Annotated in this window: 50 protein-coding genes (1 of these 50 running past the window's edge); 16 read left to right on the top strand and 34 right to left on the bottom strand. The window is 52.4% G+C overall.

The features are described from left to right. Positions 1–61: 61 nt before the first annotated feature. Both CR46_RS0115320 and CR46_RS0115325 read right to left on the bottom strand, forming a co-directional pair. Positions 62–1,270, bottom strand: coding sequence for an ABC transporter substrate-binding protein (locus CR46_RS0115320; protein ID WP_030074227.1), 1,209 nt, complete (start codon positions 1,268–1,270; stop codon positions 62–64). Between the two features lie 97 nt (positions 1,271–1,367). Then, on the bottom strand, positions 1,368–1,613 hold the full coding sequence (locus CR46_RS0115325) for a hypothetical protein (RefSeq protein ID WP_030074228.1): 246 nt from the start codon (positions 1,611–1,613) through the stop codon (positions 1,368–1,370). Between the two features lie 66 nt (positions 1,614–1,679). Here CR46_RS0115325 and CR46_RS0115330 point away from each other — a divergent pair, with 66 nt between their 5' ends. Further along, a complete protein-coding gene (locus tag CR46_RS0115330; RefSeq protein WP_030074229.1) occupies positions 1,680–2,483 on the top strand; it encodes a TlpA disulfide reductase family protein in 804 nt (267 codons plus the stop codon). Positions 2,484–2,597: 114 nt separating this feature from the next. Beyond that, positions 2,598–5,543, top strand: coding sequence for an RNA polymerase-associated protein RapA (rapA, locus tag CR46_RS0115335; protein WP_030074230.1), 2,946 nt, complete (start codon positions 2,598–2,600; stop codon positions 5,541–5,543). 10 nt (positions 5,544–5,553) lie between these two features. Here rapA and CR46_RS0115340 read toward each other — a convergent pair whose 3' ends face one another. Beyond that, the gene (locus tag CR46_RS0115340; RefSeq protein WP_030074231.1) at positions 5,554–6,456 is read right to left on the bottom strand and encodes a TIGR01777 family oxidoreductase; all 903 of its coding nucleotides are present in this window, start codon (positions 6,454–6,456) and stop codon (positions 5,554–5,556) included. Positions 6,457–6,633: 177 nt separating this feature from the next. Here CR46_RS0115340 and CR46_RS0115345 point away from each other — a divergent pair, with 177 nt between their 5' ends. The 9 genes from CR46_RS0115345 to CR46_RS0115385 all read left to right on the top strand — a co-directional run bounded on the left by CR46_RS0115345 (position 6,634) and on the right by CR46_RS0115385 (position 15,628). Next, positions 6,634–7,698 (top strand): NAD(P)/FAD-dependent oxidoreductase, encoded by a 1,065-nt coding sequence (locus CR46_RS0115345; protein WP_051690195.1) that lies wholly within the window; start codon positions 6,634–6,636, stop codon positions 7,696–7,698. Positions 7,699–7,932: 234 nt separating this feature from the next. Further along, a complete protein-coding gene (locus CR46_RS0115350; protein ID WP_030074233.1) occupies positions 7,933–8,853 on the top strand; it encodes a MerR family transcriptional regulator in 921 nt (306 codons plus the stop codon). 65 nt (positions 8,854–8,918) lie between these two features. Then, complete coding sequence (gene phrB / locus CR46_RS0115355; protein WP_030074234.1) at positions 8,919–10,331, top strand: deoxyribodipyrimidine photo-lyase; 1,413 nt, start codon at positions 8,919–8,921, stop codon at positions 10,329–10,331. A gap of 126 nt (positions 10,332–10,457) precedes the next feature. Further along, positions 10,458–10,889: a nuclear transport factor 2 family protein gene (locus tag CR46_RS0115360; protein WP_030074235.1), complete on the top strand. Its 432-nt coding sequence runs from the start codon at positions 10,458–10,460 to the stop codon at positions 10,887–10,889. 59 nt (positions 10,890–10,948) lie between these two features. Next, the gene (locus CR46_RS0115365) at positions 10,949–11,734 is read left to right on the top strand and encodes an SDR family NAD(P)-dependent oxidoreductase (RefSeq protein ID WP_030074236.1); all 786 of its coding nucleotides are present in this window, start codon (positions 10,949–10,951) and stop codon (positions 11,732–11,734) included. Continuing rightward, positions 11,731–13,083 (top strand): NAD(P)/FAD-dependent oxidoreductase, encoded by a 1,353-nt coding sequence (locus CR46_RS0115370; RefSeq protein ID WP_030074237.1) that lies wholly within the window; start codon positions 11,731–11,733, stop codon positions 13,081–13,083. Before CR46_RS0115365 ends, CR46_RS0115370 begins: the two co-directional genes overlap by 4 nt. Beyond that, positions 13,080–13,844 carry a DUF1365 domain-containing protein gene (locus CR46_RS0115375; RefSeq protein WP_030074238.1) on the top strand — a complete coding sequence of 255 codons (765 nt, stop codon included), beginning with the start codon at positions 13,080–13,082 and terminating at the stop codon, positions 13,842–13,844. The genes CR46_RS0115370 and CR46_RS0115375 overlap by 4 nt, the downstream gene beginning before the upstream one ends. Next, on the top strand, positions 13,841–15,109 hold the full coding sequence (locus tag CR46_RS0115380; RefSeq protein WP_030074239.1) for an SAM-dependent methyltransferase: 1,269 nt from the start codon (positions 13,841–13,843) through the stop codon (positions 15,107–15,109). Before CR46_RS0115375 ends, CR46_RS0115380 begins: the two co-directional genes overlap by 4 nt. Further along, entirely contained in the window at positions 15,110–15,628 is a 519-nt protein-coding gene (locus tag CR46_RS0115385) for a DUF2878 family protein (RefSeq protein WP_030074240.1), read from the top strand. Here the strand turns inward: CR46_RS0115385 and CR46_RS0115390 are convergent. Next, on the bottom strand, positions 15,625–17,463 hold the full coding sequence (locus CR46_RS0115390; protein ID WP_030074241.1) for a putative bifunctional diguanylate cyclase/phosphodiesterase: 1,839 nt from the start codon (positions 17,461–17,463) through the stop codon (positions 15,625–15,627). The two genes, CR46_RS0115385 and CR46_RS0115390, sit on opposite strands and share 4 nt — an antisense overlap. A gap of 358 nt (positions 17,464–17,821) precedes the next feature. Here CR46_RS0115390 and fabA point away from each other — a divergent pair, with 358 nt between their 5' ends. Continuing rightward, positions 17,822–18,337 (top strand): 3-hydroxyacyl-[acyl-carrier-protein] dehydratase FabA, encoded by a 516-nt coding sequence (gene fabA, locus CR46_RS0115395; protein ID WP_009723939.1) that lies wholly within the window; start codon positions 17,822–17,824, stop codon positions 18,335–18,337. A 12-nt stretch (positions 18,338–18,349) separates the two neighbouring features. Continuing rightward, positions 18,350–19,567, top strand: coding sequence for a beta-ketoacyl-ACP synthase I (fabB, locus tag CR46_RS0115400; protein WP_030074242.1), 1,218 nt, complete (start codon positions 18,350–18,352; stop codon positions 19,565–19,567). Between the two features lie 99 nt (positions 19,568–19,666). Here the strand turns inward: fabB and CR46_RS0115405 are convergent, their stop codons facing one another. The 4 genes from CR46_RS0115405 to CR46_RS0115420 form a co-directional block, all read right to left on the bottom strand. Beyond that, on the bottom strand, positions 19,667–20,401 hold the full coding sequence (locus CR46_RS0115405; protein ID WP_030074243.1) for a lysophospholipid acyltransferase family protein: 735 nt from the start codon (positions 20,399–20,401) through the stop codon (positions 19,667–19,669). Next, positions 20,398–21,288, bottom strand: a complete 891-nt coding sequence (locus CR46_RS0115410; protein WP_030074244.1) for a sugar nucleotide-binding protein — start codon at positions 21,286–21,288, stop codon at positions 20,398–20,400. Before CR46_RS0115410 ends, CR46_RS0115405 begins: the two co-directional genes overlap by 4 nt. A 74-nt stretch (positions 21,289–21,362) precedes the next feature. Continuing rightward, positions 21,363–21,995: a single-stranded DNA-binding protein gene (locus CR46_RS0115415; RefSeq protein WP_030074245.1), complete on the bottom strand. Its 633-nt coding sequence runs from the start codon at positions 21,993–21,995 to the stop codon at positions 21,363–21,365. Between the two features lie 177 nt (positions 21,996–22,172). Next, positions 22,173–23,552 (bottom strand): MFS transporter, encoded by a 1,380-nt coding sequence (locus tag CR46_RS0115420; RefSeq protein ID WP_030074246.1) that lies wholly within the window; start codon positions 23,550–23,552, stop codon positions 22,173–22,175. A gap of 170 nt (positions 23,553–23,722) precedes the next feature. Here CR46_RS0115420 and uvrA point away from each other — a divergent pair, with 170 nt between their 5' ends. Further along, a complete protein-coding gene (gene uvrA / locus CR46_RS0115425) occupies positions 23,723–26,572 on the top strand; it encodes an excinuclease ABC subunit UvrA (protein WP_030074247.1) in 2,850 nt (949 codons plus the stop codon). 164 nt (positions 26,573–26,736) lie between these two features. Further along, a complete protein-coding gene (locus CR46_RS0115430; RefSeq protein ID WP_030074248.1) occupies positions 26,737–27,474 on the top strand; it encodes a Crp/Fnr family transcriptional regulator in 738 nt (245 codons plus the stop codon). A gap of 95 nt (positions 27,475–27,569) precedes the next feature. On the opposite strand, the gene CR46_RS0115435 is transcribed toward CR46_RS0115430, so the two are convergent. Beyond that, positions 27,570–28,358: a hypothetical protein gene (locus CR46_RS0115435; protein WP_030074249.1), complete on the bottom strand. Its 789-nt coding sequence runs from the start codon at positions 28,356–28,358 to the stop codon at positions 27,570–27,572. Between the two features lie 59 nt (positions 28,359–28,417). Then, positions 28,418–30,529 carry an adenosylcobalamin-dependent ribonucleoside-diphosphate reductase gene (locus CR46_RS0115440; protein ID WP_030074250.1) on the bottom strand — a complete coding sequence of 704 codons (2,112 nt, stop codon included), beginning with the start codon at positions 30,527–30,529 and terminating at the stop codon, positions 28,418–28,420. A 208-nt stretch (positions 30,530–30,737) separates the two neighbouring features. Between CR46_RS0115440 and CR46_RS0115445 the strand changes: the two genes are divergently transcribed. Next, a complete protein-coding gene (locus CR46_RS0115445; protein WP_035536863.1) occupies positions 30,738–31,292 on the top strand; it encodes a hypothetical protein in 555 nt (184 codons plus the stop codon). Positions 31,293–31,323: 31 nt separating this feature from the next. Here CR46_RS0115445 and CR46_RS0115450 read toward each other — a convergent pair whose 3' ends face one another. From CR46_RS0115450 to fliK, 24 genes are all read right to left on the bottom strand, one after another. Next, entirely contained in the window at positions 31,324–33,378 is a 2,055-nt protein-coding gene (locus CR46_RS0115450) for a sensor domain-containing diguanylate cyclase (RefSeq protein ID WP_030074252.1), read from the bottom strand. A 23-nt stretch (positions 33,379–33,401) separates the two neighbouring features. Beyond that, positions 33,402–34,073 carry an OmpA/MotB family protein gene (locus tag CR46_RS0115455; RefSeq protein ID WP_030074253.1) on the bottom strand — a complete coding sequence of 224 codons (672 nt, stop codon included), beginning with the start codon at positions 34,071–34,073 and terminating at the stop codon, positions 33,402–33,404. 4 nt (positions 34,074–34,077) lie between these two features. Then, positions 34,078–34,893, bottom strand: a complete 816-nt coding sequence (locus CR46_RS0115460; RefSeq protein ID WP_030074254.1) for a motility protein A — start codon at positions 34,891–34,893, stop codon at positions 34,078–34,080. A 39-nt stretch (positions 34,894–34,932) separates the two neighbouring features. After that, entirely contained in the window at positions 34,933–35,634 is a 702-nt protein-coding gene (locus CR46_RS0115465; protein ID WP_030074255.1) for an RNA polymerase sigma factor FliA, read from the bottom strand. Positions 35,635–35,660: 26 nt separating this feature from the next. After that, entirely contained in the window at positions 35,661–36,134 is a 474-nt protein-coding gene (locus tag CR46_RS0115470) for a flagellar protein FlhE (RefSeq protein ID WP_198023738.1), read from the bottom strand. 133 nt (positions 36,135–36,267) lie between these two features. Continuing rightward, positions 36,268–36,891: a hypothetical protein gene (locus tag CR46_RS0115475; RefSeq protein ID WP_030074257.1), complete on the bottom strand. Its 624-nt coding sequence runs from the start codon at positions 36,889–36,891 to the stop codon at positions 36,268–36,270. Then, a complete protein-coding gene (gene flhF, locus CR46_RS0115480) occupies positions 36,888–39,107 on the bottom strand; it encodes a flagellar biosynthesis GTPase FlhF (protein WP_030074258.1) in 2,220 nt (739 codons plus the stop codon). The genes CR46_RS0115475 and flhF overlap by 4 nt, the downstream gene beginning before the upstream one ends. Before the next feature lie 52 nt (positions 39,108–39,159). Continuing rightward, on the bottom strand, positions 39,160–41,244 hold the full coding sequence (flhA, locus tag CR46_RS0115485; protein WP_030074259.1) for a flagellar biosynthesis protein FlhA: 2,085 nt from the start codon (positions 41,242–41,244) through the stop codon (positions 39,160–39,162). Beyond that, positions 41,241–42,407 (bottom strand): flagellar biosynthesis protein FlhB, encoded by a 1,167-nt coding sequence (gene flhB, locus CR46_RS0115490; protein ID WP_030074260.1) that lies wholly within the window; start codon positions 42,405–42,407, stop codon positions 41,241–41,243. The genes flhA and flhB overlap by 4 nt, the downstream gene beginning before the upstream one ends. A gap of 117 nt (positions 42,408–42,524) precedes the next feature. After that, a complete protein-coding gene (gene cheZ, locus CR46_RS0115495) occupies positions 42,525–43,220 on the bottom strand; it encodes a protein phosphatase CheZ (protein ID WP_030074261.1) in 696 nt (231 codons plus the stop codon). Positions 43,221–43,262: 42 nt separating this feature from the next. After that, positions 43,263–43,652, bottom strand: coding sequence for a chemotaxis response regulator CheY (gene cheY, locus CR46_RS0115500; protein ID WP_030074262.1), 390 nt, complete (start codon positions 43,650–43,652; stop codon positions 43,263–43,265). Between the two features lie 189 nt (positions 43,653–43,841). Beyond that, positions 43,842–45,530 carry a methyl-accepting chemotaxis protein gene (locus tag CR46_RS0115505; RefSeq protein ID WP_030074263.1) on the bottom strand — a complete coding sequence of 563 codons (1,689 nt, stop codon included), beginning with the start codon at positions 45,528–45,530 and terminating at the stop codon, positions 43,842–43,844. A 35-nt stretch (positions 45,531–45,565) separates the two neighbouring features. Beyond that, a complete protein-coding gene (locus CR46_RS0115510; RefSeq protein WP_030074264.1) occupies positions 45,566–46,627 on the bottom strand; it encodes a protein-glutamate methylesterase/protein-glutamine glutaminase in 1,062 nt (353 codons plus the stop codon). A gap of 88 nt (positions 46,628–46,715) precedes the next feature. After that, entirely contained in the window at positions 46,716–47,585 is an 870-nt protein-coding gene (locus tag CR46_RS0115515; RefSeq protein WP_030074265.1) for a CheR family methyltransferase, read from the bottom strand. Further along, entirely contained in the window at positions 47,582–49,747 is a 2,166-nt protein-coding gene (locus tag CR46_RS0115520) for a methyl-accepting chemotaxis protein (protein ID WP_030074266.1), read from the bottom strand. The genes CR46_RS0115515 and CR46_RS0115520 overlap by 4 nt, the downstream gene beginning before the upstream one ends. Positions 49,748–49,806: 59 nt before the next feature. After that, positions 49,807–51,120: a methyl-accepting chemotaxis protein gene (locus CR46_RS0115525; protein ID WP_030074267.1), complete on the bottom strand. Its 1,314-nt coding sequence runs from the start codon at positions 51,118–51,120 to the stop codon at positions 49,807–49,809. Between the two features lie 131 nt (positions 51,121–51,251). Further along, entirely contained in the window at positions 51,252–51,752 is a 501-nt protein-coding gene (gene cheW / locus CR46_RS0115530) for a chemotaxis protein CheW (RefSeq protein WP_030074268.1), read from the bottom strand. Next, complete coding sequence (cheA, locus tag CR46_RS0115535; protein ID WP_030074269.1) at positions 51,749–53,839, bottom strand: chemotaxis protein CheA; 2,091 nt, start codon at positions 53,837–53,839, stop codon at positions 51,749–51,751. The genes cheW and cheA overlap by 4 nt, the downstream gene beginning before the upstream one ends. A 43-nt stretch (positions 53,840–53,882) precedes the next feature. Beyond that, entirely contained in the window at positions 53,883–54,803 is a 921-nt protein-coding gene (motB, locus tag CR46_RS0115540; protein ID WP_030074270.1) for a flagellar motor protein MotB, read from the bottom strand. Then, positions 54,800–55,669, bottom strand: a complete 870-nt coding sequence (gene motA / locus CR46_RS0115545; protein WP_030074271.1) for a flagellar motor stator protein MotA — start codon at positions 55,667–55,669, stop codon at positions 54,800–54,802. Before motA ends, motB begins: the two co-directional genes overlap by 4 nt. Before the next feature lie 225 nt (positions 55,670–55,894). Beyond that, positions 55,895–56,419, bottom strand: coding sequence for a flagellar transcriptional regulator FlhC (gene flhC / locus CR46_RS0115550; protein WP_030074272.1), 525 nt, complete (start codon positions 56,417–56,419; stop codon positions 55,895–55,897). Next, positions 56,416–56,748, bottom strand: coding sequence for a flagellar transcriptional regulator FlhD (gene flhD, locus CR46_RS0115555; protein ID WP_030074273.1), 333 nt, complete (start codon positions 56,746–56,748; stop codon positions 56,416–56,418). Before flhD ends, flhC begins: the two co-directional genes overlap by 4 nt. A gap of 104 nt (positions 56,749–56,852) precedes the next feature. Next, the gene (locus CR46_RS0115560; RefSeq protein ID WP_030074274.1) at positions 56,853–57,146 is read right to left on the bottom strand and encodes an EscU/YscU/HrcU family type III secretion system export apparatus switch protein; all 294 of its coding nucleotides are present in this window, start codon (positions 57,144–57,146) and stop codon (positions 56,853–56,855) included. Then, positions 57,130–57,671, bottom strand: partial view of a flagellar hook-length control protein FliK gene (gene fliK, locus CR46_RS0115565; RefSeq protein WP_030074275.1) — the 3' end only. Its footprint extends 667 nt past the window's final position; only the last 542 of its 1,209 coding nucleotides appear in the window; its start codon lies beyond the right edge, outside the window — the gene reads right to left on this strand; it ends in the stop codon at positions 57,130–57,132. Before fliK ends, CR46_RS0115560 begins: the two co-directional genes overlap by 17 nt.

Consider the following 57,671-nt stretch of genomic DNA (forward strand, 5'->3'; position numbering starts at 1 on the left):
AAAACGCCCCAAGCTCGTTGCCTGGGGCGTTTTGGTTACTTCTCAATTACCGCTATGTTGACTAGAGTTCAACCAAACCTTTGCTAGTGAAAGAGCCCTCTTCTACCACCATTTCCACAACAACGCCGGGCACGTCGCCGTTTTCATCAAATTCATGAGAGCCAGAGGCACCTTCGTAATTTATCTCAGTACCTGCTGCGATCAACTCAACCGCTTTTTCCCACTCGCCCGGCAGTATTACTTCACCTGGCGCGCTAGAAACACTGCGTAGCGCTTCAGAAAGCCCCTCACGCTCGGCACTGCCATTTTGCTCAATAGCCAGCGCCACTAGGAAGGCCGCATCATAAGCCTGGGCAGCGAATACGGCGCTAGGATCAATGCCCGCCGCTTCAGCCGCTTCATTGAAAATGTTTGTCCCGGGGAGATCAGGGCTGCCAGGACGTGTGGCGATCATTCCATCCAGCACATCTGCGCCAATCGCTTCTACTAAGCTATCACCAACCATGCCATCGGCACCCACATACTGGGTGAACATGCCGCTTTCGTAGGCTTGGCGAAGTACCGTCTGACCGGAGGTATCGGCATAGGCCAGCACGACCAGCGTGTCTGCGCCACTCGAAGAGAGCGAGCCAAGCTCAGAACGGTAGTCAGCACGGTTATCTTCATGTGCGAGGTTTTCTGCTATTTCGCCACCGCCCGCTTCAAAGGCGTCACTGAAGGCATCCGACAAGCCACGACCATAGTCGTTATTAACATAGGTCACCGCGACAAAGTCGATACCTTTATCAAGCAGTAGCTTAGCAAGCATTTCGCCCTGGAAAGCATCCGATGGCACGGTACGGAAAACTAAGTCGTTGTCATCAAGCTCAGAAACGGCGGGCGCCGTTGACGCAGGTGAGACCATCAACACACCGCCTGGAATTGCTGCGTTATTAGCAGCAGCAATCGTTGCCCCAGTACATAAAGCGCCGACAATCGCGGTGACTTGCTCAGAGTTCACCATACGATCTGCAGCGTTAGAGGCAGCTGATGCATCCGAACAGGTGGTATCCCCAGAAGGCATCTCCAATGTTTGCCCGCCTAAGATACCGCCCTGCTCATTGATCTGCTCGACGGCAAGCTGAGCACCCGCAAAAATAGGTGGTGTCAGGCTTTCAATTCCCCCGGTAAAACCGCCCAAGAAGCCAACTTTGACCTCCGCCTGGGCCATGCCCGCTAAAGCAAGAGATGAGGCCGCAACGGCGGTGGCTAATGCGCGCTTATTAATCATATTATTTGTCGCTCCCAGTATGTTGAGTGCCCCGACGGTCCAGCGCGGGACTTCTCTTAATCTGGAACCGGAACGCTAAAAACACAAGCAACGCTTTCTAACGTTCTTCCGTCTCATCAGCATTTTGGCGACGCTCAGCCAGCTGTTTTTGGTAACGCTTATTGCGGTACAGCCTTATTAACGCGATCGTCAGTGCGGCAGCAACCATGACAGCCAGCACACCCCCTTGCCAGAGGCGAGCTGCATCGCCCATTACAGTTTCCAAAGTAATAATCAGCATTAAACCCAGCGCCTGCGACCCAATGGCCAGCGCCCGCAGCATGTCGAAAGCGGGTTGAGGCATAGACATCTCCGTAATTTTTAACGTGCGTGGTATGGTTTACCAGTGTACCTGTTTAACGGAAAAATCATGAATGCGATTGCCATTGGCCCACTGCTGATCTCCACCCCTCGGCTATATGCCTTAGGCTGCGCGCTACTGTTATTACTGGTTAGCCGCTACCTGCTGGGGTTAACGCCTTCACAGCATGGGCGCTGGTTCAACGGGCTAATGGTGATATGGCTGCTGGCAGCGCGGATTGTTTTTGTAGCGCTCAATTGGGAAAGCTACAGCGCAGCACCGCTGGAAGCACTGAAAGTATGGCAACCCGGCTACAATGCGCTGGGTGGCTTAATTGCAGGGTTAATTTGGACAGCCTGGGCGCTACGTAAGCGACTATTGGCGCTCATCGGCGGTCTTGCCATGTTGGTCGGCACGACAAGTCTGTGGCTGGTCTTGGTAACGCTTGCCCCCTTAGGCAATGACTTCGCCATTGACGCACTACCAGAGATCACCCTGGAAGATATGGACGGCAGTGCGGTGAATCTCTCTTCGCTGACTGAAAGCGGCGACCTGATTATCGTTAACTTATGGGCTACCTGGTGTCCTCCTTGCCTGCGCGAAATGCCGTTGCTCGAAGAAGCAGCAAAGCGTGAGGGCGTGAGCGTGGTAGTCGCTAACCAAGGCGAAGACTTACTGCCGATAGTGCGCTATCTAGACGAGCAGAGGCTGGATTTTCGCTACGCACTGCGTGATCCGAGCCAAACGCTAATGGCACAATTTCAAGCTCCAGGCCTGCCCACTACAGTGCTTTTTGACCGACAAGGCAACACGTTGGATGTACACGTAGGAGAATTAACCCGCGCACAGCTGGAACAATGGTTGGAAGATTGACCACGATAGACCTTAATCCCCCCGCTCCTTTGCGTTAGAATCCCTCGCCCTGTTGCCACCGGCGACCTGCCCCGGTGGCGTACAACCTGTTTCTGTAGACTTCCTCGAGGCATCATGAGCGATTTTTCTCCCGGCCAGCGCTGGATTAGCGACGGCGAGGCTGAGCTTGGACTCGGCACCGTGCTTAACTGCGACGCCCGTAGCGTTACCATTTTGTTCAGTGCCAGCCAGGAAACCCGTACCTACAACACCCGCCAAGCGCCCTTGACCCGCGTCATGTTTGGCAGCGGCGACCGCGTAATTTCTGCTGATGGCTGGCAGATGATCGTAGACGATAGCAAAGAGACCAATGGCTTAATCACCTACATTGGTGAAGATAGCAGCGGCCTTCCTCGTGAGCTCTCTGAAGCAAAGCTTGCCGACACCATGCAGTTTGATCAGGCGCGCGATCGACTGTTGACCGGCCAAGTTGACCGCAATGACTGGTTTGACCTGCGCTTTCGCACGCTGCACCACTATCAGCGCATCGAGCAGCACAGCGCTCTGGGCTTTGCGGGGCCGCGCATCGACCTGATTCCTCACCAGCTGTATATCGCTGACGAAGTGGCAGGTCGCCATGCCCCGCGCGTACTGCTTGCAGACGAAGTTGGGCTGGGTAAAACGATTGAGGCGGGCCTGATTCTGCACCGTCTGCTTCTGGCTGGCCGAGTAGAACGCGCGTTGATATTGGTGCCAGACAGCCTTACCCACCAATGGCTGGTCGAGCTGTTACGCCGTTTCTCACTCAATGTTAGCCTGCTGGATGAGCACCAAAGTCTCGCCCACGGCAGTGCCAATCCATTTGAAAGCGCCCAAATTGTATTGGCCAGCCAAGGTTGGCTGTTCGCCAATATTCACCGCCAAGAGCAGGCCCAGGCGAGCCAGTTTGATTTATTGATCGTCGATGAAGCCCATCATCTTGACTGGAGCCCTGATGGCAGCGGCCCAGGCTATCAGTGTGTTGAGCAGCTTGCTGCTGATATTCCTGGCTTATTGCTGCTGACGGCTACGCCAGAGCAGATGGGTGTTGAGAGTCATTTCGCTCGCTTGCGCTTGCTAGATGCCGAGCGTTACCACGATATCGAACGCTTTAAAGACGAAGAACATCATTACATCGCTGTCGCTCAAGCCATTGATGCCTTGGATGAGCTACCCGATAACGGCGAGGCGCGTAAACGGGTAGATAATGTAGCGGACGACCGTGACAGCCAGGCGTTGCTAGCAACGTTGTGCAACCCTGAGGCAAGTGCTGAACAGCAAGATGCTGCCCGCGCTCAGTTGCGCGATGCGCTGCTTGATCGTCACGGTACTGGACGAGTCATGTTCCGCAACAGCCGTCGGCATGTGGGAGGGTTCCCGGAACGTCGTTTGCACCTTGCCCAGCTGGAACTGCCATCAGCCTACCGGCGCGTGCTGCGCCGCTTAGAACGCGATGATGATTACCTGGATGAACTGCTGATTGAAACGGGCATGGATCATCCCGACGTGTTGATTTATCCAGACAGTATGTATCGCGAGCTCAGCAATGATCCGCTTAACACCGAATCCTGGTGGCATATCGACCCACGGGTAAACTGGCTACTGGAAAAGCTGAGTGACGATAGCGAAAGTGGCTTCGCCAACGATAAAGTACTGATTATTGCTCACCATAGAGAAACCGCTGAAGGACTTGCCGAAGGATTGCGCGTCCTAGGCGGCTATCACGCACCGGTGTTCCACGAAGGATTATCGCTGGTGGAGCGTGACCGTGCCGCAGCGGCATTTGCTGATGAAGAAGACGGCTGCCAAGTGCTGGTATGCTCTGAAATCGGCTCAGAAGGCCGCAACTTTCAGTTCTGCCGCCACTTGGTGATGTTTGATATGCCCCAGCACCCCGACCAGCTGGAGCAGCGCATTGGCCGCCTCGACCGGATAGGGCAGCGCCACGCCATTGAACTTCATGTCCCCACCTTCACTGGCAGCCCAGGCGAACGGCTACTGCGCTGGTATCATGAGGGCATGGACGCGTTCAGTGCTCCTCACGGCATTGGCAGCGATCTGTATGATGCCTTTGGTGATGCTTTGGCTGATGCCCTACTCGACGATGAAATGCTTGATGAAATCATCGACGAAACCCGCCAAATGTTCACCGCGAAACTGGCTGAGCGGGATGCTGGCCGTAACCGGCTGTTAGAGCTAAACGCCTGTCGCCCTGCCCGTGCTCAGCAGGTCATTGAGGCGGTGCGTGAGTTAGACGAAGATCCAGCGTTGCCACGTTTTGTAGAGCGCGCCCTGGATATTTTTGGGGTAGATAGCCAAGACATTGGCAATGGCCTACTTTATTTGCAGCCTAGTCAACACATGCTGGACGGCTTACCAGGGCTGGTGAAGGGGGAAGAGGGCTTTTCAGCCACTTATAGCCGCGCACTGGCACTGGCACGAGACGATATTCAGCGGCTCTCTTGGGAGCACCCGCTGCTGCGCGAAATGATGGAGCGTATATTAGATGGCACTATGGGTAATACGGCGCTTGCGCTACTGCGCCATCCAGCGATTCCCAGTGGCCGCTTAATGGCTGAATTGGTCTTCCGCACCCACTGCCCTGCCCCCAAATCACTCCACCTCAACCGCTTCTTGCCGCCTACTGCTGTGCGTGTCCTGCTTGATGAATCAGGCGCAAACCTAACTAGCAAGATCTCCTTCACCGGACTTGGCAAAAACCTGCAGAAAGTGAACAAGTCGCTGGCAAGGGACTTGATCAAAAGCCGCCATGACCAACTGCGCGGCTTGCTTATTCAGGGTGAAGGTGAAGCTGAACGTGAGTTACCCAGCATCCTAGAAAGCGCTGAAACACGCATGCGTGCCCAACTTGATGCAGAACTTGCTCGCTTAACCGCCCTGGCAGAGCACAATCCAGCGGTTCGTAGTGAAGAACTGGAGGCATTGAAGCAAGAACGTAAAGCACTTAGCGACGCAATAGAAAACACCCGCCTGCGGCTCGATTCCGTGCGGGTGATTATCACTGTCGACCCCAATGCCTGACCCTGAAAAACTAAAGAATGGCCTCTAACGCCTTATCGAGTGTCGGGTATTGAAAGGTAAACCCGGCCTCGATCAGACGTGCAGGTCGCATATCAGCCCCAGTCAGCAACAGCTGTGACATCTCTCCAAAGCCCGCTTTTAGTACGAAAGCGGGTACGGGGAAAACTGCCGGCCGGTGAAGCTGCTTAGCCAACGTTTTCGTGAACTCAGCATTTGTTACCGGATGCGGCGCACTGCCATTAAACGCGCCTGAAAGCGTTGATTCGTTCATCAAAAACATAATCGCTGCCACCAGATCGTCACGATGAATCCAGGGCATAAACTGTTTGCCGCTTCCAAAACGCCCACCGAGTCCGAGCTTGAATGGTGGCAGCATTTTCTGCAGCGTACCGCCCCCTGCTTCAAGCACTAACCCAATACGCAGTATCGCTAAGCGAACGCCCATCGCCTCGATCGGTTTTGCCGCCGCTTCCCACTGCGCACAAAGACGATGAGCGAACTCATCGTTTGGCGACGTTGTTTCATCCACCACCTTGTCGCCTTGATCTCCGTAATACCCCATCGCAGAGCCGCTAATCATCACGCTGGGTAACGCTTGTCCGTTAGCTTCCAGCTGCTCACAGAGCGTAATTAGCTGCTGAGTGCTGTCGACCCGAGAACGGATCAGTGTCTCTTTTTGGCTATCACTCCAGCGCTTTGCCGCAATTGACTCACCGGCAAGGTTAATCAACGCCTCCGGTGGCGTGTCCATAAATGCCTGGGCACTATCACGTATATCGCAGGCCTTAGGCAACCGATCACGCACTTGGTGGGGCGTTCGGGAAACGACTTGTACCTCGTGCCCTTGAGCGAGAAGTTGTTGGCAGAGTCGCTGGCCAACAAAGCCGCTACCTCCGGTGATTAATACCCGCATGGTGTCACTCCTATGGCCTGACTGAGAGGGGTAGCGCGTGCCTGTGCCGACGTTAAACTGCCCTCTTGGGGATAACCGCAGTTTAAATGATCATTGCATAGCGTTTTATTGTACGATATCTATACACAAGCACTACACCTTGATCATTACACATTTAATTAGCCGCTGCGAGTTCCTATGTCTGAACGATTACCTGTGCCTTCAATGCTCTCTGATGCCCATACAGTAGCGATTATTGGTGCAGGTTTATCTGGCCTGGCCTGTGGTCACCAGCTTGCCAGTCAGGGAATCAATGTGACGCTATTTGATAAAGCACGCGGACCAGGCGGCCGTATGTCAAGTAAACAACGTCCTGGAGCGACACTAGACCTGGGCGCACAAGCTTTTACCACTCGCGATAAACGGTTTGCCGAAAAAGTCGCCGAGTGGCAAGCCGTCGGCTGCGTTGCTATTTGGCCAACGTTACGTTATCAGGCTAGCGCATCCGGCTGGCAAACACACAATGACGATCAGCTGCGTTACACCGGCGCACCACGCATGAGTGCCTTAACCCGTTACCTAGCCGATACGCTTAGTGCTCTTCCTAATGCAGCTATTACGCTTGAAACCCACATTACTGGGTTAGATAAAACGGCTGCTGGCTGGAAGTTACACGATAGCCACGGGGCAATACATGGGCCTTTTGACCTGGTGGTTATTAGCGCTCCGCCGCCACAAGCCAACACATTATTAGCCGCGTGGGAACCAACATTAGCCGCTGCCTGCGAAGCAAAGCCACAACGAGGATGCTGGGCAGGTTGGGCTATTTTTGAAGAACCACTACCGACAATAGAAAAAGTGGCCTCGGCTTGGCATACCGTTCACACTCATCACCCTGCACTGCGGCTAGTGTCGCGCAATCACACTAAGCCAGGTCGTGAGCAACAGCCAGAAAGTATCAGCCTACTTGCCCAGTTAGACTGGAGCGATAACCATATCGAGAGTGACAACGACACCGTTGCCCAACAGCTGCTGGAAGCTTTCATGTCGCTGCTGCCAGAACAAACCGCACTGCCTAAGATCGTTGAGATAGGCGCGCATCGCTGGCGTTATGCCCAACCAGCCCAGGCAGGCCAACAATCATACTTGTACAGCACACGTGGATTAGCACTTTGCGGGGATAGCTTCAGGGGCAGTCGTGTAGAAGATGCTTGGTTATCTGGCGACGAATTAGGAAGAGCCCTATTAGGCCAGTCGGTCTAAAATTAGAAAGAAAGCTTAACGTTTATGAGCACGTGGGAAAGGTTGTACCCAGAAGCCACAAGTTGTACAAAGGTGGCTATAATAGCGTGACGCTATCTACATGATTAATACTACATGCTTAGTAGCTTCCCAACTATGTGGCAGATCGCCGGTTAGGCGCTGATACAACGCCACGGTAATTATTGACAGACCCCTGCAGCAATTGCTGCAGGCAACCAAGAGGCAATGGCGCCCATGAGTAATAAGGCGACCCACCCACCCGACACCCCACTTTATCCTATCAGGGAAGTTTCCCGTTTAACGGGTGTTAACTCGGTCACACTACGTGCCTGGGAGCGTCGCTACGGTTTAATCCGCCCACAGCGCACCCCAAAGGGACATCGGTTATATGCGCAAGATGATATCACCCGTATTGAGCGAATTTTACAATGGCTGAACCGCGGTGTACCGGTTAGCCAGGTAGCCGATTTACTTGATCAACCAGAAACCGTGGAAACGCCCACCCAGGATGCAGGCGACTGGGCCAGCCAACGTCAACAGCTTCAACTAACCATTGAAGCGGTTGATCTCCCAAAATTGGAGACGCTTTATCATCAAAGCTTAGCGTTATATCCATTAAGTGTTGCTATTAACGAACTTTGGCAGCCGGTGATTCTATCGCTGGAGGCCAAATGGGCAGACCAGCCTGATGAGCTTGTGCGCCGCACCTTTGAGGCTTTTTTGCGGAGCCAGGTAGGCATCCGCTTGCATTATGCTAATCAGGCAACGCGCGGGCCGCTCATTTTGTTAAGCGCCATGCCCGAAGACCCCGGCCTATTGTGGGTGTTGATGTGTGCATTAATGGCTAGCGAACAAGGCTATCGCGTACAAATGTTTGATCGTTCGTTGGCGCTGAAGGAACTACCTAACGCGGTGTCTCGACTGCACTCATCAATGGTATTACTTTCCAGCGGCCAGCGTGAAAGCGATGACTACATTCGCCAAACACTTCCCAAGGCAGCAGAAACGTTAAATGTGCCGATTGGCGTTTGCGGTGAAGTAGCAAAGCTCAGAGAGAACGACTTACGTGACGGCCCTGTACATATGCTGGGCGATGATTTACCGCAAGCCATCGCACGGCTTCGCCCCCTGCTTCGCGAGTCGGGGATCCTTTGAGGCATTGCCCTTTTGAACACCGAAGATTGAGCGCTATTGAATATCACCGCGGGTAAGGATATAGCATGAATTTGCAGCTTGTTTGGCTGCGTAGTGACTTACGCATTCACGATAACTCCGCGCTTGCCGCTGCTGCTGCCAAAGGCCCCGTGGTAGCCGTATTCCTGCGCAGCGTAGCTCAGTGGCAAGAACATGGACATGGTGCTAACAAACTCGACTTCTGGTCTCGCGGCGTAGCTGCGGTTAAAGCATCGCTGAATGGGCTGAACATTCCACTCCTACACCGCGACATCGACCATTACGATGAAGCGGCTAGCATACTAGTGGATATCGCCCGCACGTATCAGATAACCCAGCTTCATTTTAATTACGAATATGCATTGAATGAGCAGCGCCGCGATCATGCTGTGCTTGAGGCGTTTGAAAAAGAAGGGATAACCGCCCAAGGCCACCACGATGCCGTTGCTTTTGCACCTGGCAGCTTGCTAACGGGAAAAGGCGACTATTACGGCGTATTTACTCCGTTCTCAAAAGCGTGGCATAAGCAGGTGACTGCGGAACAACTAGCGCTTCGCGACACGCCGAAGGTGCAATCGCCACTAGAGATTGACAGCGACTCACTTCCCGCACTGCCTAATCTTGACGATACTGCCGTGGATGGCCGCTTATGGCCGGCTGGCGAAAATGCGGCTAGCGACAATCTTGAACGCTTTTTACGCTTTCGCGGTCGGCACTATCAGCAGCAGCGGGACTTCCCTAAGGTACGCGGCACCAGTGAACTTTCACCCTATCTGGCACTAGGCATGATCTCTCACCGCCAATGTCTCCAGGCAGTGATGAGCGAAAATGGGGGACATTTAGCTGACGGTGATGCCGGACTGACAACATGGGTCAATGAACTTATTTGGCGTGAGTTTTATCAACATGTTGCAGTAGGTTTCCCCCAAGTTTGCCGCTATCAGCCATTTCAGGAGCACACCAAGCAGCTTCGTTGGCGTGACGACGACAAAGGCTTTAATGCATGGTGTGAAGGCCGCACCGGCTATCCAATTGTGGATGCGGCCATGCGCCAACTAGTGACCACAGGCTGGATGCACAACCGCCTGCGCATGATCACCGCAATGTTTTTAAGTAAGCACCTACTGATCGACTGGCGACATGGTGAAGCATTTTTTATGCGCCACTTGGTCGATGGTGAGTTTTGCGCGAATAACGGTGGCTGGCAGTGGGCGGCATCAACGGGCACGGATGCAGCGCCTTACTTCCGGATTTTTAACCCTACTACCCAGTCAACGCGCTTTGATCCGGATGGCGAATTTATTGCCCACTGGTTGCCAACTCTTAGCGCATTGCCTGCTAAAGCGCGCCATGCGCCGCCTCAGGATATGCTAAATCCAACGGACTACCCACCGCCTATCGTTGATCATAAAGCTGCGCGCCAGCGTGCTTTGGATGCCTTTAAAGCGCTAACTAAATAGCTACTCTACTTTTTGCATCGTCTGCGCAGCAGCGATGCAAATTGACTGTCATCCCTCTCACTCTTTAAACGTTCTTTTTACCTCCTCTTTATTTTTCAAGTTGCTTAACCACCAAAGGATCGCGTAATGCCTAACGACCAAGCTTTGGCGAATTTTTGCGCCTTCTTCAATAAACTAGACAACACCTGTACAGAAAAACTATACGAGGTATATACTGAAGAAATTGTTTTCAACGATCCACTGCACCACATTGAAGGGCGAGCGGCACTCGAGCGCTATTTCGCAACGATGTATGAAAACGTCGAACGCTGCCAATTCACCTATCACATGCAGCAGCAACAGGCTAACCAAGCGTTTGTAACGTGGACAATGGAGTTTGTTCATCCACGCCTGGCCCACGGTAACCCTATCCGTGTTGCCGGGTGCAGCGCGCTAACATTTGCAGACGATGGAAGAGTATCGCGGCATCGTGACTACTTTGATGCAGGGGCGATGTTATACGAACACTTACCATTGATGGGACGCGCCATACGCTGGCTGAAACGGCGCCTTGGCTAACCCTTGACCCGTCATCAGCACGCAGGTTGCGTGCTAACAGGCCGCCACAGGAGAACACGATGAGCACATGGAAAACGCCCCAACGCATTTGGCTAACAGGGGCTACGTCAGGCATTGGCGAAGCGCTTGCCAAAAAGCTCATCGCCCAAGGTCACCACGTCGTGCTTAGCGCTCGTAACCAAGCAGCGTTAGACAGCTTGTGTGCAGGCCACTCCAATGCTTATTCGCTACCCCTTGACGTAAGCGATCGCCAAGCAGTGATTGCAGCGGGTGAGCAGATCAACACTTGGCTCGGCGCACTGGATGTTGCGCTGTTCAATGCAGGCACCTGCGAATACCTCGATGCTCAGCATTTTGACATGGAACTGATTGAGCGAGTCTTTACGCCTAATTTGTTTGGCACCCTCTATGGCGTCGAAGCGGCACTGCCGCTATTGAGAGCTGCCCGTAAAGAAGGTAAACCAGCTCGCCTTGCCGCCACCTCCAGTGCCTCTGCCTATTTGCCACTGCCTCGTGCAGAGGCTTATGGCGCTTCAAAAGCAGCTATCAGCTACTTTTTGGAATCATTACGCCTTGACCTTGATCAAGAAGGCATTGACGTTAGCTTGATTCACCCCGGCTTTGTGAAGACACCCTTAACTGATCGTAATGATTTCCCTATGCCCATGCAGGTCACCGCCGATCAGGCCGCTGATGCGATCATTGCGGGCCTCGTTAAAGGGCGACTAGATATACACTTTCCACGCCGTTTTACCTATCTCGTGAAATGTTTAGGAATTTTACCGCCTGCGCTGCGTCGTCACATAGGTCTACGCATGACAAGGCGTCAAGAGGAGCAACAATGAGCGGCATGGCGTCACAACGCATCGCAATTATTGGTAGTGGCATTAGCGGTATGGCTGCCGGGTGGTACCTATCGTCACAGCATGAAGTCACTCTGTTTGAAGCAGACGAGCGTCTTGGCGGCCACACAGCCACCATGGATGTTGAGGTTGGCGGCAACACTTACGCCATCGATACCGGTTTTATTGTTTTCAATGATTGGACCTACCCCCACTTCCAGCGCTTACTAGAAACCCTTGGTGTGCCGAGTCAGGCCACTGAAATGAGTTTTTCAGTGCACGAAACCGATGTCGACTTTGAATACAACGGTCATACATTAGGGTCACTATTTGCTCAGCGGCGTAATTTACTTAGTCCCGCATTTTATCGTCTATTGCGGGATATTTTACGTTTCAATAAACAGGCAACCGCTGATTTAGAGAGCCAGCGGTTAGCAAATGATATGACGCTAGGCGAGTATCTTGACCAAAATGGTTACGGTGATGCCTTTCAACGGCGCTATCTATTGCCCATGGGGGCGGCGATTTGGTCAGCTAGTATCGGTGATTTACGCGCCTTCCCACTGACGTTTTTTGTGCGTTTTTTCCGTAACCATGGGCTGCTATCGGTGAATCACCGCCCACAGTGGTACACCCTAATTGGCGGTTCGAAACGCTACATTCCTAGTATGACGGCGCCTTATGCAGCGCGTATTCATCTCAACACGCCTGTCACTCAGATTACACGCAGCGACACGGGCGTGATGATTACCACAGCGCAAGGCACTCAACGCTTTGATCAGGTGGTACTAGCATGCCATGCCGACCAAGCACTGGCGATGCTCGGCGACCCGACACCCGCCGAGCAAGACATCCTCGCCGCCATGCCTTATCAGGATAACGAGGTCGTACTGCATACCGACACAACGCTGCTGCCACGGCGCAAGCGCGCCTGGGCAAGCTGGAACTACCGGCTCGATGGGCGCGGCTCAGAAGAGCGTGTCTCTGTCACTTACGACATGAACATCCTGCAGCGTTTGACATCCGATACCACATTTTGCGTCACCCTCAATGATTCCGACAGCATTGATCCTGCCAAGGTGTTAGGCCGCTATACTTATGCCCATCCCCAGTTCACCCTAGCAGGTCAAGCGGCACAAGCGCGTCATAGCGAGATTTCGTCGGCCGCGCGTCGTACTCACTTCTGCGGCGCTTACTGGCGCAATGGCTTTCACGAAGATGGGGTATGGAGCGCACTGCGGGTTGCTCAAGCATTAGGGTGTGATGAAGCAGCCGCGCCACCCTCAACGCCCACGTCGCTACCGGCCCATGACCTTATGCCTGCCAACGGCGTAGGGGAGGGGCTAGGATGATTGCTGCACCTCGCTCGCGTATTTATCGCGGCACGCTACGTCATCGTCGCTTTACACCGAAAGCGCACGCGTTTAGCTACCGCATGTGGATGGTATGGCTTGACCTCGATGAGTTGCCAACACTGTTTGATAATGTGCCTTGCTTTAGCGCTCGAAGGCCCGCCCTAGCGCGTTTTAGGCGCGAGGATTATCTCGGCCCTACCGACAAGCCATTACGTACCGCAGTTCGTGAGGAGCTGATTCGTCAGCTAGGTAGTGCACCTGATGGCAAGATTTACGTACTCACCCAGTTACGTACTTTTGGCACTGTCTTCAATCCCGTTTCGATGTACTACGCCTACGACCATGTAGGCAGACTAGCGGCTGTCGTTGGTGAAGTTACCAATATGCCCTGGAAGGAACGTATTTGCTATGCCTGCCAGGTCGACACGGCTCGGCATAGCCACCATGCAAGCTTTGATAAAGCCATGCATGTTTCGCCGTTTAATCCCATGGAAATGACCTATCGCTGGAAGTTCAACTCACCCAGCGACCAGCTCTATCTTCACATGGAAAACTGGCAAAGCGGGCAACGTCATTTCGATGCCACGCTTACCCTTGAAGCAGCGCCCGCCACACGTCGCGTTTTATTAGCAACACTCGCACGGCAACCCTGGATGAGCCTTAAAACAGTCGCGGGAATTCATTTTGAAGCGTTTCGCCTTTGGCTTAAGCGCGTCCCCGTTTATAACCACCCTAAGCGCAAGGAGACTTCAAAATGACGACCCTGCGTTCTACGCCCCCCGAAATACAACCGGTTAACCAGGATCGTTTCACCCGCTGGTTAAAACCCCGCCTGCTGGCTCAGTTAGATGCCTTCCAGGGTGGTCGTATCACCTTAATTGAAGGCAATCAGTGTCATCATCTTGGTCAAGAAGGGCCGCTTCAAGTGACCGTCGTGATACGCCACTCCCGCGCATGGAAAAGGCTCGCGTTTGGCGGCACGGTTGGTGCAGCTGAATCCTATATGGATGGCGACTGGGATGCTGATGACTTAGTGGCCTTGGTGCGTTTGTTTGCGGCCAACCTGGATCATGTAAACGGTAACATGGAAAATGGGAGTGCTCGCTTTACCCGCTGGCTGCTTGGCGCTGCCTATCGTTTCCAACGTAATAGTCTTTCCGGGTCAAAGCGTAATATCTCTGCACATTACGATATTGGAAATGACTTATTTGCCACGTTTCTTGATCAACGTCACTGGATGTACTCAAGCGCTGTTTTCCCCTACCCAGAAGCCAGCCTAGAAGAAGCGTCGACCTACAAACTCGACATCATGCTCGAAAAGCTAGATGTACGCCCAGAACACCGTTTGCTAGAAATTGGTACAGGCTGGGGTGGTCTTGCAATACACGCCGCTAAAACCCGTGGCTGCCATGTTACTACCACCACCATTTCTGAAGAGCAGTACGCCCATACCGCCCGCCGTATCCAAGAAGAGGGACTCGACGATAAAATCACCCTGCTAAAGCAAGATTATCGTGAGTTGACGGGACGCTACGATCGACTGATTTCTGTTGAGATGATTGAAGCCGTCGGCCATCAGTATTTAAACACCTACCTTGCAAAAGTCGACAGCCTACTGACGGATGATGGTCAAGCTATGCTGCAAGCCATCACTATCCGAGACCAGCGGTTTGAAGAAGCTAAACGGGATATGGACTTTATTAAGCGCTATATTTTTCCCGGCGGTTTTTTGCCCTCCCATCACGCTATGCTAACCAGCGTGATGCGCAAAACCTCACTGAACGTGGTAGCGCTCGATGAAATCGGCCAGCACTATGCCCGTACATTACGTGAATGGCGGCACCGCTTTGAAGCAAGCTTGGAGCAAGTCCGCCAGCAAGGCTACGACGAGCGTTTCATCCGCATGTGGCGCTACTACCTGTGTTATTGCGAGGGAGGTTTTATTGAGCGCTCTATTGGCACGTGCCACTTGTTGCTGGCGAAACCAGCCGCCAAACCTGAACCGCTAACAGGCGCGCTATAAATGGCTAGCCCACGCTGGCAAGGTTTGCTGTTCAACGCACTGCGCTTTGAAGCGGGCTGGCTACTGTGCGTATTAGGAGGGTCATGGATAGCGGCCATTACCGGGAGCATACTGCTCGGCTGGCATTTTTGGCGCTGTGCCAAACCCGGCGAATGGCGCTTCATTGGTGTATTTGCACTACTTGGGTTGGCGCTAGACGGCGGCCTACATGTCGCGGGAGGATTCGACTTCGGTGAACAACCCCTGGTGGCAGGATTGTTGCCACTATGGCTTTGGATGCTGTGGCCTCTGTTTGCAACGCTGGTATTTCACTCACTTGCCTGGCTGTGGCAATACCCACGCATTGCGGCGCTTTGTGGGGCGGTCAGCGGGCCATTATCGTATGTTGGTGGCGCTGCACTCACCGGCGTTAGCTTGGCCCCCTGGCTATTGCCAGCACAAGCCCTTATTTGGGCAGTGCTCTGTTTTGGCATTAGCCGTTATGCCAATCAAAAAACCACTGTTTTTAACACTCGCTAAGAGGCTTCTTCAGTCAACGTCTGCGGCACCCAACGCTGTTCAAGCTCGGCAGCAGGTAGCGGCCTCGCAAAATAGAAACCTTGTACCAAAGTGCAACCAGCGTTAATAAGAAACTGACACTGCGCTTGGGTTTCGACACCTTCTGCTACCACCTCTAGCCCCATGCCCTCTGCCATCGCCAAGACAGCCGTGACAATAGCAGCGTCGGCTTGATCGTTAGGCAACTCACGGATAAAGGCGCGATCCAGCTTAATCTTATCCACCGGCAGTCGCTTCAAGTAACCAAGCGATGAGTAACCTGTTCCAAAATCATCAATAGCAATGGCATAGCCTTGATCACGTAGCGCCTGCAAACGAGGCCCCATATCGCCTGCACGCTCATCTAATAAAACAGATTCAGTTAACTCTAAGCCAATTTGGGATGGCTTTAACTGGTATCGCTCTAAACAGCTAGATAGCTGGGTTTCGAGATCTCCCTGAAAAAGTTGCAGCGCGGAAATATTAATCCACACCGTCACGTTTGGCATTCCGCTGTGCTGCCAATGCGCTTGCTGAGCACACGCTTTTTCAATCACCCAGCTACCCAGCTCAGGCATAAGCCCATGCCGCTCTGCTAGTGGAATAAAATCTCCTGGTGAAATCATCCCATCCTGAGGGTGGCGCCAGCGCAGTAATGCTTCCATGCCTACTAAATCGCCAGTTCCTGGATGATGCTGTGTCTGATAGTGCAGCTCTAGTTGATCGCCTGATATCAGCGCTGCCCGCAAATCGCTCACCAGCGCGAGCTGGGGATTATCTTGTTTATCTAACGCGGGGCGAAACCGCTGGCTATGGTTACGCCCCAGGCGCTTAGCACTATATAAGGCAGACTCTAGCCGCTGAAACAGCACGCCTGAGTCCCGCCCATCTTCTGGAGCACGGCAGCTGCCAATAGTTAATCCTAAGCGCAAAGATTGTTCATTGATTTCAAACGGGCGACTCATATGCTCGCGAAGCATGGCTACCCACTTATCGTGATCATCGAAGGTAGTCGTACGAATCACCATAAACTCATCGCCACCGAGCCTACCTACGACGCTGCCTGCCATATAGCTGGTTAACCGCTGAGCAAAGCGCGCGAGCAGACGATCCCCCTGCTCTACACCTAAGCTATCGTTAACAGACTTGAGTCCATCAATATCAATCAGCGCCGTATCTAAACTTTCACCTGCACGCAAATGGCGCAGCCGAGAAGCCATCAGGTCGTGCAACCGCCGACGGTTTGGCAGACCCGTTAAAGGGTCTTCATAACCGATACGGCGCAAATCACGCTCACGGGTTTTCTGGGCAGAGATATCGGTAAATAAACTAATAAAATGAGTGATGTTGCCACGCTTGTCGGTAACAGCACGGACTTTTAGCCACTCAGGGTATTCATCGCCATGTTTGCGACGATTCCACATCTCGCCTTCCCAACGGCCTGTCGCCTTTAACGTGCTCCAAAATGTTTGATAAAACGCTTTATCATGACGCGCAGCGGCCAACGTTTCGAGCTTACGGCCAATCATTTCCTGGCTTTCATAACCGGTAATTTGGGTAAAAGCAGGATTGACCGTTAATACACGGTTATGTACATCGCTGATCACAATGGCATCACCTGCCAAGCCTATCGCATCTTGCGAAAGACGCAGTCGCAACTGCTGCTGTCGCAGCTGCCTCCAAACATCCCACAAACCACAGGCAACCATACTGGCTGACACCATACGGAGTGCCGTATCAGGTATCCACACACAGGCGGGTAATGCCATTAATGCCATCCAAACCAATGGACGGTTAAGAGAAACAGACAGCCACATGGCGATTAACGATGTCCTGTAAATAAGTTTAACGAGGCATGAAACGTTACTGGCATGCCATCATGCCGCTTAGCAAAAAACTTGGACACATAATATTACGTTTATAAGGCGTTTGTTGTACGAATTCGTAACTTATGGAATAACAGCGGCCATAGAAGGTTATCGGCACATCATAAAAAAGCTGTAGATAACACGATAAATAACCGACAACGTGCATTCAGTGGTTTCGGGAAGTAGACTAGGGTTGGCCTTGTGGACCGTGCCTCGGCGCTCGACTCCTGTGCTATGCTCCGATGCTATGCCTCGGCTCTTGGTGCCGCACGCGGCCAACAACCATTTTGATACTCGGAACGATTCAGTGACCAAGCAACATTCCTTTGATCGCGAAGAACTGCTGGCCTGCTCGCGCGGCGAGCTATTTGGCCCTGGCAACGCCCAGCTTCCAGCTCCCAACATGCTGATGCTTGACCGCATCATGCACATTCACGAAGAAGGTGGTGAGCATGGTAAAGGCGAGTTAATCGCTGAACTGGACATCACCCCGGACCTGTGGTTTTTTGATTGCCACTTCCCAGGTGACCCAGTCATGCCCGGCTGTTTAGGGCTAGATGCCATGTGGCAGCTGGTAGGCTTCTACCTTGGCTGGCTTGGCCATCCAGGCCGTGGGCGTGCACTTGGCTGTGGTGACGTTAAATTCAGCGGCCAAATTTTGCCCGACGCGAAAAAAGTGACGTATCACATTAATGTGAAACGCATTATTACCCGTCGGCTTATCCTAGGCATCGCCGACGGCACCGTGTCCGTCGACGGACGCGATATATACCAGGCTAATGACCTGCGCGTTGGCCTATTCACCTCCACTGCGAATTTCTAACAGGAGGCTTCCATGCGACGAGTGGTAGTCACCGGCCTTGGCATCGTGTCGTGCTTAGGCAACGACCAGCAACAGGTCTTGGACGCGCTTAAAAACGGGCGCAGCGGTATTCGTTTTAAGGAAGAGTATGCTGAACGCGGCTTTCGTAGCCATGTCGCGGGTAGCGTCGATATCGACCTTGATACACTCATTGACCGTAAGCTGCGCCGCTTTATGGGTGACGCAGCTGCCTATGCGTATGTGTCGATGGCACAAGCAATTGAAGACGCAGGGCTTTCTGAGGAGCAGGTATCCAACGAACGTACTGGGCTTATTGCCGGCTCTGGCGGGGCATCTAGCGCCAATCAGGTAGAAGCAGCGGATGTCATGCGCGAGAAAGGCCTGCGCCGTGTGGGGCCTTACCGGGTTACCCGCACCATGGGCAGCACCGTATCGGCATGCTTGGCTACGCCTTTCAAAATCAAAGGCGTCAATTACTCTATCTCCTCGGCCTGTGCGACATCAGCCCACTGTATTGGCAGCGCTATGGAGCAGATTCAGCTGGGCAAACAGGATGTCGTGTTTGCTGGTGGTGGTGAAGAAGAGCATTGGACCCTTTCGTGCTTGTTCGATGCCATGGGCGCCCTATCGACCCATTACAACGATACGCCGGAAAAAGCCTCTCGCCCTTATGATCAAGCGCGTGATGGATTTGTCATCGCTGGTGGTGGCGGCATGTTAGTACTTGAAGAGCTCGAACATGCAAAAGCCCGTGGTGCCAAAATATATGGCGAACTGGTTGGTTACGGCGCTACTTCCGATGGCCACGACATGGTTGCTCCTTCTGGTGAAGGTGCAACACGCTGCATGCGTCAGGCGATGGCAACGGTTCAGGGCGATATTGATTACATCAACACCCACGGTACATCCACACCAGTGGGCGATGTTGCAGAGCTAAAGGCAATCCGTGAGGTGTTTGGCAATACCACACCCGCTATGAGTTCAACCAAGTCGCTCACTGGCCACTCATTAGGCGCAACCGGTGTTCAAGAAGCGATTTATTCGCTGCTAATGATGCAAAATGACTTCGTCGCTGCCTCAGCTAACATCGAGCACCTTGATGAACAGGCGGATGGCTTCGATATTGTTAAGGAGCGACGTGATGGCGTTACTATCGATCGCGTACTCTCTAACAGCTTTGGCTTCGGCGGTACGAATGCTTGCTTGGTCTTTCAGCGCTTTAACGCCTGATTGCCAGTAATGCGATGCCCTTGCGATGCAAACATAAAAACGGCGCCTTTTCGGCGCCGTTTTTATGTTAAGCATGAGGTTATTTAGCGCAAAAATGGCTTAACGAGAGATCGGCCGAGGCACTTCTGAAATCTCTTGCAGCTGGCCTTCAATCCAGGCTTCAACATCGACTAACACTTCGTCTGGCGTACGGCCTGCGGTCTCTATAGGTGCTCCGATACGCACTCTCAGAACGCCAGGACGCTTTACCCAATGACGGCCAGGCCAGCGCTCACCAGCATTATGTGCCACTGGCAGCACCGGCACGCCTGCTCGGCAGGCCACTACGCTACCACTCTTGTTGTAGCGCTTTCGGACCCCTGGATCGACCCGCGTTCCCTCTGGAAAAATAAGCACCGATAGCCCTGTCCCCAGTCGCGCGACACCTTGCGTTAGTACCTGTTTCATCGCGCGGGCAGGTTTCGAGCGATCTAGACTAATTGGCCGCAATAGGCGTAACCCCCAGCCAAAAATGGGTAGACGCAGGAGCTCTTGCTTTAACACCGTACAAACGGGTGGTTTCATAACCTGCAGAAACACCGTTTCCCACTCACACTGATGATTCGCTTGAATCACACAAGGGCCAGAAGGAATATTCTCGCGCCCCTGAATGTCATAACGAACACCGCAAGCCACTTTAAACCACATCATCAAAAAATGGTTATAGAGGTTCAATAAGCGATAACGGGCAGCCAACGGCAAAAACGGCGCAATTGGCAAAAAAAGGATGCCAATCAACAGCATGGCAGAAAAATATCCCGCGTAAAAAACCAAGCTGCGTACCAAATTGATCAAGCCAGCTCTCCTGTTTCGTCACCTTGCTGTTGATCACGCGTTAAGCACCAAGCGTCTAGCATGCGTCCTACCTCAAGCCGCCACGGTTTTTGATGTACGCCAAACACATCAAGTACACGTCGACAATTTAATACCCGGCGCAGCTTGGCATCATGGTGATGGTTGAGTGCCTGTACATCGCCAAGCGTCACACTCTCGCCACGCCCTTCCAAATGGGTTGCTAGTTGAGTACGCACCATTGAGGTAAACGTAAATGCACTCACCGGCTCGGTGCCCGCCAAGTGGTAAGCCCCCCAGGCATCTGCTCCGCAAACTTGCTGCTGCAACATACCGATTAATGCCATGGCAACGGCGTCAGCGGACGTTGGGCAAAAAATGACGTCCTCCGCTGCACGAGCGGGTTGTCCTATCATCAAGCTATCGATTATTTCATTTAGCCACGCATGGCTGCCTTCCAGTGCAAACAAGGGGCCTAAACGAACAATTAAATGTCGATGATACTCAGCACGTATCCGGTCGCCTGCTTGCACTAAGCGGCGCAGACTTTCATCTCGAGGAGCAGGCACGACATGCTCATCGATAGGTATTTCAAACCCGTCTTCATAAAGCTGGTCGGAAACACACCATACCAAGGCAATTCCTTGAGCCTGACAAGCATCCATACAGGCATCTACAGCATCAGCGTGAGCTGTCACATCGGCAGGTGCCATACTAAGCGGATGTGCCAACGGCGGAATAACGACCGCGTCAGGTGCTATCGCCTGGAGTTGAGTGGATGTAATTGTGTTGCCTTGCTCAATAACAAGCTCAGTGTCTGTTCGACGACTGGCTTCTCGGGCTAATGCCAAACTCAAACAGTGCCCTGCATCTAGTATCAGCAGCTTCAAGACAGCCCTCCCCCCTCATCGAACCCTAGGACGAGGCGTACCCAGGGTTATGAAAAACTAGTCAGACTAGGCGATCAGAAGGGAATTTCATCGTCAAAATCATCAAAGTTGCCAGGATCAGGGGCACCATAATTGCTGTTTTGGTTAGCAGGGGCTGGCTGATTTTGCTGCGGCCCGCGTGCAGGCTGCTGAGCAGCTCCACCATAGTTACCTTGGGGTGCACCGCCTTGGGGAGGATAACCACCCTGCTGAGGCATACCGCCACCTTGCTGGTTCTGAGGAGCCGGGTGCTGCTGAGCAGGAGCACCTTGCCCAGGGTTATTTTGCGCGTACCCCCCCTGAGGAGCGCCGCCACCCTGGAAATCACCGCCACGGCTATCGAGCATTTGCATATCGTTAGCTACGATTTCCGTACTGTAGCGATCCTGGCCATTTTGGTCTTGCCATTTTCGGGTTTGCAGGCGACCTTCAATGTACACCTTAGAACCCTTTTTCAAGTACTGCTGGGCAATCTCAGCAGTTTTATTGAACAACACAATGCGGTGCCATTCGGTACGCTCTTGACGCTGGCCACTCTGGCGATCCATCCAAGTATCAGAGGTTGCCAAATTCAAGTTTGCCACCGCCGTTCCCGAAGGTGTAAACCGTACCTCAGGGTCTTGGCCCAAGTTACCAATCAAAATCACTTTGTTAATACCGCGCGCCATAGCTCGCTCCTTTCAATAATCGGTCATCTATCACTATCAGTGCTGTCAAGGGTATCACTGATACGGCTGCTAGGCCTCGATGCCATACAGCAAATGTGTATAAAAGCGTCGGTAGCTACCCAAAGCCTAGGTGCTTAAACGTTTGCGGTAGCGAAGAATAAAAACACCCTACACGGGTTACGTTTTAGGTGGTGATAACAACCTCGTCAGCGCTGCCTGATCAAGCTCTTGGCGATTCACTTTTAGGTACATCAAGCGCTCTTCCGGCACCACCATCACGTCTTCTACACCAACGACATCCGCCAGATGTTCCATCAACAGATTTAATGCATCAGGCTGAGTATCATGCAATGCAACGACTTCGCTAGAGAGAGGCGGTGGCGACGGCATACGTAACATTGCCAGCCACCACAGCAGCGCTAGCCCTGCACAGCCGAAAAACACTGCATCGAGTCCCCAAAGATTCGACAACAAGCCCCCCAGCGTGCCTCCTAAAAAGGCGCCTAAAAACTGGCTGGTAGAGTAAACCCCCATCGCCGTGCCTTTGGCTCCCGCGGGTGCCAGCTTACTGAGCATTGATGGCAGCGTGGCTTCGAGCAAGTTAAATCCTGTAAAAAAAACAAATAGCCATGCAAACAGCCAGCTCTCTTGGGAGAATGGCAGGCCAAGGCTGCCCAAACTAATCACGATAGCGCTGATGGCCAGCAAGCACATTACTTTCATGCGTCGGCGTTTCTCTGCCACGATCACCAGCGGCACCATAGCAATAAACGACAGCGCCATAATCGCCAGGTAAGCCAGTCCGTGATACTCGATGGCGACCCCTGCATTTAACAGCCGAAACGGCACCGCCACAAAAATCGCCATTAACACCAGATGCAGCGAAAAAATCGACAGATCTAGCCGCCATAAATCTGGGCGTGTAATAACGCTTTTAAACTGCTGGCGATCCATCCCCACATCGCGGTGGCGCAAACGGCGAGGTGCGGGAGGCACCCACCGCCACAGCACCACTAAGCCGACGAGCGTTAACAGAGCCGTAAACCAAAAAACCCCCGCCAGGCCCGCCCACGCCGCCAGCCACGGCCCAAGAACCATAGCAACAGCAAATGACACGCCAATGGAGAGCCCAATCGTGGCCATCGCCGCCGTACGCACCTGCTCGCGAGTTTGGTCTGCCAGTAGTGCCATAATTGCTGCGGCAACGGCGCCACAGCCCTGTAGCGCACGACCCACAATAACCCCGCCTATGGAGTCTGCCATGGCAGCGACCACGCTGCCTGCGGCGAAAATCAGTAAGCCCATGGCAATGACGCGCTTACGACCAATACGATCTGAAAGCAGACCAAAGGGTATCTGTAACATTGCCTGGGTTAACCCATAGATACCCAGTGCGACCCCTATTAACAGAGGGGTCGTGCCACTTAAGGTGTCGGCATAAAGCGCCAACACCGGCAACACCATAAACAACCCCAGCATACGAGACGCATAGAGCCCGGCTAAGCCGCTGATTGCACGGCGTTCAGTGGCCAGCAGCAGTGCGGAAACCTTGCGCATAATACCCTTGTGCTCAATAAAGAGGCCGAACAGCCCGAGATAACCGTCCATTCTAACGCTTTGTATCAACGCTGGAAACGCTAAGCGCAGCCGCCTATCGATATGGAGTTTTGCCGGGAAGGGTACTGCAAACGTATAATTGTACTTTTGCCACGCGATTCGAGGTGTTGATGGACAGCATTCTGGTCAGGGGTGCACGCACCCACAACCTCAAGCAGATCGATGTGGAGCTGCCCCGCGACAAACTTATCGTGATAACTGGCCTTTCCGGCTCGGGTAAGTCGTCGTTGGCGTTCGATACGCTCTACGCTGAGGGGCAACGACGCTATGTGGAGTCGCTTTCCACCTATGCGCGTCAGTTCCTTTCGATGATGGAGAAGCCCGATGTGGATCACATCGAAGGGCTTTCGCCTGCGATCTCTATTGAGCAGAAATCCACTTCCCACAACCCCCGCTCTACCGTCGGCACAATTACCGAGATTTACGACTACCTGCGCCTACTGTTTGCCAGAGCAGGAACACCTCGTTGCCCAGAGCACGGCGAAGAACTGGAAGCGCAAACCATTTCCCAGATGGTCGACCAGGTCATGAACCTGGCCGAAGGCACCAAATTAATGCTTTTGGCGCCGGTGGTGAGAGGTCGTAAAGGTGAGCATCTACAGCTACTGGCAGAACTGCGGGCTCAAGGCTTCGTCAGGGTTCAGATTGATGGACAGGTGCTAGAACTTGACGATATTGCCCCGCTCGATAAGCGCAAAAAACATGATATCAGCGTCGTGGTTGACCGCTTTAAAGTGCGCGATGATATTGCCCAGCGCCTAGCAGAATCGTTTGAAACTGCCATCAACCTCGCTGACGGCACGGCAATGATCCACTTTATGGATGGCGAGCAGGAAGACCTCGCCTTCTCAGCACGTTTTGCCTGCCCAGTGTGCGGCTATTCGCTTTCTGAGCTTGAACCGCGGATGTTTTCGTTCAACAACCCCGCTGGAGCCTGCCCTACCTGTGACGGCTTAGGTGTTCAGCAATATTTTGATCCTGATAAGTTGATCAGCCATCCCGAACTATCGCTAGCAGAAGGTGTGATTAAAGGCTGGGATCGGCGCAACATTTATTACTTTACCCAACTGCAAGCGCTCGCCAAACATTACCAGTTTGAGCTTGAAACGCCGTGGCTCGAGCTTGCCAGTCATGAGCGTGAAATTATTTTAAACGGCAGTGGCAGCGAACAGATTCCCTTTGTGTATGTGGGTGACCGGGGTCGAAAAGTGACGCGCGAGCACGCTTTTGAGGGTGTGCTTCCCAACATGCAACGTCGCTACCGGGAAACCGAATCCAACATGGTGCGTGACGATCTGGCTAAGTACATCGCCGTGCAGCCCTGCGCCACCTGTGGTGGCTCGCGGCTGCGCAAAGAGTCACGCCATGTATTTGTCGATGATCATAACATTGCCGATATAGTGCATTTACCGATTGGCGAAGCGTGGCGCTACTTTGCCGAGCTTTCCCTACCGGGCCGCAAAGGCGAAATTGCCGATAAAATCGTTAACGAAATCCATGCCCGTCTAGAGTTTTTGGTTAATGTAGGGCTCGACTACCTGAACCTGGAGCGCAGTGCTGACACGCTTTCGGGGGGCGAAGCCCAGCGTATCCGTCTCGCCAGTCAAATTGGCGCGGGGCTAGTAGGCGTCATGTACATTCTTGACGAGCCCTCTATTGGTCTTCACCAGCGGGATAACGATCGCTTATTGAAAACCTTGGAGCGCCTGCGGGATTTAGGCAATACGGTGATTGTCGTCGAGCATGATGAAGATGCGATCCGCGCGGCTGACCATGTCCTGGATATTGGCCCAGGAGCCGGTGTCCATGGTGGTGAAATCGTTGCCCAGGGTACGCCTCAAGATGTGATGGACAATCCCAACTCACTGACGGGCCAGTACTTATCGGGAACACGGGAAATTGCCATTCCCCCCTATCGCATTCCTGGTAATCCTGAAAAACAGTTAGTGGTACGCGGCGCGACCGGCAATAACTTGCAAGACGTCACCCTTAGCCTTCCGCTCGGACTATTTATCGCCATCACCGGCGTGTCAGGCTCGGGTAAATCAACGTTAATTAACGGCACCCTAATGCCCATCGCCGCCCGTGAGCTAAACCGTGCGACCACGCTCACCCCCGCGCCTTATCAAAAAATCGAAGGGCTGGACCAGCTTGATAAAGTGATCGATATCGATCAAAGCCCTATCGGCCGCACGCCGCGTTCAAACCCAGCCACTTACACTGGTATCTTCACGCCGATTCGAGAATTATTTGCTGGCACCCAGGAAGCGCGTTCCCGGGGCTATAAGCCAGGCCGGTTCAGCTTTAACGTTAAAGGCGGCCGCTGCGAAGCATGCCAGGGCGAAGGCATGATCAAGGTAGAGATGCACTTCCTACCGGATATTTATGTGCCCTGCGATGTGTGTAAAGGCAAGCGCTATAACCGCGAAACGCTGGATATCCACTACAAAGGCAAAACGATTCACGAAGTGCTGGCCATGACGGTAGAGGACGCCCTGGAATTCTTCAGCCCAGTGCCTGCTATTGCTCGTCGGTTGCAGACGTTGTTGGATGTGGGCCTCTCCTATATCCGCCTAGGGCAAAGTGCCACCACCCTTTCTGGTGGTGAAGCGCAGCGTGTCAAACTGGCCCGTGAGTTAGCCAAACGTGATACGGGTAAAACGCTTTATATTCTAGATGAGCCCACCACCGGGCTGCATTTTGAGGATATCCGCCAGCTTCTCACGGTACTCCACCGCCTGCGTGACCACGGCAACACCATTGTGGTCATTGAGCACAACCTGGATGTGATCAAAACAGCGGACTGGATTATTGATCTAGGCCCAGAAGGTGGCTCTGGCGGTGGGCAAATTATTGCCGAAGGAACGCCAGAACAGATTGCCAAACAGGACGTATCGCACACAGGTCGCTTCCTTGCCCCACTGCTCAAACGCGGCAATCGTGCCAAAAAGACATCCTAACACCGCTCCCAGGGCAAGCACGCCTTACCTGGGAACATAAAAACTAGCGAACCCTAACAACAGAGAAAACCAGCGTTACGAAAAGAGCAAGCAACATTGGCTGTCTCTGTTTATATTTACTAGCAAAGCAGCCTTCGTTGCTAACCTTTTAGGAGAAGGAAGCTGTGGATCAGGATAAAAGCTGCATTATTAAGCACTTCAGTCACTATTGCTCGCTAACCGAAGAAGAAAAAGCGCTGTTGAACGAATTGGAAGAGAGCCCTACCGATATAAAAGCGGGGGCGCTGCTATGGGAAGTGGACTCACCCGCGAATGAGTTCTGCACCCTGCGCAGTGGCTGGGCTTATTCTTATCGCCACCTGGAAAACGGCGACCGTCAAATTCTGGAAGTATTTCTACCTGGCGATATCATCGGATTGCGAGAGTTTGCGTTTTCTAAGCGACTGGAAAACGTCCGCATGATTACCGATGGCGTAGTCTGCCACTTTCCCCATAAGCGCATGCTAGACCTGTTTAGGCAGTCACTGACACTCACGTCGGTGATGTTTGCCATTGGCAGTCGCCAGCAGGCCCTGCTAACCGAGCGATTGGTTAACTTAGCAAGACGTAGCGCTAGACAGAAAATGGCCCACTTCCTTCATGAAATGTACCTACGCTTACGCCAAACCAATAAGGACATTGGCGGTCAGTTCCGCCTACCACTCTCCCAAGAACAGTTAGCCGATATTCTAGGTTTAAGCCCTGTTCATGTGAGCCGAACGTTCAGTGCATTAAGTGAAGATGGCTTGGTATACCGTGACCGCCATCACGTCACAATTCCCGACTTAAAAGCGTTAGCTGCCGAAGGTGAATTCGATGACTGCTACCTGACGGATAATGTCAGACCGCTACTTAGTGCCTAAATCAAACGCCGTGCTCCCTCATCTAAACGAACTCCGCCGCATGACCTGAAAAGCCACGCGGCGGTTTTGTTAATGTTCGACTTAGTGAGCCTAGCTTAGCCGCATTTAGACCAGCCACAACCGGCATAACAGGTTGGACAGCCATCCATCATAATGAGGTCACCACGACACTCAGGGCAGGTACCCACGGTAGCTGGGCCACTGCCTTCAGGCTTTTTTGCGGTGTTCTCTGTCTCAGTGGCACCGCCAATCGGTTCAACCGCACCAACGTGGCTTTCTGGTTCATCTACCGGCGGTTGCCAAGCATGGCCATGCTGCAAACGGTGCGCATAGCGCGCTACCAGTGTCTCTACCGGCACTTGATTGCCATCTTGGTCCAAGAAACCGCGCCGATAGAGAATTTGCTGGATCGACCAGGCAATTGCCGCTACTTCTGAATCGTGGAACATGGGCTTGTTCCAGCGGTTCATTCCACAGCGCACCAACCCTTTATCCCACGCAACTTTGCGCAGATCAGCCACCGCCTGGGTGACGTACCCCCCACGCGCCGCCAGGGAAAGACTACGCATGGTCGCCGTAATCCACTGGTGCTCACTGGAAAGCTGCCCTGATGGGAAAAAGAACTCAACCGGACGCTCAATCACCACCCGTCGGCCACCCACCACGCCTTCTACCGGCATAAACGAGACTAGCAGATAAACTTTTTTACGCCCTTCTGCACCTACATAAGAGATCTTTTCAGATACTGCTTCGAGCGTTCCTTCTGGGCGCGAGGGTATCCTTACCGTCAGCGGATCTTCTTCCGGAAGTTCAGGGGCAGGGGCTGCCTGCTCCTGCTGCTTAATACGGTAACCAACTATTTTTGAAGTAATTTCTACAGCCATGATGTTCTCCACTTAGCAAAAGGTATTGGGCAATGTTCTTAACAAAGCGCATCCCATCGTTACCATTTGCCGTAGGTGCCCTCTTTTAAGGCATCAAACAGGTTCGCGGCGTTATGCTCTTCACCGTCGTAGACCACTGTTTCATCGCCGGCTAGCTCTATAGTTTCGCCATTTTCCAGCTCAAACACATAGGTAGTGTTTTTCAAGTCATCTTCACGCACCAGCACGCCCTGGAACGCTTCTGGATTAAAGCGGAAGGTGGTGCAGCCTTTCAGGCGACTCTCATAAGCCTGTAGGTAGAGATCCTGGAATTTCTCGAACGGGAACTCCGTCGGCACGTTGACTGTTTTGGAGATGGCAGAATCAATCCACTGCTGTGCCGCCGCCTGGACAGCCACGTGCTGCTCAGGGGTCACTGAATCAGCGGTAATAAAGTAGTCGGGCAAGTCGCTTTCCACTGCATCGGCGGCAATAAAGTGGCGATAAGCAGCTAGTTCGAACGAAACAACCTCGACCTGCTCTTTGGTTTTCTTTCCCGATTGAATGATATTGCGGAAATAACGGTGTGAGAACGAGGGTTCAATGCCGTTAGAGGCATTATTCCCCATCGACAGCGAAATGGTACCAGTGGGCGCAATAGAGCTGTGGTGAGTAAAGCGCGCGCCATGTTCCGCCAGCTGCGCAACTAACTCAGGCGCTAGCTCGGCAACTTTAGCCATGTACTGGCTATAGCGAGCATGCAGGATACGTCCTGGGACTTTATCGCCCACTTCATAGCCATCAGCCGCTAGCTGAGGGCGCTCACGCATCATCTTCGGTGTAATCGTGTGCTCTTGCTCAAGCACCGGAGCCATGCCTTTTTCTTTAGAGAGTTCAAACGCTTGCTTCCAGCCTTCCAGCGCAAGATGACGGCTTACTTCTTCGGTAAAGGCCAGTGATGCTTGAGAGCCATAGGGAATTTTGAGCATGGTCATCGTCGAACCCAGTCCCAAAAAGCCCATACCGTGGCGGCGTTTGGCTTCAATTTCGCGCTGCTGCTGCGGCAGTGGCAGGCCAGCGATTTCTACCACGTTATCGAGCATGCGGGTAAAAATAGCGACCACTTCACGGTAGCGTTCCCAGTCAAAGCGCGGCTTGTCGCTAAACGGCTCAATCACAAATTTGGTCAGGTTAACCGAACCCAGCAGACAAGCCCCTTCTGGCGGCAGCGGTTGCTCGCCACACGGGTTGGTCGCGCGAATATCTTCGCAGAACCAGTTATTGTTCATGCGATTGACCTGATCAATCAAAATAAACCCAGGTTCGGCGTAGTCATATGTCGAGGACATAATGGTGTCCCACAGCTCACGGGCCTTAATGACCTCAACCACACGGCAAGCCACGCGACCTTCATCATCTACCGTATAGCCTTCTTCTATAACGGGCCAATCGCGGTAAATCAGATCACCAGCTTTTACATCGTCTTTTTCGCCCGGGTGTAATGGAAACGCTAGCGGCCAGTCGGCATTATGCTTCACCGCTTCCATAAATTCGTCGGTAATCAATAGACTTAGGTTGAACTGACGCAAACGACCAGCTTCCCGCTTCGCTTGAATAAACTCACGAACATCAGGATGACCAACGTCAAAAGTGCCCATCTGAGCACCCCGCCGGCCTCCGGCCGATGCCACGGTGAAGCACATCTTGTCGTAGATATCCATAAACGCTAGCGGCCCGTTAGTACCGGCACCCGCGCCAAACACAAACGCCCCTTTATGGCGCAGGGTCGAAAAGTCGTAGCCAATACCAGCACCCGACTTTAGCGTCATGCCTGCATCAACGACCGAGTCGAGGATATCGCGCATAGAATCACGAATAGTGCGTGAGACTGTACAGTTAATTAGACTAACGGCAGGTTTGTAGGCTTCAGCACCGGCGTTGGAAAGAATACGCCCAGCGGGAATGGCACCATTTTCTAATGCCCAACGAAATTTTGGCAGCCATTCATTGGCCTTGTCTCCTTCAACCGCCGCAAGCGCTCGCGCGACCCGTTCAAAGGTGGCATCCACATCCTGGTCAACAGGCTGGCTATGGCGATCTTTTAATCGATATTTAGCGTCCCAGATATCTTTTGAGGGAACCTGTAGCGGGACGTCATTCGAGGTTTTCATAGCCTTTGTTGCGGTGCTCATCTTGCGAAACTCCTTCACGACGGGGTGAATATAGCGCTCAAAACGCTGCGATTATACGGCCTGTGGCTATGAAGTATAGACATGACTTCACACTATATGCGGCACTCTTATTGTTAACGACTACTACATATAGGAAAATCAGCGCGTTACCTTTTGCTTATCTTCAACAAACGATAGGCTAATATTTTTCTTGTGCGATGCCACCCTTATGCCTACTTTAAAGCCTTTTGCGTTAGCGGCCTTTAGCGCCACCTTGCTCAGTACCGCCGTGTCTGGTGTTGCGGCCACGTTTAATAGTGACGCGATACAGCCCCATGGTCACTGGCAATCAATGATGCTCTCATTAGGAGATGAACGGCATTTTCGCGCCGTGGAAACCCATAGTTATTCGGATGCCACGCTAAGCCTTAACGCAACCCAGGGGGTATGCGACTTACCGTGGTTGGAAATGCGCGTTACCTTGGATAAGCAGCAGGGCGAAAGCCGCGCGGTAAACTTAGTGCCCACCAGAATCCGGGTAGATGACACGCCGATCATAGACACCATGGCGGAATTTATTACCGAGCGTGGGGATGATGGGTTTTATGCACACTTCTACCTGAACGACTTACCCACACTGATGGCGCAAATGAGCCAAGGCGAGCAGCTGTTTCTCGGCTTTGACCAACAAGATAGAGATCCGTGGTATATGACCTTTAACCTTGATGGTGCAGATGAGGCCATCGACAGAATGCAGCACTTATGCAGCTCTGCTGATAATTAACACATGTGCAGACAATCAACAAAGCTGCTTGTTATTGCACATTTTTTTCAGCAATTTCAACACGATTACGACCATTACGTTTAGCACGGTACATCGCAGCATCGGCCCGGGCGATGATTGTTTTACAACTATCATCGGGTTGCCATACGGCAACACCAATGCTGACCGTCATCGGTTGGTTCAAACCTGTTACCTGAAGTGTGGCTACTAGGCTACGTAAACGTTCTGCAAGCCCCTCAGCAGCGTCCATACTGGAGTGGGTTGCCAACACCACAAACTCTTCACCGCCCCAGCGCCCTAAGTGGTCACAGCCGCGTAGGGAGCTTTCCACCATGCGCGCCAACGATATCAACACATCATCACCCACACTGTGGCCAAGAGTGTCATTAATCTGCTTAAAATGATCAACATCGAATAATAGCAGGGCGAACGCCGCTCCATAACGCTTTGCCGCCACCAGCTCCGCATCAATGGCTTGCTCAATGCGGTAGCGGTTCCACACTTGAGTGAGTGGGTCAAAGTGCGCCAGCTGTTCTAAGCGTTGATTTGCGTCTGCCAGCGCCTTACGCTCACGCTCTAAGTGCATGTTAAGCGTACTAATTTCGTAAGCGGAAATAGCCAGCGTTAAATCTTCGCCTAGATCCATTGCAGCCAAACGTTCCACCCGCTGCCACGCTTCGCTTTTACCCGTGACTTCTTCGCACCATGCAGCAGAAGGCAGCATCATCATTGGTGTCAGTGGCGCTGAAGGGGGCTGCATTGCCCAGTAAAGGGTTTCTACTTGCTCAGGACGAAAAAATATCAGCCAGCCACGCTGAGAAGGGTCAGTAGGCAACGGCACTGCCAACACACCACTTTGCTCTGACATGCCTAATGAGGACGTTAATGGCTCTTTAGCGGTCTCTTGGGTGCACCACGGACCACTATGGACATGTGCTTTTTCAATCCGCGTCACTAGCTGGCTAATGGCCTCAGGCTTAGGCGTATTGCCTGCTTGATAGACACTGCCTTTTACCCACAGTGCAACGCCATGGGCACGAAAGAGCGATTGCCATGTCTCCGCGTGTTCCGTAAATAGCTGATAAGGACTCTGTGGCTTTAACCGATTATTAGATGAAAGCACCAAGCTATCTTGTACCCGCTGCAAATAGCGTGCTTCCTGGCGGGCTCTCAGTAACAACAACCGTTGTGTAGCCATTTGTACTAAGGTGCGCACTGCATCGCGTACCGGGGGTGTTACCGGATAGGCAGATGCCGAATGGCAGAATAGCAGGCCCCACAGGCCAGTATCGCCCTGCATAGCAACGCTTAGCGCACCGCGTACCCCTAGGCGCTGCAAATACTGCTGCCGTTCAGGAGCAGGAGCACGTAAGAAGCAATCACTCAGGTCTACGACGGCTCCCCTTGGCAGCAAGTGCTCACAGGGTGCTGCAACGTCTTGAATAAGCCGTACCGGATGTCGCTCGTAGGCACGCCGCAGCGCAACCGGAAAGTCCTTGGCGGGAAAACGCTGACCCAGCAAGGCAGGTAAGCGGCCTAGTGGCACTTCTCTACCTGGACTAACGCTACCCGGTTTAACACTGCCTGTCGCCAACGATTCCGCGACAATTAAGCCATGCCAATCACTATCGAAATGGCACACTGACACCCGGTCATGCCCCGTTAGCTCCTGCACAGCCATCACTAGATAGTCGAGCAACTCTTCTTGATGGGTGGCTTCCGCTAGGCGCATCAAGCGTTCATTCACCGTGCCGAGTAAACGCTGTTTGCCTAACGTGTGAAGAGGTTCTATCTCAATCACCACATGCATCCCTGAACGGTAAGCATGGAGTTGAAAACGCTGAGAGCGGGTGGGGCATTTAAACGTCAGCGGCCCGGACAAGCGCTGCTTTCCCTGTAGTTCATAGCGTACGCGCTGGCTTAAACGCTTACCCAGCACGCTCGTTAACGTTTGGGTACGCACGTCAGGGATAGGTATATTTAACAGCGATGACAAATTGCTACTAACGGCCTGGATGCGTCGACTATCAGCGTCGAGAACCAGTAAGGCGCCGAACGCCTGCAGTAGCGGATGATGCTTCGACACAAAAATAGCCTCAAGAAATCTATTTACCCCTCAGCCTGCTGCCGTAGCAACAACTCAACGCGCCGGTTGGCAGACCTGCCTTCCAGCGTTGCGTTACTTTCCATGGGTTGGGTATCGGCATAGCCGACTGCCCGCATGCGTGAAACAGCCACTCCCTGACGCTCAAGGTGACGGACAACGGCAATCGCACGCCCTACCGACAGTTCCCAGTTTGAGGGGAAACGCGATGTGGCAATAGGAATGTTATCCGTATGGCCTTCTACCGAAATTTGACCATCAAAGGAATCTAATACAGTCAGAAGGCTTTCTAACACATCTTGCCCTTGTGGCGTTAATACAGCGTCTCCACTAGGAAAAAGCAAACTATCGTCAATGCGCAGCGTAACACCTTCTTGTCCCTGAGAGACACTTACCCCTGGGATATTAACATCTGCCATCTGTGGCTTTAGTCCGCTGTAGCGAGGATGGATACCCGTTGCCAAGCTGGCCAATGGAAGCGAGGTAATAGCAGTGGCTGAGCGCATCCGGTCATTATCAGAGGCTTCGCCACCGCCCGGTGGCGTTAAGGCAAGCAGCAACACAAACAGCGTGATTAACAGCGTCAACACGTCTAGGTAGCTGGTAAGCCAGCTTTCATCTCCTTCACCGGAAACAGGGGGTAGCTCTAATGCATGCCGTGAATCCCGATCAAGCATCGCGCTATCCTTTTGCCGCAGGGCTAGCCGTTGGTCGCGGCTTTACCGTGGCATCGCGAATTTCGTCATGATAATTGACGATAAAGGAGTTAAGCGTTTCTTCAATAAATGAGGGTAGGCGTCGTTTGGTAATCAGGGAAATGCCTTCCAACACCATGTTCATGGTGATGAGTCGCTCTTCCGTTCGCCGCTCTAGCTTGACGGCAATAGGCTTGAACACTAGGTTAGCCAGCAAAATACCATAGAACGTTGTCAGCAGGGCTACTGCCATACGCGGGCCAATAACATCAAGATCTCCCGCATCCATTACTTCCAGCATATTGACCAACCCCACCAATGTGCCAATCATACCGAAGGCGGGCGCGTAGGTGGCCATGGTACGAAATATCTGCGCCTCAGCATGCTCTCGCGCTTTTAATCGTGCGATGCGCCAGCGCAACATATCGAAAATTTCGTCTTCTTTTGTATTCGCAATTACTAATTGAATGCCGGTGCGCAAAAAGGGGTTTCGAGTATGCTCTAGCTCCTTTTCAACCGCCCTGACATCTCCTTTAAACCATAGCCGCGCCATGGAAACCAGCTCGTTAATGTCATCGCGCACATAGGTATTTTCACGCCGAAAGACTAGGCCTACTAAGCGCACTACACGGAGCACTTCCTTCAGTGGATAACTGATAAAGGTCGCTGCCAAGGTACCCGTCACTACAATGGCTAACCCCGGTAAATTAAGAAAACTCTCAGGTGACTCTGCGGTAAAAAACAGCACGCTTACTAGCAATACCATGCTGGCAAAAATGCCGATCAACGTAGATGGATTCATCAACGGCTCCTCGCCGGTTATTAGCGATTTAAATAGGTCTTAGGCGGCATCATACAAACGAGCACGAAGCCTGCTAATTGCTTGGCTGTGGAGCTGGGAGACGCGAGACTCAGTCACGCCCAGTACTGCTCCCACTTCTTTAAGGTTCAGTTCTTCTTGGTAATACAGCGCCATTAACAGCTTTTCGCGCTCGGGCAACGCCTCAATAGCATCAATTAACGACTGGCGCTGCTGGTGGTCTAACAGCTGATCGAAGGGCAAATTGTTTGCATCTTCTTTTGCTGGCTCACTCCCTTCGGCCACTAGCTCTTCAAAGGGCAGTAATTGACCACTATTAGTATCATTGAGTAATTGTTGATACTCATTCAGAGGCATTGCTAAATCCCGCGCAATTTCGCTCTCTTCTGGCGGGCGTCCTAACTGCTGTTCAAGGCGTCTCACTGTATTATCGACGGCCCTAGCAGAGCGACGGACGCTACGAGGCAACCAGTCACGCGTGCGCAACTCATCCATCATAGCGCCGCGAATACGCTGGCTTGCAAACGTGGCAAATGTTGCCCCCTGGGAAGCATCAAAACGCCCCAACGCTTCTAATAAACCCACCATGCCCGCCTGAATAAGATCATCTAACTCAATACTCGCGGGTAATCTTACCTGCAGCGTTAAGGCCTGACGCCTTACCAGTGGCATGTATTGAGTTAACAGCTCGCTCTGTTTAATCCTGCCTTGTGCTGTATACATCCTGATGCCTCACGGCTAAACACTGTTCACTGGTAGTTCACGATCACTTGCAATTTCTGCACTCGCACTGGTCGCTGGCCCGGTGCTAATGAGAAACGAAAGTGCAGCGGCCCATCCACCTGTTTACCGGCTAATGCTGAAGTCATCCCCCGCATTGCCGTTAAGGGAACGCACTGTTCAGGATGACATAGCCACGCATTCACTGGCGTATTGGCTGGCATTTGAAAGCGCCAATGAATACGCCCTATCACAGCACCTTCTACCTGTGCCTCCGTTGGTGGTTCAATAGGCTGGCTACTGATTGCGCGGTCACTCATCGTGACAAACACGCTGGGTACCTCTGTACTCCAACTTCCAGTCGCGGCATAGACACTTCCGCTGACAACGCTTAGTGCCACCATCGCTATGCTTTTGAGCAGTCGAGCGGGCGTTGGGCCAACGGCTAACCAGCCGATTTTAAAGCTAACATTTTTTGGGCTAGCATTTTTGAAACAAATCATTAGGTGAAAACTTCTTGCGTCACATGTGTGTTGCGGCGGTGCTTCTTGAAACTGGTAGGCAGGTGCATTGTTATTCCTTATAAAAGCACTGGATACCGCAGTTAAGACGCGGCCACATTGCGTCAGGCTAGCGTTATCGCGCAAGCAGTAAAAGCTCTATATCCAGATAGTAACGGGCTGCTTCTCGTAAGTTATCGAGCAGGCCTCTGCGCGACAAATGAGGCTCATGCAATGCTAACAACTGCCTTGGACCACCGTTTTCATGCACGTGTCGAAGAACACGATACATCTGTGCGAAGGCATCAGCATCGCTATTAATCCACAAGGCCCAGCGCGAGTAGCGAGCTTTCAGTTGGCTAAGGTCGTCGGCTTCAGCATTAACGATGCGAATGTCCCAATCATCCGGATCACCAGCCCAGCGACGGCCTAATACCGACCACTGCGCCAAGCGACCTTTTACTTTTGCCACCTGCTGCTCTCCACCGTTAAGCAGACCAACCACAATAAGCGGCTTTTGCGGAACTGGCGTTGGCGTTGGCGTTGGCGTTGGCGTTGGCGTTGGCGTTGGCGTTGGCGTTGGCGCAGCGATTAACGGCGACATTATATGATCTGTCGTATTCTCCCGTGGCTCAACCGCCAACTTCTCTTCCACAGGCTCGCCCCCAGCAGGTTCGCCCTCTACTGATGGCACTTGGCGCTGCTGGCGCTGTAAATCTGCCCACTTGCGAAGGCCCGCCGCCTGATCGTCGGCGCTCATACCAGCCCCTCTCGGCTAACGCTGCTAAGTTGGCGAATAGCATCACGCGCCATAAACGCGTGGACAAGCGCATCTAACATCGCTGTATCGCGCCGTTTGCGCGCGGTGCCCAGTAGTCTTAATAGATCGGAACGCAGCGCTACCGACGCCTCATCGCTAGCAGCATCTAGGTGCCCCACTGTTGCAGCGATACCACTGGCCATCAACAAGCGCACTTCGGTACTTACCTCACCGTTATCCGCCTCTTTCAACTGCTGCCAAGCACGTTTGGTTAGGCTCGATAACCCTTCGCTTTGAAGCTGGATAACCAGCAGCGAAAGTACGTCTGCGCCTAATCGGGCAGGCGTTAGCCAGTAACGACGCGCGATACGTTTGCCATTTTCCGGATCACGAACATCACCAACCCATGCCAATAGCGGAGTGCCAGCGGCATCTTCCACCTTGATATAAGTACCCCATAGCTGCATCGTTTGGCCACGAAAGCGCAGATCAGTGTGATGTGAAAGCGGGCTATCTGTGAATAGCTGGCGCTGGGTATAACGTTCGCCCTGACAGTATACCCGCTGGGCAGCCGTTACTAGTGTGATCCAAGTCAGGTGTTGGTCTTCTAGCCACGCTAACGTGGTAGGGTCAGGGAATACAGGTAGCAAATGTACTGCCGCTCCCATCGCTTCACCCTGGTGTAACAGCCGTGTGTGCCAACCCGCTGGTTGACGATGCTGCAAGCTGGTTAACGCAAGCCAACCACCGTCTGCATCTATTCCGACATCAGGCATCGTCCAGTCACAGCCGCGTTCGTTTCGGCGGGGAAACCATGCCATGCCTAGCCCCTTTCCCGCACAAGGCACGCTTACTAATAGCGCATCGAGACGTTTATCTTGCAGCACGCCAGGCAAAGAGGCGATATCCCAGACAGACTCTAACGCTGAGAAGCCGACCACCCTGTCACGTAGCCGCGTCAGTACAGAGCTAAGGCGTCGGCCTTGGCCAAGCACGTCGCGGGACCAGCGTGGCAAAGTTACCGACTGAGCACCCATTGAATTCCCTGCAGCAGGGAAGCTGCGTGACTCTTTCCCTTGGTTTGGATGAGCGGTAAGCGCTTGGTCAATTAATGCAGCAGGGTCAGCAACCGCCATATCCTCAGGAACCTGCTGTCCGTAAGAACCGAATAGCACGCGCATGCCATGGCGCATGACGATATCAAGCACGGGCGCTAAACGTCCGGCTTCGTCCTGCTTGGTAATAATACAATCATCTAACTCAGCGCCTGCTGCCCGCGCCGCTTGGCGATAGCGCAATACGACCTCTTCCAGCGTTTCAGGCTGGCTGGCGGCATTCAGCAACAGCACTAATCGCACGGAGGCTTTCCCGCCTTGCAACTGAGCAATTTGCTCAATCACACGCTGGTCCCGCTGGCTCATACCAACGGTGTCGATAATCACCCATTGCTTACCTTGCAAACGACCTACTAGCTCATCTATCGGTTGTTCGGTATCTAAGGCGTACATGGGGGTATCAAGCAACCGGGCATAGATTCGCAGCTGCTCGTGGGCACCAATGCGGAAGCTGTCGGTGGTGACAAGCGCCACGGGACGCGTCCCATGGCGCATCACAAAACGTGCTGCTAACTTAGCCGTGGTAGTCGTTTTACCCACCCCCGTTGGCCCCACCAGCGCCACAATACCCGCCTGATCAAAAAAGCCGTTCTCCTCTTTTAATACAGGCAATCGCGCCATTAGCTGGTCACGAAGCCATGCCATAACAAGCGTGCTATCAGCCTCTGGCTGAGCCAGTGCCGCTGGCAGTTCAGCGAGCACTTCGTCACTTAGCTCTTCGCTAAAACCAATGTTCAACAGCTGCTGGCGTAATCGAGCTTGAGGGGCGATGTAACCCTCTGTAGCAGGCAGCTCGGCAGCTGGCTGCCGCTGAGAAAGCAGCTCACGCATCTCCTGCATCTCACGCAGTAAGCGCTCACTCATCACTTGAAGCGGATCAGAATCGCGTGGTGGGAATGCCACCTGAGAAACAGAAGTAGACGGTGGGAGCGCTGAGGGGGAAGGCTCGAAATGATCGACGGCTTCATCTGCCATCGCCAAAATTTCAACACCGCCCTCGGTACGACGATTGGCCACAATTAAAGCGTCCTCGCCCAATGCTTCACGCACTTGGCGCATCACATCACGACTGTTTGCTCCAACAAACCGTCTTACGCTCATGCTTTATCTGTGCCTCTATTTGATGGCTTAAAACCAATGCTATGTATCACTCTCATGTCCGCCCTCCGACTACCGTGGTGACTCGCAACGTGCGGTCATCTGGCACTTCCGCCTGGGACATTACTACCAAATGACGCATACGACGACGTAAGAAACGCGATAAAACAGCACGCAGCGAGTGCTGCACCACCAGCACCGGCGCTTCACCGCTACCTTCATGACGCTCTAGTGCTTGCTGCGCCTGGGTCATTAGCGTATCAGCAAGTCCTGGCTCCATCGCACCATTACCGTTCATTGCCTGCATCAGCACTTGCTCTAACTGAGCATCTAGTCCCATCACGTTGAGCATTTCCTGGCCAGCAAACCACTGTTGGGTAATTGCTCGACCCAAGGCAATGCGCACTAAGGCGGTCAGCTCATTGGCGTCTTTCTGCTGTCCTGCATGCTCTGCCAGGGTATCTAGCACGGAACGCATATCACGAATCGAGACATCTTCATCCAGCAAGTTTTGCAAAATGCGTTGCAGCACGGTGAGCGAAATAGCTTTGGGTACGACCTCTTCGACGAGCGATTTTTGATCTTCCCCCAGCTTGTCGAGCAGTTTTTGTACTTCTTGACGCCCCAGCATTTCAGGCGAATGACGATGGAGCAGGTGGTTTAAGTGAGTGGCAATCACCGTGCTAGCATCTACGACGGTGTAGCCGTACACCTGGGCATGTTCACGCTGATTGGCATCAATCCAAACAGCAGGCAAACCAAAGGCTGGATCTTGAGTAGGCGTGCCCTGCAGTTTCCCAGAAACCTGGCCTGGATCGATTGCTAACCACTTGCCTGGCTGCGCTTCTGCTCGCCCGATTTCGGCCCCCTTCATAGAAAGGACGTAGGTATTAGGCGGTAGCTCCAAGTTATCGCGTATATGCACTACTGGCGGCAAGAAACCAACTTCTTGAGCAAATTTCTTACGCACACTTTTTATACGCCCGAGTAGCTCTCCTTTCTGGCGGGAATCCACCAAGGGAATAAGACGGTGCCCTACTTCAAGGCCTAGCGTGTCAACCAGTTGCACATCCTCCCAGCTGGCTTCTGGGGTTTCCTGTTGGGGAAGCGGTGTGGCCGTTATTTCTTCTTTTACTAGTGCCTGCTCTTTTTGGCGAATGAGGAACCACGCTAATCCCCCCAGCAGCGCTGTGAAAATAAGAAATACTAGGTTCGGCATACCGGGTACCAAACCTAACAGCCCCATCACCATAGCAGACAAGATCATGACCTGTGGGTTTACGAACAACTGGCTGATCATTTGCTGGCCAACATCTTGATCAGTATTGACGCGCGAGACAGTGACACCCGCGGCGGTAGAGATAACTAGCGCAGGTATCTGGGCCACCAGGCCATCACCAATAGTTAATAACGTATAGGTACGCGCTGCATCCGCAAAGCCCATATCGTGCTGCATCATGCCGATCAATAACCCGCCGATAATATTGACCACCATAATGACCAAACCGGCCATGGCATCACCACGCACAAACTTACTGGCACCGTCCATAGAGCCGTAGAAATCGGCCTCTTGAGCGACCTCAGCGCGGCGCTTTTTAGCATCTTCTTCGCCGATTAAACCGGCGTTGAGGTCCGCATCAATGGCCATCTGCTTACCGGGCATCGCATCCAGCATAAAGCGCGCCCCTACTTCGGCAATACGCCCAGCGCCCTTGGTAATAACCATGAAGTTGATGATCACAAGGATCAAAAAGACCACCAGGCCAACGGCGAAATTCCCGCCGACCAGGAAAGTACCAAACGCCTCAATCACCTTACCGGCCGCATCGCCCCCTTCGTGGCCTTCCATAAGTACGACACGAGTCGACGCTACATTAAGCGATAGACGTAAGAGTGTTGTGAACAAGAGAACAGCAGGAAATGCCGCAAAATCGAGCGGTTTTTGCGCAAACATACTGACCAGTAACACCATAATGGCCAGCGCGATATTAAACGTGAACAGCAAATCGAGCGCAAAGGGCGGCAAGGGCAGAATCATCATGCCCAAAATCATCAAAATCAGCAGCGGCCCTGCGAGCAACTTCATGCGCACATCGCCCATCCAATCGCGCTGATTGATCAATTGGGTTAAGCCTTTCATGATTGCGCCTCACTGCCACCGGTGTCCCGCTTGTAACGTTCCATGTCGGGGGGAACCGGTAAGTTGTCTGGGGTTGGGGGCACCTCGCCTCCTTGTTGTGCAACCTGTTTCAGGCGGTAGGCCCAGGCCATCACTTCAGCAACCGCAGTATATAGCTCTGCAGGCACTTCAGCGTCTAAGTCCACGTGATGATACAGGGCACGCGCTAAGGGCGCTGCTTCCAATAGCGGCACACCAGCCTCTCGCCCTATTTCACGGATACGCGCGGCCACTGCATCGGCCCCTTTGGCCACCATCCGCGGCGCACCCATGCTACCTTCCTGATACTTCAGGGCCACCGCATAGTGGGTAGGGTTGGTGATGATAACGTCGGCGTCAGGCACTTTGCTCATCATTCGTCCCCTCGCCATGGCTTGCTGCTGCTGGCGAATACGGCCTTTAACGTGGGGATCGCCTTCCGACTCTTTGTGCTCTCGCTTAACCTCTTCCTTGCTCATACGCAGCTTTTTCGCATTGCTCCAAAGCTGAAATGGCACGTCAATCAGAATAACCACAATTAACGACAAAACGATCAGACCCGCAGCAAGGGCCGACATATTCAATGCCGTGGCCAACGCTTGTTGGATGGGCTGATTCATTAGCCCCATAAATTTGCCGAGGTTGGCATACAGAAATGCTGACGCAATGCCGCCGACCAGAATTGATTTGGCAATCGCCTTGGCTAACTCAATCAATGCCTGCGTCGAAAAAATACGCTTTAACCCTTTAATTGGATTTAACTTTGACAGTTTAGGCTGCATCGACTTTGCGGAAACTAACCATCCTCCCAATAGGGCGGGGGCGACCAGCGCAATCACTGTCAACAGTAAGAACAGCGGCAGCATTGCAATCAGTGTGCGCTGGCCTAGATCCAACGCATTAACCAGCATCGGCATGCTCTCCATGGCGTGACGACGCTCGAATAAGAAAGCCTGCTCCATCACCATGCCTAACTGGTCATAGAGCATTTGTCCCATGCTCCATAGTCCAATGACGCCGCCTAATAGCAGCAAAAAGGTCGCCAGTTCCCGAGACCGGGGGACTTGACCTTCCTCACGCGCTTTGTCTAAGCGTCGGGGCGTGGCCTCTTCTGTTTTTTCCTGATCGCTATCGTCATCTGCCATGCGGCCATCCGGCGGTATCTTGCGTGGCTTATCATAAATTCAGCCGCCCCGAAGGACGGCTGAATGGAAGCCTATACTGCCATAGGTAGGGCGTTACAATGTCTTAATAACCACCCATTAAAAGCCCAATTCGTCCAATAAGTCGTCTACTTGGTCCTGACCGGTAACAATATCAGGAGAATTTTCCTTCACCTGAGGACCGTTCAACAGCTCTTCATTGCGACGCGCATTATCATTTTTCCACTGATCTTCTGCTTTGCGCTGCATCGACTCTCTTGCCTGAGCACCAGGCACATTATCGATTAATACCTGCACAAGCTGATGCTCAATCTCACGAATGACATCCATCATCTTCTTGATAACTTGGCCGGTAAGATCCTGGAAATCCTGCGCCATCATAATATCGAGCAGCTCTTTGTTCGTGGCGGCAGCGATAGTGGGTACGTCACTCAGATACGTTCGTGTCTCTTTTACCAACGCCTTGGCATCATCAAGCTCTTTTGGCGCTTCAAACCACTCAGACCAGCGCTTATCCAACGCTTCAGCACGATCTGAAAGCTGGTCTTGCAAGGGCTGCGCTCGGTCAATAGCATTTAACGCACGATCAGCCGCCTGCTCGGTCATGGTCGCCACATAATGCAATCGATCACGCGCGTCAGGAATAGCTTCCGCTGCTTTTTCGATCTCTTTATCTAGGCCCAACTCGCGCATATTATCGCGCAACATGCGAGTAAGCTTACCGATGCGAAAGATCAAATCTTCCGCAGCATCTTCGGACAGCTGGGTATCGCTAGCCTGCTCATGCTGACTCATCGTGTTATCTCCTCGTTAACCGAGTACTCAGGCGCTGCCGCGTCATTTACCCATTTTCTCGAAAATTTTGTTTAGCTTCTCTTCGAGTGTGGCAGCAGTAAATGGTTTTACGACGTAGCCATTAGCACCCGCTTGGGCAGCCGCGATGATGTTCTCTTTCTTGGCTTCTGCGGTCACCATTAATACTGGCAAGCCTTTTAACGCCTCATCTTGACGAATTTCTTTAAGCATTTCTAAGCCGTCTAGATTGGGCATATTCCAATCAGATACGACGAACTCGAAGTTTCCAGCGCGCAGCTTATTTAAGGCATCTTGGCCATCTTCCGCTTCATCGACATTGGTAAAACCTAGCTCTTTTAGCAAGCTACGAACAATCCGACGCATGGTGGGAAAGTCGTCAACTACTAAAAAACTCATATTCTTGTCGGCCATCGGTCATCCTCTCGTTCAAAGTATGTCGTCACAATCATTCTTAAAACAGGCTGTTTTAAGCCAGTCGTCAAAGCAACGTTTATAAACAACATCCACAACATTCATAAAACAGCTTTAAAACCAAACCAAAAACCGCCTGCTAAGTAACTAATTAAACTATCGATTTAAGCTACTATTGGTGTTGTCCCATTAAAATGCTTCCCAAGCGTCGTGATCGGCAGGTTCAGGCGTGCGGCGCGGCGTAGCCACGTGCTTAGCTGTCGGCTCACGTGATTGTTGAGGGCTGGGTGGCAGCGCTTGGCGCTGTGGTTCACCATGGTCAGTCAACAAAGCAAAGACAGCCACCGCCTCTTCTAGCTTGTTTGCCTGCTCCTCAAGCGACATCGCTGCGGCAGTGGCTTCTTGCACTAATGAGGCATTCTGCTGAGTTGTTTCATCCATCTGCCCCACGGCTTGGCTTACCTGCGTGATACCGTCGCTTTGTTCCTGAGATGCAGCGGAAATTTCATCCATAATATCGGTCACTCGACGAACGGCAGTCACCACATCAACCATCGTGGAACCCGCTTGTTCTACCAGCGTAGAGCCTTGCTTGATTTGGGAAACAGAGGCCTCAATCAGCGTTTTAATCTCTTTAGCAGCATCCGCACTGCGGCTAGCAAGGTTGCGTACCTCGCCGGCTACGACGGCAAAACCACGCCCTTGCTCTCCGGCACGCGCCGCTTCTACAGAGGCATTAAGTGCCAAGATATTGGTTTGAAAAGCAATAGAGTCAATGACACTGGTAATATCGGCGACCTTCTGGGAACTGGTAGAAATACCGTGCATGGTGTTCACTACTTGCTCTACCACTTGCCCGCCTTGCTCAGCAGTGGTGGAAGCATCTGCTGCCAAGGTGCTTGCCTGGCGGGCATTATCGGCATTCTGCTTAACCGTTGCCGTCATCTGCTCCATGCTGGCAGCCGTTTCTTCAATCGACGCGGCCTGCTGTTCTGTGCGCGCAGACAAGTCTGCGTTGCCTCTCGCGATCTCCTGAGTACCGTGATGAATTTCACTGCTACCTTCACGCACCCGGGTCACAATCGCCGTCAGGTTTTGCTGCATCGTGCCCATTGCTGCAAACAACCGACCGACTTCATTATTGCCTGAGGCGGGGACAGGCTCCGTTAAATCGGCCTGGGAAATTTTGTCTAGACGTCTTACCGCGTCGTTTAGTGGTGCGATGACCGTGCGGCGTAAAGCAACGTAAATTATCAGCGTCACCAAAAGCGCGATGGTGACGGCAAACACGTTGATTAGCATAAACCTATTGCCTTGGATCTCGGCTTCGCTACGAATGCTTTCTACACGTTGAAACCCATACTGCACGAAGGCGGTAACACTATTGGACAACTTGCTGAGTGGTTCAACCAGCTCTCCTCTAAGCCGGTTAAAAGTATTAATGTCCATTGTTTCGAACGTTGCATGCTGCTGTTTAACTAAGCCAATAACCTCACGGAAGTCTGTCTCTAAGGTATTGCCTAGGGCTTCACCCTGGTCAGTCCGAGGAGTTGCAACAAAGCTCTCAAAACGCTCTTCGGCGCGCTCAATTCGATCCAGAGCAATATCGACCTGGGCATTGGATTGACGTGTTTGACCGACCATTAAAAAGTTAGATGCTGTTTCCATGGCCAGCATCGCCTGGTTGAGCAACGAGTCTGCGCGATTAATCTCGTTGAGCTGACCATTACTGATGAGGCTATAGGTTGACAAATTAGCCTGAGCATTGCGATCTGACAGGAAGCTAATACTGGCTAACACCAGGATTAGGATGGCAAAGCAAGCAAGCGCGACGATAACCGCGGAATGAATATTGATCTGACGCAGTGAGCGTGTCATTTTTTGTGCCCCTTATAATAATCGTAATGGGGTGGTTATACCCGCTGAGCACGCCCTGAAGCGGCAATTAAGGCCATCAAGCGTGATGGAATATCCTCTAAAGCAACCACATCTACCGCTCCCCCTACTGCGATGGCTTCTCTTGGCATGCCAAATACCACACAGCTTTCTTCGTTTTGGGCAATGGTGGCAGCTCCCGCTTGACGCATTTCTAACAGTCCTGTGGCGCCGTCTTTCCCCATCCCGGTCAAAATCACCCCAATGGCATTTTTCCCTGCATGTTTTGCGGCAGAACGGAATAACACATCCACAGAGGGGCGATGACGATTCACCGGTGGGCCATCATTAAGGCGCGCCACGTAGTTAGCACCGCTACGTACAAGCTCAAGATGTTGGTCACCCGGTGCAATATAGGCATGGCCTGGTAAGACCCGCTCGCCATCGGTGGCTTCTTTTACGCTAATACGGCACAGCCTATCCAGCCGCTCAGCAAAGGAGCGCGTAAAGCCTCCGGGCATGTGCTGAGTAATCAAAATGGCAGGCGCATTCGCAGGAAGCGGCTCAAGAACCGAACGAATCGCCTCGGTACCGCCGGTAGAAGCGCCGATAATAATGAGCTTCTCACTGGAGACCATAGGAGCTTTCAGCTGCGTGGGCGGTGGCGCATTTTTGTGACGGGCTTGGCGTGGACGCGAGCGAGCAGCCGCACGCAGTTTATCGGTAATTTCAGCCGCATATTCCATCATGCCATTACGAATACCCAAGCTTGGCTTGGCGACAAAATCCAACGCTCCTAGCTCTAAGGCACGCAGCGTAATTTCTGAGCCACTTTGGGTTAGCGATGACACCATGAGCACTGGCATAGGGCGGAGTCGCATTAGTCGCTCAAGGAAATCAAGCCCATCCATCCGCGGCATTTCCACGTCAAGTGTCAGTACATCAGGATTGTGCTGCTTGATTAAATCTCTAGCTGCAATGGGGTCAGGCGCCACGGCGACGACTTCCATGTCTGGCTGTGAGTTGATTATCTCAGTCAACAAGTCTCGAATCAGCGCCGAGTCATCGACGCACAACACTTTGATTTTGGCTGCGTTCAAAGCACGCCTCCTTTATACGGTAGCCACCTGTGTGCCAACCCACTCCGATAAGGCGATTGCCAAAAAGGAGTAAACGCACGTAACCGATTTATCTTTTAGCGAGGGTGTAAACCGTCTGCCCACGCAGCTTGAATGCATCACTGATATACGAAAAGTTTTCCGAATGGCCGGCAAACAGTAACGCGTCCGGCTTCATCAACGGAGCAAACCGTTTTAAGATCTTTGCCTGGGTATCTTTATCGAAATAGATCATGATGTTGCGGCAAAAAACGGCATCAAAGGGACCTTTTACCGGCCACTGCGGCGCCAGCAGGTTAAGCGGTAGAAACTCTACCAACGACGACACTTCCGGCCGGATGCGCGCCAAGCCCGCATGGCCGCCGGTGCCTTTCTGAAAAAATCGTTTTACCCGCACTTCGTCTAACTTGCGCACTTGCTCAAGCGGATAAATGCCCGCGCGCGCTTTGCTAAGCGCGTCGGTATCAATATCGGTGGCAATCACCTTCGCCTGTGCAGCTTTTGGCCCTAGCGTCTCTAAGAGCGTCATCGCAATTGAGTACGGCTCCTCCCCGGTAGATGCTGCCGAACACCATATGGTGACAGGTGTTTGCTGCTGCTTAATATGCTCAGCTAATAGGGGGAAGTGGTGCGCCTCACGAAAAAAAGCGGTGAGGTTAGTGGTTAGCGCGTTAGTAAATGCTTCCCACTCTTTAGCGTCAGGCTGACGCTCTAAGCGCGTCAAATAGTCGGTAAACCGAGTGATGCCGTAATGGCGCAACCGCTTTGCTAAACGGCTATAGACCATTTCACGCTTATGCTCAGCCAGCACGATGCCAGCGCGCAGATAAATAAGCTCTCTTATCCGCGCAAAGTCGGCATCCGTTAGCACTAGGTCGCGCTCAATACCTCCCGATGTCCACTGACCGGCGTCAACTCCTCGCTCGCGATGGTCTGTCAAAATTCTTCCCACTCCTCTGCTGAGGCCAGCTGCCGCGTGGTTGACAACGAAGATGCTTTGTTCGGGCGTTCAATAGGTTGAACCGCATTAATACTGCGAACAGCAGCAGATATTGGTTTCAACTCGCCCTGCTCACACCGGTTATTTAAGCGGAAGGCTTCGACAGAGAGAGCCAGTAAACCGGCCTGTTGTTCTAATGCCACGGCGGCGCGTGCCGTTTCCTGAACACGTAAGGCGTTTTGTTGTGTTGCTTGATCCATTTCGGTAACGGCTTGGTTTACTTCCGCAATACCATGACTCTGCTCCTCAGATGCTGACGAAATATCGTGCATAATCTGTGTAACGCTGCGCGCCGCTTCGGCAACTTCACCAATGGCTTTTTCGGCTTTTTTAACTAGTCCAGCACCGGCATTGACTTCTTTGTTAGAGCCATCAATCAGCCCTCGAATCTCTTGCGACGCATTAGCACTGCGGCCCGCCAACTTACGCACTTCATCAGCCACTACTGCGAAGCCACGGCCATGCTCGCCCGCTCTGGCAGCTTCTACTGAGGCATTAAGTGCCAGAATATTGGTTTGGAAAGCAATCGAGTCAATGACGTTAATGATATCCGTCATTTGTTGTGAGCTTTGCGTAATCCGTTGCATATTCTCAACTAACTGCGCCATGAGCTCCCCAGTCTGCGCCACTTGCGTAGTATTGTTATCGGCAAGACGACGTGCTTCTTGAGCGTTATCGCTATTTTGACGCACCGTGGTGGTCATTTCTTCCATGCTGGAGGCCGTTTGCTGTAATGATGCGGCCTGCTGTTCAGTGCGCGACGATAGAGCCTCATTGCCGCTGGCAATCTCTTTAGCCGCAGGAGTGACCACATTGATACCGTCTTTAACTTCGCTGATGAGACTGCTCAAGCTTTTGCGCATCGTATTCAGCGATTCCATGAGTAGCCCCACCTCATCACGTTGATGCGGTGGAACTTTCGCCGCTAAGTTCCCTCCTGCTATCTGCAACGTGAAGCGAGACGCACTTTTTAGCGGCCGGACAATGGAACGTAGCATCATCACCCCGAGGAAGATAAGTGCTAACAAACCAACGCCCAGAACAGTGGCTTGAGCATTGAGCATTCTGGCTTGACCTTGCTCGGCATCGGCGGCCATCGCTTCAGCGGCGGCCTGCTTTTGGGCGATGAGCTGGTTCACCAGGGAAGAGAGTTCACGCCCTTCGTTATTCATCACGTTAATCACAGCGTCTAAGCCAGTAAACGCTAGATACGTTTCTTCCGCTTGTAATACATTGGCCGCCTGCAGCATGCCATTGTCTAAAAACGACTGCAGCCGCTCGTTGAACGACGTCGCCAGCGCGTCAGTGTTAACATCACGGGAGTAATACTGCTGCCAGGCTTGTTCAACCGCTGCTGCGTTATCGGCAACCATTTCGCCCATTTCAAAGCGCTGTTTGATCAGCTCCATTCGCTCTGGCTCAATCATGGCTTGGCGGGTTTGAGCGATGGTTTGGTCAATTTGCTGCAGGCGGATAACGTCTTGCAGGCCATCATTATTAAGCACGGCGAGACGCTCTCCGGCCAGATTGAGGCTATATAATCCCAGGCCACCGCTCAGCAACAGTAGCGCACCAGCCACGACAATCATGCCCGTTAACTTAGCTCGCAGGGTATCAAACCGTATCCGTTTTAAGCGCTGTACTAGGCCTTTTTTGCGCAGCTGGCCCTTCTCTAAGTAATACAGCTTGTTACGGCCCTCACGTATGTCAGCGTAGACCTGTTCTGCCTGTGCAATAGCCTCCCGCGAAGCCTGCACTCTGACGGAGGCGTAGCCAACCACGTCATCCTCTTCGATGATCGGCGTCACACTGGCATTCACCCAGTAGTGATCACCATTTTTGCAGCGGTTTTTAACCAGCCCTCGCCATGTTTCACCGCTCTCTACGGTTTGCCATAAGTTCTCGAACGCTGCTGGTGGCATATCCGGGTGACGAATCAGATTATGCGGCGCCCCCATCAGCTCTTCATAATCAAAACCACTGATCTGGATAAAGGCGGGGTTCGCATACGTAATACGCCCCTTAAGATCCGTCCGAGAAACAAGGAAGTCGTCACTGCGAAGCTCAACTTCGCGTTGAGTGACTGGCTGGTTATTACGCATTCGCATGCCTTATTGTTAGTAGTAAAGCCAAGGAAATGGTGATGCTCAAACCGCAAGGCTTAGAACGCTTCCCACTCATCTGCTGCTGCATGGCGAGCGGGTATTTTCTTTGTTGTCATGGCTGGGACAACCGCTGCTTGTTGAAGAGCACGAGGGGGATGAGAGTCTCGTGGCACATTAAAGTCTCGTGGTGGATTAGAGTCTTGTGATGTGCTGGACGCAATCTGGAAGCGCTCTACCGCCTCTCTCAGACGCGCTGCCTCACTTTCTAATTCATTGGCACTGCGTGCCGCCTGCTGAACCAGCTGAGCGTTTTGCTGCACCACTTGGTCCATCTGAGCAACTGCTTGGTTAACTTGGCCGATACCGTTACTTTGTTCTTCAGAAGCAGCTGCGATTTCATCCATAATGTCATTGACTCGCTGCACTGCAGCGACAAGATCCTGCATGGTTTGGCCCGCATGGTTCACCCGCTGCGTACCTGCATCTACTTTACCTAACGACGCATCAATCAGCGTGCGAATCTCTTTAGCCGCATTGGCGCTTCGGCTAGCAAGACTGCGGACTTCCTGGGCGACGACGGCAAATCCTTTACCATGCTCACCGGCGCGGGCTGCTTCTACTGAGGCGTTAAGTGCCAAAATATTAGTTTGAAAAGCGATGTTATCAATCACCGTAATAATGTCAGCGACCTGATGGGAGCTAGCGCTGATGTCTTGCATGGTTTCAATGATGTTGGCCACCTCTTCGCCACTGCGTCTTGCGGTGAGCGTTACTTCATTTGCGAGCTGACTGGCTTGCAACGCATTATCAGCATTATGGCCTACGGTCGAGGCAAGCTGCTCCATGCTAGACGCTGTTTCTTCCAGGGAAGAAGCTTGCTGTTCGGTGCGTGAAGAGAGATCGTTATTGCCACTGGCAATATGCTGGGAGCGCTCAAAAATTGACGCTCCGCTTTGGCGCACCACTCCAACAGTCTCAGACAATGAGGACTGCATGTGTGCCATTGCGCTGTACAGCCGGCCAATTTCATTGTTACCTGGCGATACAATGTGTTGACTTAAGTCGCCTTTGGCCATCTTTTCAAAATAACCGACTAAGCGATCCAGCGGACGCAAAACATTAACCGTCACCCCCCAAATCACCACGGCAACCGTCAACCCCGTCATGATGACAACGCCAATTAACACCCAGCGAACACGGGTGGCGAACTCGCTAAATACCACTTGCTGCGCCTGCAGATCGTTGGATGCCTGTACGATGGCAACGCCTTGATTAAGTGCATATAGCCCGATTCCACAGGCGACGACCACCAATAGTGAGAAGGTAGCCAATACTAGCCCCCAGCTCAGGCGCACGGTCATATTGCTCATTATTTGACGCATTAGCGATGTCACACGCGTTACTCCAAATACAGCTGTGTTGGCCGGTGTTGTCCATGACACCAGAGATGGCTGTTGTTTTGGCTGAAAAGGCACACTCCCTGTGCCGGGTAGACAAACGGTTAGCGGTTACTGGTGCTGTCGACTAATGCCATCTCTTCGCTGGTCAGCAATTTATCAATATCCACTAGCACTAACATGCGGTCTTCAAGGCTACCTAGTCCGCTCAGGAAGTCAGAAGAGAGCGTAACGCCAAACTCAGGCGCGGGTTTGATCTGATCGGGCGTTAACGTCATCACATCAGAAACACCATCGACAACGATACCGACGACACGGTCAGCCACATTGACAACAATAACAACCGTTTGACCACCGTACTCAACGTTTTCCAAATTAAATTTAATACGCAAATCAACAATCGGCACAATAACACCGCGCAGATTGGTCACTCCTTTAATAAAGTCAGGCGCATTGGCAATCCGAGTGACATTTTCGTAACCACGTATTTCCTGAACCTTTAAAATATCAATGGCGTACTCTTCTTCTCCTAAAGAGAACACCAAAAATTCGCGATTATCCGCCTCTGCGGCGGCTAAAACCGCTCCATTGTTTGCTTGACTCATGACGGCTCAGCCTCCTGGTAATAAGAGAGATGTGGATGATTCACCTTTTTTCCCGCTTCTTTCTTAGCACGGCTTAACCGGTGTAAGCCTGTGATGTCTAAAATGAGTGCCACGCTTCCATCGCCTAAAATAGTAGCCGCCGAAACGCCAGGCACTTTGCGATAGTTGTCTTCCAAGTTTTTTACGACGACTTGCTGCTGACCGACAAGCTCATCAACCAGCATGGCGTAACGACGCCCCTCGCCCTGAACAATCACGGCAATGCTTTTAGTTGGATCAGTGATCGCATTTTTGACGTCAAACACTTCATGAATAGCGATTACCGGTAGATACTCATCGCGCACCTTGAGCACCACATCGTCTCCTGCCATGGCATACATATCGCCCTCGGCAGGCTGTAACGACTCAAGCACGGTGGAAAGTGGCAAAATAAAGGTCTCACCCCCCACTTTGATGGACATGCCGTCAAGAATGGCTAGCGTCAGCGGCAACACAATACGTGTATTAGTGCCCTCACCTTTCTTAGACTGAATTTCAACCCGGCCACCCATGCCTTGGATATTACGCTTCACGACATCCATGCCAACGCCACGGCCAGAGACATCGGTGACTTCTTTTGCGGTAGAAAAACCAGGCGCAAAAATCAGCTGGAAAACTTCTTCGTCAGAGACGGTGTCAGGCACATTCAGACCGTTTTCACGCGCTTTCGCCAATAGCCTGTCACGGTCCATACCAGCGCCGTCATCACGGACTTCTATCAGAATATTGCCACCCTGGTGACGCGCCGAGAGCACCAGTTTGCCAACCCGTGGCTTGCCTAACGCCTCACGCTCGTCGGGCATCTCAATGCCATGATCCAAGCTGTTACGCACCAAGTGCGTGAGGGGGTCAGTAATGCGCTCAACCAAGCTTTTATCCAGCTCGGTAGATTTACCTTCAGTAATCAGCTCAATTTCTTTATTCAGTTTACTGGCGGTGTCACGCACAACTCGGGGAAAACGGCTGAAGACAAACTCCATGGGGATCATGCGGATTGACATCACCGCTTCTTGAAGATCCCGTGCGTTACGCTGTAGCAGGCTCATACCATTTTGTAGCGAGCTGTTACCCACAGACGAGTCGTCAAGATCGCTAACGGTTTGGTCGAGCATCGACTGAGTAATAATGAGCTCACCGACTAAGTTAATAATCTGGTCAACTTTATCGACTGATACGCGAATAGAGGAGGATTCTGCAACGGCTTTTTTAGCAGCGGGTTTAGCCGGCTTGGCGGTGGCTGGGGTGCTATTGGCAGGCTTAACGGGCGCCGCTGGGGTCTCCGCGACGCCATTGGATGTGTCTGCCGACGGCGCTGGTGCCTCTGCCTTGAGACTAGCGCTTTCGTCATTAACAGCATCCACCACACTAATCTCGATTTGTTCAGGCTCAATAATGAAGCACATCACTGCTTCGATATCATCAGCACTGACCTCTCCGGCCAGCATGACATCGTAGCGCTTCTCATCACCCGAGTGGGACTGTACATCGCCCAGCTGTCCAAGCTCTTCAACCAGTAAAAGCCGGTCTTTTTCGCTGACATTTAACAGCGCAACATTAAGGTGGCGCTCACTATCAGAGGAAGGCGCCGTCGTGGCAGCGTCAGATGGCGCTTGTTTTTCAACCACAGGTGACGGTGCGGGAGGTGCATCCAAGGTCTGGCCAATTTCTTCTAGCGCAATTTGCTGCAGAGTATGACAAATACGCTCATAGGCTTCTTGGTTGGGTTCTTCCTCGTTGCGATAGGCATCGAGTTGCTCGTGCATGATGTCTTTTGCCTCTAAAAAGGTATCAACGAGGTCAGCTCGCAACGTCAACTCACCTTTGCGAGCATGATCTAGCAGGTTTTCAAAGATATGCGTGGTTTTTTGCAGCACACTAAAGCCAAAGGTTCCCGCGCCGCCCTTAATAGAATGAGCAGCGCGGAAAATAGCATTGAGTTGCTCGCTATCCGGATCATCGACATCCAGCTCCAACAGGTGCTGTTCCATATCGGCCAACAGTTCGTCAGCCTCTTCAAAAAAGGTGTCAAAAAAGTCCGCTATATCCATGCACCGCTCCACATAAACGTCTTAGTGTTGTGATAAGCCCTGCTCATTCGTCTTCACCGCTCTGTGGCGTGCTTAGTGGCAACGCCTCTAGAGGCGCATCGTCATCGGGCAATGGGTTCTCAAGATTCATAATGCCTGGGTTGCGTATCGTCTCGGCAATTTCTGGCAGCAAGACAACAAGCTCAATACGCCGATTGATAGGATCAGTCGGCGAAGTGTCAGGCAACTTAGCACGATCAGCAAAGCCCGATACGCGTAGCAGTTGATCTGGGTCAAGCCCGCCGGTAACTAATTCACGCCGAGAAGCATTAGCCCGATCGTTGGAAAGTTCCCAGTTGCTATAGCCGCGGTAGCCACCAGCATAAGGCACGCTGTCGGTATGGCCGCTGATACTTAGATCGTTGGGTAACTCATTCAATAACGGTGCCATGGTGCGTAATAAATTACGCATGTAAGGTGCGACTTGATCGCTACCAAGTTCGAACATTGGCCGCTGCTCTGTATCTAATAGCTGGATACGCAACCCTTCGCGGGTTAAATCAAAGCGCATTTGATTACGTAACTGGCGCAGCTCTGGGTCTAGCTCAATGGCACGCTCAATGCGCGCCTGCACATCGTTAAAGAAGCGCCGTTCCTGAGCGCTGGGGCGACTATACTGCAGCACATCCACGCGGGCGCGTTCGCCATCGCTGTGGGTGGGGTCTGGGCCGCCCCCCGGAATCACTTGAGTGCTGCCCGACCGATCGCCACTGGTCATTGCCGTTATGAGCGGCGTGCTGAAGTACTCAGCAACTCCACGACGTGTTTCATCGTCGGAAACACTTAAAATCCACATCACTAGAAACAGTGCCATTAAAGCGGTCATAAAATCAGCAAGGGCAATTTTCCACGCACCGCCATGGTGAGCATGCACCACTTTTTTGCGCCGAATAATAATCGGACGTTTATCGCCCCCCTTACTCATGCATTACCGCTCTTTTTGGCATCACGAACGTACTCTTCTAACTCTGCAAAACTTGGCCGTTCAGCGGTATGTAGCGCTTTGCGACCAAATTCAACCGCTAGTTGCGGCGCATAGCCGTGTAAGCTAGCCAGTAAGGTGACACGTATGCACTGCAGCATCTTCTCTGCTTCTTTAGCTTGCCGCTCGGCGTAGCTAGCCACGGGGCTAATAAAACCATATCCCATTAAAATACCAAGGAAGGTACCGACCAACGCGAGGGCAATCATCTCCCCCATTTGGGCAGGACTAGCATCAGCGTAAGTCAGTGCTTTAATAACCCCCATGACGGCAGCAACGATGCCAAAGGCAGGCATTGCATCGCCCACTTTGGCAATGGCATCGATAGGGATATGTGCCTCTTGCTCGAAGGCTTCAATTTCATGGAGCATCAGCTCGTCAATTTCCATCGGCTCCATACCGCCACTCACCATCAAACGCAGATAGTCAGTTAAAAAGTCCATAATATGCGGATCAGCAAGTACGGTCGGGTGCTCTTGAAAAAGCGGGCTTTCTTGGGGGTTATCAATATCGCGCTCTATCCCCAACATTCCTTCGCGGCGAATTTTAGAGAGCAGCTTGTACTGCAGTGCCATCAGCTCCATATACAACGCTTTGTTATACTTTTTGGCGCGTTTGAGTCTGGGAAAGATTTTGAATGTTGCCTTAATGGCTTTGCCATTGTTCGCGGCAATAAATGCGCCTATGCCAGCGCCCCCAATCATAAGCAGCTCTGTTGGCTGATAGAGAGGGCCTAAGCTACCGCCTGCCAACACATAACCGCCGAAGACAGATAGCAGTACGACCAAATAACCCAGAGGAATCAGCACAAGCAGTATCCTTGCGATATCAGTTTTTGTATCAGTGGAGCGCTATTCCTGTGTTTCAAAAAGAGAACACAGAGCGTTGGTTCCACGCGTTTCTTAGCCATAGCTTACTCAGGCGCTGGCGGTGTTAATGAAAAAGTACCAACCCCTTTTGGTGCTATCTATACGTTAAAGACGCATTTTATTGGCTATATACCTGACCGCACCGGGCAAGATAATTTTTGTAGTTCAACACCGCGCTTTACGCGTCTTCCCAGCCCGCGAAGGCGGCTGACAAATGCCACAGACATACTCGTGGGTTGGACTATGAGCATGGGCAACAAAGTGCCCACCACAGCGGGTACACGTATTAAGCTGCAGTAAATCGCTTTCAAAAAATCGTACTAGCGTCCATGCGCGGGTTAGGCCCAACACCGGCTCAACGCCTTCTAAATTTATCTGCTCTTCATACAAGCGATAGGCTTTGACAAAGGCATCAATACGTTCACAACGGGTGTTGTTTTGTACGCTGTGATAAATGTTATAAAACAGCGACGAATGTACGTTAGGCAACCATGTCACGAACCAGTCAGCAGAGAAGGGCAGCATCCCTTTGGGTGGCGACATACCGCGTACTTCCTTGTACAGCTTGATCAGGCGCGTGCGACTTAGCTCTGTTTCTGTCTCCAATACTTGTAACCGTGCACCTAATTCAATCAGCTCTATGGCCAGCTGTACTTGGTGCATTTCATCAACCAAGCTTTTCTGGCTCACACTGACTCTCCTACAGGCAGTGTTTCAAACGCCTCACCAGCTGACAACAATGACGCATGTAAGCCTGAAAGCCCTTGATCCCGAGGGTTTTCGGTGATTTTTCGCAGCTGATGGGCACTGGTTTGGCTCAGACGACATATTAGCTGATTGTTACGTGCCAACTTTGTCAGCTGTCGAGCGTTAAGAGACACGAGCAAATCTGCAAGCTCGCTATCTACTTTTAGGCGAAACATTGCCGCCTCACGGTCTTCGACCAATAATCGCTGCGCAAGAAGTAAATACGCTAAATTAATTTCCTGAATTTCATCGAGAAAGCTTGTTTGACTCATAGTGTTCCATCGAACGACATGGGCGTTTCATTATGACTTTATACTGACGCCTTAAAAGTTGTTTACATTTCTCAGCACATGGTTGCATACAACGTTGGTATTGGCTACCGACGCCCCTGTCGAGGAGTTAACCCCTCTTCGGATAACTCAAATACCCATACCAGCAGTTCTGCCACCACCTGATATAAACTGGTAGGGATCTCGGCATCGAGATCTAACTGCATCAGCAGTGCCACAAGTTCAGGGGCATCGTGTACATAAATTCCTTGGCGTTGAGCCTCAGCCATGATTCTTTCCGCCAATTCTCCGTAACCTTTTGCCACGACACGCGGTGCTTGCTCCTTATTCTGGTAGGCAAGCGCGACAGCTTGGCGACGGTGATCAGCCGACGTCGCCATGATGACTCTCCACGGTGATATGACGGGCGTTTACCTGAACACTACGAAAATCTAACGCCGCCAGACGGCTTTCTAAACGCCCAATTCCTTGTTCTAGGCGGGCATGGGTTGAAGCATCATCCGTAGTTAAGTCAATACTCAGTGTTGACTGATAAAGCCTTAGCGACGCGCTGAAGGCGCCTAAATTAGGCACATCAAGCTGCATATCCGAACGCCAGCCCTCTTCCGCATCAGCATCCTTTTGAGCATTTTCTTGTTCACCTTCGCGTGAGGGCAGGTTAACCACTAACGCCATAAAAATCCCCGCCCAAACGTCGCCCTCCCAACGAATGGTAGGCATCACCAGTAGCTCAAGCTGCTGGCGCACTAGCCCCTGTAAGCTTTCATGGACAATATCGCGGCCACCGCGCAGAACCGCACTCTCGTCCAGTGCTCGTGCACTGGTCATATCAACGCTGGCCGACGCTAGGTCACGCGCAGCCCCTACCGGCAGAGTGGTATTCGCAAGCATTGGGGTGCCAGATC

It is taken from the genome of Vreelandella neptunia, from assembly GCF_000712975.1.
Taxonomy (GTDB): domain Bacteria; phylum Pseudomonadota; class Gammaproteobacteria; order Pseudomonadales; family Halomonadaceae; genus Vreelandella; species Vreelandella qaidamensis.

Bases quoted from the DNA above. Each gene is read 5' to 3' on its own strand.
- CR46_RS0115320 (WP_030074227.1), bottom strand. From the start codon at position 1,270: ATGATTAATAAGCGCGCATTAGCCACCGCCGTTGCGGCCTCATCTCTT.
- CR46_RS0115325 (WP_030074228.1), bottom strand. From the start codon at position 1,613: ATGCCTCAACCCGCTTTCGACATGCTGCGGGCGCTGGCCATTGGGTCG.
- CR46_RS0115330 (WP_030074229.1), top strand. From the start codon at position 1,680: ATGAATGCGATTGCCATTGGCCCACTGCTGATCTCCACCCCTCGGCTA.
- rapA (WP_030074230.1), top strand. From the start codon at position 2,598: ATGAGCGATTTTTCTCCCGGCCAGCGCTGGATTAGCGACGGCGAGGCT.
- CR46_RS0115340 (WP_030074231.1), bottom strand. From the start codon at position 6,456: ATGCGGGTATTAATCACCGGAGGTAGCGGCTTTGTTGGCCAGCGACTC.
- CR46_RS0115345 (WP_051690195.1), top strand. From the start codon at position 6,634: ATGTCTGAACGATTACCTGTGCCTTCAATGCTCTCTGATGCCCATACA.
- CR46_RS0115350 (WP_030074233.1), top strand. From the start codon at position 7,933: ATGAGTAATAAGGCGACCCACCCACCCGACACCCCACTTTATCCTATC.
- phrB (WP_030074234.1), top strand. From the start codon at position 8,919: ATGAATTTGCAGCTTGTTTGGCTGCGTAGTGACTTACGCATTCACGAT.
- CR46_RS0115360 (WP_030074235.1), top strand. From the start codon at position 10,458: ATGCCTAACGACCAAGCTTTGGCGAATTTTTGCGCCTTCTTCAATAAA.
- CR46_RS0115365 (WP_030074236.1), top strand. From the start codon at position 10,949: ATGAGCACATGGAAAACGCCCCAACGCATTTGGCTAACAGGGGCTACG.
- CR46_RS0115370 (WP_030074237.1), top strand. From the start codon at position 11,731: ATGAGCGGCATGGCGTCACAACGCATCGCAATTATTGGTAGTGGCATT.
- CR46_RS0115375 (WP_030074238.1), top strand. From the start codon at position 13,080: ATGATTGCTGCACCTCGCTCGCGTATTTATCGCGGCACGCTACGTCAT.
- CR46_RS0115380 (WP_030074239.1), top strand. From the start codon at position 13,841: ATGACGACCCTGCGTTCTACGCCCCCCGAAATACAACCGGTTAACCAG.
- CR46_RS0115385 (WP_030074240.1), top strand. From the start codon at position 15,110: ATGGCTAGCCCACGCTGGCAAGGTTTGCTGTTCAACGCACTGCGCTTT.
- CR46_RS0115390 (WP_030074241.1), bottom strand. From the start codon at position 17,463: ATGTGGCTGTCTGTTTCTCTTAACCGTCCATTGGTTTGGATGGCATTA.
- fabB (WP_030074242.1), top strand. From the start codon at position 18,350: ATGCGACGAGTGGTAGTCACCGGCCTTGGCATCGTGTCGTGCTTAGGC.
- CR46_RS0115415 (WP_030074245.1), bottom strand. From the start codon at position 21,995: ATGGCGCGCGGTATTAACAAAGTGATTTTGATTGGTAACTTGGGCCAA.
- CR46_RS0115420 (WP_030074246.1), bottom strand. From the start codon at position 23,552: ATGCGCAAGGTTTCCGCACTGCTGCTGGCCACTGAACGCCGTGCAATC.
- uvrA (WP_030074247.1), top strand. From the start codon at position 23,723: ATGGACAGCATTCTGGTCAGGGGTGCACGCACCCACAACCTCAAGCAG.
- CR46_RS0115435 (WP_030074249.1), bottom strand. From the start codon at position 28,358: ATGGCTGTAGAAATTACTTCAAAAATAGTTGGTTACCGTATTAAGCAG.
- CR46_RS0115440 (WP_030074250.1), bottom strand. From the start codon at position 30,529: ATGAGCACCGCAACAAAGGCTATGAAAACCTCGAATGACGTCCCGCTA.
- CR46_RS0115445 (WP_035536863.1), top strand. From the start codon at position 30,738: ATGCCTACTTTAAAGCCTTTTGCGTTAGCGGCCTTTAGCGCCACCTTG.
- CR46_RS0115455 (WP_030074253.1), bottom strand. From the start codon at position 34,073: ATGCTTGATCGGGATTCACGGCATGCATTAGAGCTACCCCCTGTTTCC.
- CR46_RS0115460 (WP_030074254.1), bottom strand. From the start codon at position 34,893: ATGAATCCATCTACGTTGATCGGCATTTTTGCCAGCATGGTATTGCTA.
- CR46_RS0115465 (WP_030074255.1), bottom strand. From the start codon at position 35,634: ATGTATACAGCACAAGGCAGGATTAAACAGAGCGAGCTGTTAACTCAA.
- CR46_RS0115470 (WP_198023738.1), bottom strand. From the start codon at position 36,134: ATGATTTGTTTCAAAAATGCTAGCCCAAAAAATGTTAGCTTTAAAATC.
- CR46_RS0115475 (WP_030074257.1), bottom strand. From the start codon at position 36,891: ATGAGCGCCGACGATCAGGCGGCGGGCCTTCGCAAGTGGGCAGATTTA.
- flhF (WP_030074258.1), bottom strand. From the start codon at position 39,107: ATGAGCGTAAGACGGTTTGTTGGAGCAAACAGTCGTGATGTGATGCGC.
- flhA (WP_030074259.1), bottom strand. From the start codon at position 41,244: ATGAAAGGCTTAACCCAATTGATCAATCAGCGCGATTGGATGGGCGAT.
- flhB (WP_030074260.1), bottom strand. From the start codon at position 42,407: ATGGCAGATGACGATAGCGATCAGGAAAAAACAGAAGAGGCCACGCCC.
- cheZ (WP_030074261.1), bottom strand. From the start codon at position 43,220: ATGAGTCAGCATGAGCAGGCTAGCGATACCCAGCTGTCCGAAGATGCT.
- cheY (WP_030074262.1), bottom strand. From the start codon at position 43,652: ATGGCCGACAAGAATATGAGTTTTTTAGTAGTTGACGACTTTCCCACC.
- CR46_RS0115505 (WP_030074263.1), bottom strand. From the start codon at position 45,530: ATGACACGCTCACTGCGTCAGATCAATATTCATTCCGCGGTTATCGTC.
- CR46_RS0115520 (WP_030074266.1), bottom strand. From the start codon at position 49,747: ATGCGTAATAACCAGCCAGTCACTCAACGCGAAGTTGAGCTTCGCAGT.
- CR46_RS0115525 (WP_030074267.1), bottom strand. From the start codon at position 51,120: ATGAGCAATATGACCGTGCGCCTGAGCTGGGGGCTAGTATTGGCTACC.
- cheW (WP_030074268.1), bottom strand. From the start codon at position 51,752: ATGAGTCAAGCAAACAATGGAGCGGTTTTAGCCGCCGCAGAGGCGGAT.
- cheA (WP_030074269.1), bottom strand. From the start codon at position 53,839: ATGGATATAGCGGACTTTTTTGACACCTTTTTTGAAGAGGCTGACGAA.
- motB (WP_030074270.1), bottom strand. From the start codon at position 54,803: ATGAGTAAGGGGGGCGATAAACGTCCGATTATTATTCGGCGCAAAAAA.
- flhD (WP_030074273.1), bottom strand. From the start codon at position 56,748: ATGAGTCAAACAAGCTTTCTCGATGAAATTCAGGAAATTAATTTAGCG.
- CR46_RS0115560 (WP_030074274.1), bottom strand. From the start codon at position 57,146: ATGGCGACGTCGGCTGATCACCGTCGCCAAGCTGTCGCGCTTGCCTAC.